This window comes from Zobellia galactanivorans, assembly GCF_000973105.1.
Taxonomy (GTDB): domain Bacteria; phylum Bacteroidota; class Bacteroidia; order Flavobacteriales; family Flavobacteriaceae; genus Zobellia; species Zobellia galactanivorans.
The window spans coordinates 3,245,607-3,302,419 of record NC_015844.1 but is presented as its reverse complement, the minus strand read 5'-3'; the positions used below and the strand labels follow the sequence as shown (position 1 = coordinate 3,302,419).

The following is a 56,813-nucleotide window of genomic DNA, read 5'->3' as shown; positions in this document are numbered from 1 at the left end:
CAACCATTTGCCATGGCGACAGGGCCACTTCTTTAAGAATATTTTGGGTAGGCCCATAGAGTCCGCCCCAAAATTGCAGGTTTAAAGGGGTCATTACCACGGCCAACAAGGTAGCAGCGGCCGTAAGACTAACCGAAAGAGCCGTATTACCGCCCGCTATATGTGATATAAAATTAGAAACATTACCCCCGGGACAGGCGGCGACCATAATCATACCCAAGGCTATACTTGCCACAGGTTCAATACATAGGATCAAAAGAAAAGTAACCAAGGGCAATAGCACAAATTGGCTAAGGAGGCCCGTAAAAATAGCTTTGGGAGTTTGAAAAAGCACCTTAAAATCTTGTACGGATATTTCTAGGGCAATGCCGAACATAACCAGGGAGAGCGAAACATTCAATACCCATTGTGCCTGGGCGTCAAAATTAAGCGATACGTTATCTAAAAGGGTTTCGGTCAATCAATTATGATATTTTGAGTCCGTTGGCTACAGTTGCTTCCGGCTGTAAGAGAACAACGTCTTTACCGTTGACGGCACCCAAGATAAGACATTCACTCATAAAATTGGCAATTTGTTTCTTCGGAAAGTTAACTACGGCAACCACTTGGGTACCCAAAAGCTTTTCTTTTGTATATAGGGTAGTAATCTGCGCCGAGGTTTTTTTAATACCTATTTCCTCACCAAAATCAATATGCACCTGATAGGCCGGATTACGCGCTTCAGGAAAATCATTAACTTCTACAATCGTTCCCACCCGCATATCTATCTTTGCAAAGTCTTGCCAGTTTATCGTTTCGGCCATTATTTCTATTTTTGTTCGTACCAATAAAAATATGAAGGTAAAAATAGATTGTGGTTTGGCAAAGGGACACAAAACACTTTTTACTAATTTAAATCAATAACAACAGAACACCATGGCAAGAACACCAAGCAATATGCTTCCGCTCGGCACGACAGCACCAGATTTCAAGCTTCAAAATACGATTACGGAAGAAATGTCGGCCCTAAATGACCTCAAAGGAAGAAGGGGAACGCTTATCGCCTTTATATGCAATCACTGTCCTTTTGTAAAACACATCAACCCCGAATTGGTCCGTCTCGCCAAGACTTACCAAGATAAGGGTATCGGCTTTATCGCCATCTCGAGCAATGATGTGGAGAACTACCCACAAGACGCCCCTCATCTTATGAAAGCGGTAGCCGAAGAAGAAGGTTACACCTTTCCCTACCTCTATGACGAAACCCAAAAAGTGGCCAAAGATTATGATGCCGCATGCACTCCCGATTTTTATTTGTTCGATGCCGACCTAAAATTGGTATATCGGGGGCAATTGGATGACTCAAGACCTGAAAATGGCATTCCCGTAACCGGAAAAGACCTTCGCAATGCCATAGATGCGCTATTAGGCAACCAAAAGATAAGCGAAGTACAGAAACCGAGTATCGGCTGTAATATTAAATGGAAAAAATAGCGCAGGTTCTTTAGCGGGTCCAGCCCTTTCTTTCCATTAAATTGTATATATGCGCGAAGTGATGCCGCCCGTGCCATGCATACTGACCGATATTCTCATCCAAAGCAATCGCTACACGGCTATCTGGATGAACAAACCTTCGTTTTAACTGTTCTTCGCCAAGGCCTTTTAACAAGTAGACCCATCTACCATGAACGGCACTCAAATGGTCTAATGCCAATTGTACGGGTGCGGTTTTACTGTCAAATAGTTTAGCCCAAGCCTTCTCGTCGTAGGCCTTAATTATGGGGGTGTCTTCCGTCAAGGCCCATTTAAAGCGTATATAACTGTTGTGATGGCTATCGGCTATATGATGTATGGTCTGTCTTACCGTCCACCCTCCCGGTCGATAAGGGGTTTCCAATTGTTCTTCGGTCAAGCCCTCGACCAATAGAGTTAATTCATTGGGCAATTTCTCAAGAACCTCAATCCATTCCTGGATCTGTTCGTGGTCAATTTCCTTCGGACGTTGAAATTTTCCTATCGGATATTGAAGGGCTTCTAGTTCATTATTTTCCATACTTCTAAAAATAGAAAACTTTAATAGATTTTTAACCATTAACCTAAGGTTCTGTTTTTATAATCTACTAAATTTATAGGATTCTATTTCAAACCTAAAAACATTTCAAATGGCAACAATACGATTGGGCGACAAAGCCCCAAATTTTACGGCCGATAGTTCATTAGGCCAAATAAACCTTTACGATTATTTAGGCGATAGTTGGGGTATTCTTTTTTCACACCCTGCTGATTTCACCCCGGTCTGCACCACCGAACTAGGTACTGCGGCCCAGTTTAAAGATGAGTTCGCGAAACGCAACGTTAAAATGTTGGCCTTGAGCGTAGATGGGGCCGCATCCCATGTTGAATGGATCAAAGACATCAACGAGGTTGAAAATACTACGGTAGATTTCCCTATTATAGCCGATGAAGATCGAAAGGTGTCAGATCTTTACGACATGATCCACCCAAATGCCGACAACACCCTAACCGTTCGTTCGGTTTTTATCATCGCTCCCGACAAAACGGTCAAGCTAATGATTACCTATCCGGCTTCAACAGGTAGAAACTTCCATGAGCTATTGCGTGTTATCGATTCATTACAACTTACCGCGAACCATAAGGTAGCTACCCCTGCCAACTGGAAGAACGGTGAAGACGTGGTTGTTAGCCCGGCCATTACTACCGAAGACGCAAAAACCATGTTCAGTAAAGGTGTAAAAGAAATTAAACCTTATTTGCGAATGACTCCGGATCCGACGGCATAAAAAAATCGAAATATTGACAAGAGCCATAGAATTTTAACATCTATGGCTTTTTTATGCTTTAATCCCAAATAGGACACCCAGGGCATTCGTTAAAATTTCCTACATTAAATTTGTAGGAAAATAAATTAAAACCCTATAAAACACAGGAGGTATCAAGAGGTTCAGCTCTTGTAAACCAAGGAATAAAACATTTTATTTTACCCCTTTTGGAAAGAAAAAAGATAGTAAAATTAGAACCAAAATTAGGTAACATTCTTACAACTAACCTTAGCATAAACCAAAGATAACTTGGTAAAAATCATTTAATTAAATTTATTAACCTTATCTTCGCGACATAATTTAATTTAATTTTTTTGTATTATGAGTAAAGGAACAGTAAAATTCTTCAATGATTCCAAAGGTTACGGATTTATCACTGAAGATGGTTCAAGCGAAGATCACTTTGTACACATTTCTGGTTTAATCGATGAAATTCGTGAAGGTGACGTTGTAGAATTTGAGCTACAACAAGGTAAAAAAGGACTGAACGCGGTAAATGTGAAAGTTGTAGACTAAGAAAGACGCATAAACTTTTTTTATACAGGCCCTGATACCAATGGTATCAGGGCTTTTTTTTGCCCTTTAGCCAACCTACAATAACTTCGTAATAATTTTCATACATTTGTTTAGGTTTTTTTGAAGCAACCCTTTTAGAATATATGCATCTTCATAAAAAACACTTATCCCCCAATAACCATAATAATTGAAGCGACTATGTTAACTTTTTTCGGTATACTCTTTATACTGTTGGTAGTAAATATCATTTTATTGTTCTTAAGTACCAATAGGGCGAAGAACTCACGATAAGTAGTATCCTACTACCATCATTTTTTTTTAAAGCTAACTTCATCTATATACCCTGCAAGACGCGAGCGGTATTATAGCTGATCAAAATACCCTTACAAAACTTTAGTAGACTTATTTCCTTTAGAATTTCCCCATTGGGTATGCTCTATGTAGCACAATAAAAAAGCCCCGACCGTAAGGTCAGGGCTTTCTTTTATAATATACTTGGGTCTTTTATTTGACCCCCATCAATTCAACATCGAACAATAGGGTTGCGTTCGGCGGAATTACCCCACCGGCGCCGGCACTACCGTACGCTAGATCCGATGGTATCACCAACCTTGCCTTATCACCTACTTTCAATAGCGCTATGCCTTCATCCCACCCGGGAATGACCTGGCCTACCCCCAACTGAAAATCGATGGGCTGATTGCGTTTGTAAGAAGAATCAAAAACTTGACCATTCAACAAAGATCCTTCGTAATGAACGGAAACCGTTTGTCCCTTTTGGGCTTGGGGCCCATCACCTTTTTGGATCAGTTTATATCGTAGTCCACTTTCGGTTTCATCGAATCCGGCGGCAACCTTGTCCAATTCCGCAGCTTGCTTAGCCTTTTCTTCGGCAAGACGCTGTTCTTTGGAAGTTTTAAAATTTTCGAATGCCGCAAGTGCATCCCATTTTTCGGCATCGTCACCTACGCGAACGATTTCAACACTATTTATCTTATCGCCTTGGGCAATGCTATCGACCACATCCTGACCGCTTTGAACGTGTCCGAAAACGGTATGCTTGTTATCCAACCATGGAGTAGGTACATGGGTAATAAAAAACTGGCTTCCATTAGTGCCAGGTCCTGCATTGGCCATAGAAAGGACACCGGGTTCCGAATGGTTTAGGTCGGGATGAAATTCATCGTCGAACTTATATCCTGCGTCACCTGTACCGGTTCCTTGTGGACATCCGCCCTGGATCATAAAATCAGGTATGACCCTGTGAAAGTTTAGCCCATCGTAATAAGGCTCCCCTTTGGCCTTGGCCGTATTTTCTTGCTTACCTTCTGCCAAGGCAACAAAATTACCGACCGTACCGGGCGTTTTATCATGGGTAAGTTTTACTAAAATCTCACCTTTGTCAGTATTGAATTTTGCGTAGATTCCGTCTTGCATTTCTCATTTTTTTAATGAGCGGCAAAGGTACATAATTTTGTCCGGAAATATCCGAACAAGTCCTTTATCCCCGCCTAGTCAAGATTATGGTGCAACTCCTCCCTTAAAGGATGTGGACTGCCCCTTCAGACGAACTATTTTCCCGTTATTTATTTGGGGGAAGTCACCACACCGTAGGTATCGAACAGATAGACCAAACTGGCCATAGATGCCGCGCCTAGCTCAAGCTCCCTTTTATTGACGTGTTCAAAGGTGTCATTTTCGGAATGATGGTGCTCAAAATACCTTTGGGAATCAGGTCTAAGCCCGGCCAATACGATTCCGTCATCTTTCAACGGGCGAATGTCGGCCCCGCTAAAGCCTTTTTCAAAAAGATGGATATAATACGGCTCAAAAAGGCTCTTCCAGCTATGAACCTGCTTCAGGTTTTCGTCGGAACAGTCAAAAGAGAATCCGCGAGGCGTAAACCCTCCTGCATCGCTTTCCAGGGCAAAAACATGTTTTTCATTTTTGCCTTTGGCGATTTCAGCATATTTATTACCTCCCCTTAATCCGTTCTCCTCGTTCATAAACAGAACGACGCGGATTGTTCTTTTAGGCTTGTAACCCGTTGTTTTTAACAAGCGAAGCACATCCATACTCTGCACGCAACCCGCACCATCATCGTGTGATCCATCCCCTAAGTCCCACGAATCGAGATGCCCCCCAATGACCATGATTTCATTAGGAAACTCGGACCCCCTGATCTCACCGATAACGTTAAAGGACTCTACGTCATTGAACTGCTTACAATTTTGCTTAAAATAAAACTTGGTCTCGGAATTCAGCTTTAAGGTAGTACTCAACAATTCCGCCCCTTTGGTACTTATTGCGGCGGCCGGTATGCGTTTTGAAACGGGGGTATCCCCATATCCCATTGAACCCGTATGTGGAAAATTATCTATCCTCAAGTTCATAGACCTTACGATTACCCCCACGGCACCGTATTTGGCTGCCTCTTCGGCCCCAGAATACCTTTGGTCAACGCAGCCTGAATAAGCGGCAAAGGTGCTGATCAAGGTCGGGTCCATGGGTCTATTAAAAAATACGATCTTGCCTTCTATTTTTTCCTTTCCTAGAGCCTCAAGCTCTTCAATACCCTGAACCTCTACCACTCCTGCCTTTAAACCTCCCAAGGGAGTTGCCACAGAGCCCCCTAAGGCACATATATTGACATTGGTAGAAAGTCCCGGACTCGTTTCAAAATAGGCGAATTCAGGCGTGCCCCTCACCCATTTGGGGACCTTTACCGGTTGGAGCCAAACCCGATCAAGCCCCAAAGAATCTAATTGCGACTTGGTATACTCGACCGCCTGCTGGGCCTGAACACTGCCCGACAGCCTGCCCCCTATCTGATTGGAAAGATAATTGAGCCAATCATAAGCTTTACCTTGGGTAAGGGCCTGATCATATATCTTTTTTATCTGCGCGGCATCTTTGTCTTGGGCTAGAACAGAATTTCCAAAAGTGATGTACAATAATAGAAGTAGACTTATTCGTTTCATTCCTTTTCGTTTTCCAATTCGTTTTTATAAAGGGCCAAGTTAGCCTTTATTTTATCGTCAAGGTCGGGTTCTTTAATGTCTTTATATTTCTTGAGCTCCTCTAAAAGCACGGAGGCTACGACCACCCGGGCAGCCTTTTTATTATCCGCAGGAACTATATACCATGGGGCATGGGGTTTCGAGGTCTCGTTAATGGCGTCTTCGTAACAATGTTGATATTTCTTCCAAAGCTTACGCTCCTCAAGATCGCTAGGCGAAAATTTCCAGTTCTTACGTTGCAGGGCCAATCTTCTTAAAAGCCTTAATCGCTGTTCCTCTTTCGACAGGTGAAGAAAGAACTTAAAGATGATGGTACCGTTTTCGGCAATATGGCGTTCAAAGTTATTGATCTGCTCGAAGCGTTTGTCCCAAAATTCTTGGTCAATATCAGCCACGGAATGAATACCGGGAATATGTTCACCTAAAATATACTCGGGATGCACCCTCGTTACCAAAACGTTTTCATAGTGGGTTCTATTGAACACCCCAAACTTGCCCTTGGCCGGCAATGCTATATAGTGGCGCCACAAATAATCATGCCCCCGTTCTAAGGCCGTAGGCACTTTAAAACTATGAACAACCACGCCCCGGGCATTGAAGTCTTTGAATACCTCACGAATAAGACTGTCCTTCCCTGCCGTATCCATACCCTGCAAACAGATCAAGACACTGTATTTTCCATGGGCGTAAAGGGTATCTTGAAACTCCCCAAGCTCAACCCGAATCTTTTTTAAGTCCTTTTTAAGCTCCTTTTCGCTCCTTCCAAAATCAACATGGGTGGGGCATTTTGAAAGCTCTATCTCTTTATCTACCCTAAACTGGGTCATTTTTGGTCCGTACATAGGTTGAATATAAATATATTTTGTCGTTGAACGGTAGTGAATTGTTAAAAAAAATGACCGTTCAACAAAAGAAGTGTCCGCTTTATCCAAAATATCCAAGGAGCCCTACCATGCATCGAAAAATTTCGTCTGTAAGCTACTGGCGGGCTTAACTTTACATTGTATTAACCCCAAATTTTTACAGCCGAAAATTCCTACTATATGAGGTTATTTTACCGAATACATTTTATCTTCACATTTTTGTTTTTCTCCTCGTTCGCAATGGGTCAAGCCTGCGAATACGCCAATTCAAATATCGGCTACGTCAAAAACCAGACGAACAAAGCACTTTCGATGCACGATTTGAAAATGACAAAGTTTTATACCTATAAAGCCTTGACCGCCCTTGAAAAATCAAAAAAACAAATTAAGGACTGTGGTTGCGAGTACGCTACCGACAGTATGATCGAAAATATAGAGTATTTGAAAAATGCGACCCGAGCAACATCGATCAACGGTGCGCGCATACTGCTCAATAAAGCCCTCGATTATACCCAAGAAAGCTTGGATGCCATTGCCAACCATGATGAGCACGGGAGTATTTACGGGTCGAACAGCCTTGCCATGAACGTCACCAAGACCACAAAGAAAACACCCTACAACGAAGGGGTCGTAGACCAGTCAGAAATACGGGCGAAAATCGACAAGGCCTTACTAAAGTACAAACACTCCTTAGAAAAGGTCATCAATACGGTAGATTGTGCCGAGGCCCGACTCTTTGCACAACGGATTTACGAAAATTGTGAACAAGAACTTTTAAAGCCCAAGCTGTCGGAAGGCAAAAAATACTACAATCTAAAAACCAAGGAGATTACGGCCAAGGCCTTACAAAGCCTTGGAGAGTGCAATCAGTTATCCAAGTAGCGAGGTCTATTACTTACTGGCAAAAAGTTTGACATCTTCTTCAGTAACCTCACTTCCGCCCAAGATTATCAATCGTTCCACAACGTTTCTGAGCTCCCTGATATTACCTGTCCAGTCATAACTCTTTAAAAGCTTGATCGCTTTTGCAGAAAAAGCCTTAGGGGCTATACCTTGTTCATTGACTATTTTTTTCGCGAAATGCTCTATAAGCAAGGGAATATCGTCTCGCCTATCGTTCAAGGAAGGAACCTTTATAAGAATAACGGCCAGTCGATGATAGAGGTCTTCACGAAAGTTCCCCTCTTCGATTTCCTTTTTTAGGTCTTTGTTGGTCGCCGCCAAGACACGTACATCGACCTTAATATCCTTATCGCTACCTACGCGAGATATTTTACTCTCCTGCAATGCCCTGAGGACCTTGGCTTGCGCCGACAGGCTCATATCGCCGATTTCATCTAGAAATATCGTTCCCTTGTTGGCCGCCTCAAATTTACCCGCACGATCTTTCACCGCCGAAGTAAATGCCCCCTTTACATGTCCGAAAAGTTCGCTCTCTATAAGCTCGGAAGGAATGGCCGCACAATTGACCTCTATAAACGGAGCAGCGCTACGTTGGCTCTTTTCATGGAGCCAATGGGCTACCAGTTCTTTTCCGGTACCGTTTGCCCCCGTTATAAGCACACGGGCATCGGTAGGTGCCACTTTTTCTATCATATCCTTAATGATGGTGATTTCTTCGCTCTCACCGATCATTTCATAATTCTTACTGACCTTCTTTTTCAAGATCTTATTCTCGACCACCAATTCCTTACGGTCCAGCGCATTGCGCACCGTGGTCAAAAGGCGATTTAAATCGGGTGGTTTTGAAATATAGTCAAAAGCCCCTATTCGCATCGTATTGACGGCCGTATCGAGGTCTCCATGCCCCGAAATCATGATAAAAGGGGTCTCCGGCTTAATTTTTCGGGCCGCTTCGAGTACCTCAACACCATCCATCTTGGGCATCTTAATATCACAGAGCACTAGGTCATAATCATTGTTCTTTACCGCTTCCAAACCTTTAAGGCCATCTTCGGCCTCTTCCAATTGATAGGTGTCGCTTTCTTCGGAAAGGATCTTTACCAACACCCGTCTGATCGCGGATTCATCTTCGATTACTAATATTCTAGGCATAATATCTTGAATTTAGAGTCCTATTCTAAACCCCGTTCTAAAGTATAGACTGGGATTATCGTTTAATGTAAATATATCATTTCTATCGGCATCTCTCAACACCCCGTCTTGAAACACCGTATGACCGGCATAGGCATAAATAAAGGTATTTGCGGCGAGCCTAAACTGATACCCCACGGTTACCAATGCGGCAGACGACGATACCGACGAGGCACTAACGGTATTCGGAAGCACTATATTATTCTGAAGATTTACATAGTATCCGTCAAAAATAAATTCGGTTTGAAACTGATGCCTTTCCTTGAGGTGGAATTTCATTCCGGTCTTAGGTATTCCTACTACAAAGCTCCAACTTTTGCTAAAGCGTCTTTCATAATAAAAAATAGGTAGGGGGATACGAAGGGCCACCGTAGAATTATAGGCCACGCCCAACACCAAAATCATAGGCTTGTCTATGTTTTTCTTTTCCTTAAAAAAGCCGACCGTGGCATTCACCGAAAAATCACCATTTTCCAAAGGATTGGTCAATGTGGATGCCAAACGTGGGGTAACCACACCGATAAAGCGCCAATTAGGATTGAATTTCCAAACGTACGCCATGTTAAAATCCAAGACATGGAACTGCTTCAACCCCGCACTACTGAAGGGAAGCTCCCTTTCCAAATTATAGGCCAAGCGGTTATATTCGGCCCCTAAAATCACGTTGTTCGAATCGCGCACCTTAATGGGAACGTTAACCAATAGCTTCATTCGCGACAACTCGGCATCGGAATCATTTCTTGGCATCAACATATATTCGGCCCTGATCACATCAGGTGTTTGTGCCAAGCCTACAAAAGACCACAAAAAGAAAAAAATGGTACGGGTAAGGTATCTAATACTTTCCTCCGGTTGAACTGATATCACTATTCTAAAACGGCTTTTGTTGGATTATATGTATATCTCTCTGTGGAAAAGGTATGGAAACAGCCTTCTTTCTAAACTCAGCGTCTATCTTGTACCGTATTTCACTTTTTATCCGAGGATCACTAAAACTATCGGTAATATAGAAGTTCAAAGAAAACATCAAGGCCGAATCGCCAAAATCCTCAAAAATAACGAAGGGTTTCGGACTGTTCAAAACCCCACTTTGATCTTCCGCTATATTTTTCAATATTTTTGTCACCAATTGTATATCACTTCCATAGGCCACCCCTATACGAACTTGTTCACGTGTCGTTTTGTGGTTCTGGGTATAATTGTAAATGATATCGCTTATAAACTTGTGATTGGGTATAATGATTACCTTATCATCTCGGGTTATGGCCCTTGTGGTACGTAGCTTTATCTCAAAAACCTTTCCCACCTTACCATCGACCTCAATAATATCGCCCACGTGCAACGACTTGTCGATAATGATAAAAATGCCCCCAATGATATCTTGAAAAAGTTCTTGAAGTGCCAGACCAAGTCCGACGAACAATGCAGCAGACGCCGTTAGCAAGAGGGTAATATCAATACCCGCAGAGCTCATTGTCAGCAGTATGACCACCAAGTAAACGACATACCTGATAAATTTGAAGACGCTAACGAACTTCAACTGATCTTCTTCCTCCATTCGCCTGGTTATAAGCTTACGCATCCATTTCAGGATATAACCTGTAGCAAAAAATGCAAGGGAGAGCAAAAGCAAAAGACCAATGGTAATATTGATGGTGTTTTCACCCTCGCCAAATCTAATACCCAGGTTGAGAAATTCTTTGATGGCCCCCCAGATATCTTCTTCTATAATCTCTTCTACCTTACTTTGTGTGTCTTGTATCATGTTCAATACCTTAACCACTTGAACAGTTCCTTATAGGTCGGTTTTTTACCGTACATAAGGATACCTACCCGATAAATTTTGGCCGCTAGCCAAACGATACCTATAAAAGTAGCAATTAATAGGATAATACTCGTCACCAGTTCCCAAATAGGAACCCCTCCTTCCCCTATTCCCCCAGGTAAGCGCATCAGCATAACTATAGGTGAGGTTAAGGGAAAAAGCGAAAACCCCACGGCGATGGGGCCATGTGGATTACTGAATACCGAAAAGAAACCTACGTAAATAGCCAACATCAGAGGCATGATTATTGGAAAGATAAATTGTTGGGTATCGGTCTCGTTGTCGACCGCCGCACCAATGGCGGCATAAATAGAACTGTAAATCAGATAGCCCAAAATAAAATAGATCAAAAAGAAGGTAATCAACATGACCCAAGGTATCTTAAAAAGTTCTTGGACATACAATTGCATGGTATGGTCTACCGATGGCATAGCCGGCCCCATATTGGGTGCTACCGACACCCCGGTATTCAAGGCCGACGGGTCAATATCGAATACGGCAAACGATATCAATAACAGTATTCCGGCAGAAACAATCCAAATAGCGAACTGTGTAATACCGGCCAAGGAGGTACCTATGATCTTGCCCAACATCAACTGAAACGGCTTCACCGAAGAAATGATCACTTCTATAATACGGCTCGTCTTCTCTTCTATGACGCTACGCATCACAAAGCCGCCGTATATAATAATGAACATCATGATCAGATAACCAAAGCCGCCTCCGATAAAGGCCTTGAGTTCGGTAATGCCCTTAAGATTGGTTTCTCCGCTGAACGTAGCCGTATTGAGGTCAAAGTTGGCATCCATGGCCGCATAATCTGCCGCTGTAATGCCCAACTCCTGCAAATACCCTTGGCGCAAGCGTTCTTGAAAGGTATTCTCCAAGCGCTGTACCACTTGGGTAGGCGGGGCATCGGGGGTGAAAAAAAACGCGCCCTCGGTCACCGCCTTTAAACTTGTATCCCTAGGAATGTATAACAACCCATCAAAACCGAGCCCCGCTACGGAGTCTTTTGCCGCCTCTAGGGAAATATCCCTAAAATCAACAAATGAAACGGTTTCCGATCCCACAAAATCGTTTGAAAAAAAATCGCTTTCGTTAAGGATGGCTATAATACGTGATTCGTTATCGTTCACTTTGGTCAAATACGCGATGAGAATCACCATGGCGACCATAAGTATCGGACTCAAAAATGTCATTATTACAAAGGACTTATTCCGCACCTTGGCCAAATATTCCCTTTTTATAATAAGCGATAGTTTATTCATGCTCCCCTCCCTTGCTTTGTACCGTTTGTATAAAAATTTCACTTGTAGACGGAATGGTCTCTACAAAATGGTTGATGTTGGCCTTGGTCGACAAATAGGTCAATAATTCACGTGAATCATTGGTCGGCAATTGAAGCGTGAGGTCCAATTGATTTTCCTCTAGGTCGATTTGCGATGCGTTGATGGTAAACTTGTCGCCCAGTTCTTGCAAAAGCACTTCGGCTTGCTCGGTTTGCAATCCTACCTTAAAGATATTGTTCTTATATGCCTTTTTTATATCGGACAACTTACCGTCCAGTATTTTTTCAGAGCGGTGAATCAGTGCAATGTACTCGCAAAGTTCCTCTACCGATTCCATCCTATGTGTAGAAAATATAATGGAGGTACCATTCTCTTTGAGCTTTAGTATTTCATCTTTGATAATATTGGCGTTGATGGGATCAAAACCGCTAAAGGGCTCATCAAAGATCAAGAGTTTCGGTTCGTGCAATACCGTAACGATAAACTGTATCTTTTGGGCCATGCCCTTAGAAAGCTCTTGAATTTTCTTGTTCCACCAATCCCCTATTTCCAAACGCTCGAACCAAAATTTCAACCGTTTTTTTGCTTCGGCCTTTGATAAACCTTTTAATTGTGCCAGATATAAGGCCTGTTCGCCCACCTTCATACTCTTATACAGTCCCCTTTCTTCCGGCAAATAGCCAATTTGGGCAATATGCTCCGCCTTCAAAGGTTGTCCGTCAAAGAAAACCTCGCCTTGATCAGGGTATGTAATTTGATTGATAATACGTATAAGGGTAGTCTTTCCAGCACCGTTAGGCCCTAAAAGTCCATAAATACTATTTTTAGGAATCTCTAGAGAAACTTTGTCTAGAGCCGTATGTTCCCCAAATTGTTTGGTGACCTCTTTAGTGACCAAAATATTGTTCATGCACGCAATTTTGTCAAAGATAGTTTTTTGTCTTTACACGACATTAGCATTGGTCTTAAAAACAAAACCCACCCTTATAGAAATAAGGATGGGAAAAAAATTGCTATGAAAAAGAAAATTAATATTGGTAATCCAATATTAAACCAAATATACGTTTTTTATTTAAAACTCAATAAAATTGAATTAAGAGAACATATCTTTTACTTTTTCAAAGAAAGACTTATCAGATTTCTCAGGTTTTGGCACAAAATTTTCATTGTTCTGCATTCGCTCGAAGAAGTCTCGCTGTTCTTTATTGAGTTCTTTTGGCGTCCAGACATTTACATGCACCAGTAGGTCACCGCTACCATAGCCGTTAATACTGGATATACCCTTACCCCTTAATCGTAATATTTTACCCGATTGGATCCCTGGTTCAAGTTTAATACGCACCTTGCCACCAACGGCATCAATTTCTTTTGATGTACCTAAAACAGCCTCGGAAAAACTGATGTACAGGTCATAATGCAAATTATCCCCTTCACGTTTTAGCGTAGCGTGATCAATGGTCTCTATGGCTACCAACAAATCACCGGGAATACCATTACCGGGAGCGTCATTACCCTTGCCCGGTACTTTTAACTGCATCCCCTCTTCTACCCCTGCAGGAATATTGATTGCTACGGTCTCTTCGGAAACTTTCAGGCCTTGAGCATCGGCGTCGCTCGGTTTTTTGTCCAATATCTGACCACTACCCCCACAAGTGCTACAGGTAGCTGCGGTCTGCATACGTCCTAAGATGGTATTGGTTATTTTGGTAACCTGCCCCCTACCGTTACACGTACCACATGTTTTATAGGTAACGCCACTGGCCTGAACTTTTCGTCTGACCTTTACTTTCTTTTCAACGCCATTGGCCACTTCATCAAGGGTCAGCTTAACACGAATGCGCAGATTGCTCCCCTTGACCCTGCGCTGGCCACCGCCTCCGCCGCCAAAGCCACCGAAACCACCTCCACCGAAAGCACTACCGAAAATATCGCCGAATTGGCTAAAGATATCATCCATGTTCATGCTTCCGCCACCGAAGCCTCCAGAACCATCAAAGGCCGCATGGCCAAACTGGTCGTAACGTGCTTTTTTGTCAGGATTGCTCAGCACCTCGTAGGCCTCCGCAGACTTCTTGAACATTTCCTCCGCCCTAGAATCACCTGGGTTTTTATCAGGGTGAAATTCCAAAGCCTTTTTTCTATATGCTTTTTTTATCTCCGCTGCACTGGCATTTTTACTGATGCCAAGTATTTCGTAATAATCTTCCTTCATCCTTTTCTTTTAGTTTCCGACCACCACTTTGGGGTGACGGATAATTCTATCGCCCAGCTTAAATCCTTTTTCGACTACATCAACAATCTTACCTTTGAGCTTTTTGTTCGGCGCGGGAATCTGTGTAATGGCCTCGTGTATTTCTGCATCAAACGCATCTCCCACCTCAGCATGAACTTCCTCTAAGCCCTTTGATTTTAGGGTTTCACGGAATTTCACCCGAATCAATTCCACTCCTTTGAACATTTCCTTGTCCTCAGATTTGGCCATCTCTTTCAAGGCACGCTCAAAATCGTCCAAGACCGGCAACAATGAAATAATAATTTCTTGCCCCGCTGTTTTGAACAGGTCCATTCTTTCTTTTGAAGTTCGTCTTTTGAAGTTTTCAAACTCCGCGAACAAACGCAAGAATTTGTCTTTCTCTTTTGCAAGATCTTCCCTTAACTGTTCTTCTACACTAAGCTCTTCTTGCATATCTTCTTCTTGTTCTATATCGTTCGCAGACTCTACTTCCGTTTGTTCCTCTTGATCAACAACTTCTTCAAAGTCTTCAGCTTTTTCTTTATCGCTCATTTCTACTTGAATTTGAATTCTCGTGTTTTGGTTGGCAAAAGTACTGCCATTTCTTTAAAAATGTCAAAATGTCACCAAAAAAAGACGGTCCTATGGCCTTCATGACCGACTAGCTTACTTACCACAAACCACACCCATACGCCCTAAAACAAAAAACACCTGCAAATTGCAGATGTTTTGAACGTTAGTATCTTAGAACCGTTTAGGAAACATATTCTTTATTAAAGGTTTGCATACCTGACGCATCGGCACATTCGGCACTTTTATAAATACCTTCAAGGGCAACGCACACGTTGGGATATTCAAAACTAAAACCTTCTTCTTCTATTTTTTTGCAACTGACCCGTTGACTCGCAAAGAGGATGTAGGACATTTTACCCAGCAACAATCGCATGACAAACTTTGGGATGTTGGGCAACCAAAGCGGCCTATCAAACACCTTGGCTATTTCTTTTACCAACTTGGCATTGGTAACGGGATTGGGACCCACCCCGTTATAAACTCCGCTCAGGCCATGCTCCAATACAAAAATGAAGATACGGGCCAAATCGGAAATATGGATCCATGACTGCCATTGCTCCCCACTGCCGAATGCCGCGCCCAAGTAAAGCTTGACCGGTTTGGCCATTTCGGGCAGAGCACCGCCCTTACATGACATGACCAAGCCTATCCTTACCTTGGCTACACTGAACGAAAAACTTTTGAATTTATCGATTTCCTCTTCCCAAACTTTTACAACCTCCCCCAAAAAACTATCATCTACCGCTTTTTCTTCTTCGGTATAGTATCGGCTTAAGGAATCTGGATAAACCCCGATAGCCGAAGCCGAAACAAAAGACAGAATATTTTGATGGTCTACTTTTTCGAGTGCAGAATGCAAGGTTCTCAAAGAATTGACCCTGCTCGAGATAATTTTTTTTCTATAGGCTAAAGTCCACCTCTTCGATATACTGGCGCCGGCCAAATTAATAATGGCCGTAACCCCCTCAAAGCACTCAAGGTCTATCTCGCCCTTGTTAGGGTTCCAATAAAAACCTTTATAATCTGGCTCAGAGGCAATTTTCTTCTTACTTGTCGTCAAATAATTTACGGCAATATCATTTTTATGACATTGCTCCACAATTGCACTGCCCACCAGACCTGTCGCTCCTGTAATCAGTATTCTCATAAGTCAAAGATATACGATCCCAGCACCACCTACACCCCATTTAATTCCGATTTAACACTAAACCACGCCTATATGTTAAGAAAATCCGATATAGCACATTTCCTTAACTTTTAATTAAGTTCCCTAGCTACTTTCGCGCCCTTAACATCTCCCTTTTTCCGGGTGGACCAGGTAGTCGTTCCACCTCAAAACCAACAGCTTGCATGGCTCGCCTTACACTGCCCTTGGCGGCATAGGTGACAAGCACCCCGTCTTTTCGCATGGCCCTGTACATAATGGCGAATATATCCTCCGTCCACAGTTCAGGTTGAACACGGGCCCCGAAGGCGTCAAAATAGACCAGATCAAATGCGTTTTCATCTGTGATATCTGCAAAAAACTTCTGCTCCTTCCGAAGCATGAAGTCATTAGAAATATGAATGTCGCATCCCCAATCCGAGTTATGCATCCGTTTGAAGTCATTTTCATAGGCCTCGGCATCGAGTTCCCCTATATAATTGAGTTGTGCCATTTCCACTTCGGAAACCGGATAGGCCTCTACCCCTGTATACCTTAGCCGACCACCGTTCTTTTCAGATTCGATATACGTTATTAGGGCGTTAAGTCCCGTACCAAAGCCAATTTCCAAAATGGAAATATCCTTTCCGGTAAAGAGGGCCAGTCCGTGTTTTATAAAAACGTGATAAGCTTCTTGTACAGCACCGTGCTTTGAGTGGTATTGCTCGTCCCAATCGGTAATCTGAATGGTTTTGGAGCCATCACCGGTAGTTATGATCTTTCTTTCCAAATCAGTGTTTTTCTATCAAGACCCCGTCCGCCTCAAAACTATAGATTTTCTTGGGCTCGGTAATCTTTTCTATTTCCTCCTTTGGCATACCGGCATCTTTGGCATAGTGTCTTTGGTCCTCTACGCTCATGGCCTCGACAAAAGCATAACCATTGACGGCTACTTCCTTTCCTTGAATATCCTTGGGCATAAAAAAAGCATAGTCCTTAAAACGTACCATGGTCTCTTTTCCATCTTCCAAGGCCAATTTCATCCAGCAGCCTTTCACCTTACAAACATCGGTAACCGTAGCCTTGAACTTTGTTCGCAGCGTATCGTTGACCTTCAATTCCTGAAATTTTTGCGCCATTTCATCGCTTGACAATAGGTCATTGGGTTCCAACCGCTTACCTATCACCTCATAGCCGCCATTCCCTGACACAGCCTTTTCATGTTCTTGGCCTTTGCAAGCAAAAACAAGCGCAAAAACCGCAAGTAAAATGTTAAATACACGCATTTCTGACAAAAATTAGATGAGTAGTGCAAAACTGGACATTTTTAAACGAAAAAAGAAGAACGAATACGGATAAATCGTTAATTTTAATCCTTTAATTCAAAAGTTATGAACTCGACCATGCAAAACATCAGCGTTGAAAAGGTAAAAAAATCAAAGATCGAAGAAGTAGATTTTAACAATCTTGCTTTTGGTAGCGTATTTACCGATCATATGCTGGTCTGCGATTATAAAGATGGCGCCTGGGAAACCCCTAAGGTAATCCCATATCAGCCCATCAGCCTTGACCCGTCGGCAAAGATATTTCATTACGGGCAGTCTATCTTTGAAGGCATGAAAGCCTACAAGGACGACAACAACAAAACATGGCTCTTTAGACCCTTGGAAAACTTTAAAAGATTGAACATCTCGGCAAAACGTATGGCCATACCCGAGTTGCCAGAAGAGTTTTTTATGGAAGGACTAAAGACTTTATTGGAAGTGGACAACCAATGGATTCCACAGACCGAAGGAAGTTCTATGTACATCAGACCTTTTATTTTCGCTTCGGGAAATGGCTTTCACGCCTCTCCTGCCGATGCCTATAAATTTATCATCTGCCTTGCGCCATCCGGTTCATATTTCTCAGGAAAGGTCAAGGTACTTATTGAGGAAAAGTACTCCCGTTCAGCCAATGGCGGAGTCGGTTATGCCAAGACTGGCGGCAACTATGCGGGTCAGTTCTATCCTACCCAATTGGCCGTAGCCAAAGGGTACAGTCAAGTTGTTTGGACAGACGACCACAACCACGAATACATTGAAGAAGCCGGTGCGATGAATATTTTTATCCGCATTGACGATACCCTAATCACCGGCCCTACCAGTGACCGTATATTAGATGGTATTACACGAAAAAGCATCCTTCAACTTGCCGAGAAGAAAGGCATAAAGACAGAAGTTCGGAAAATTACCGTTACCGAGGTTATCGAAGCCGCCAAAAACGGAAGACTCAAGGAAATGTTCGGTGCAGGTACCGCAGCGGTCGTTTCCCCAATTTCAGGATTCGGATACAAAGGAGTCGATTATGACTTGCCCGAGCTTGAATCAAGCTTCGCTTCGCAAATAAAGAAAGACATTACCGATATTCAGTATAACCGTGCCGAAGACCCCTTCGGATGGAGGGTAGGCCTGTAAAAAGCAGGACTTTTTTACGGACACCTATCACTATGAGGATACATAAAAAACGGTCGACCATAAAAATGGCGACCGTTTTTTTATACTTTAAAATCCTTTAAGTTTAGTTTTCAAGTATTTTGGAGATATTGGGCTTAAAATAGTTCGGCCCTTTGAGCACTTTACCATCTTCACGGTAAATAGGCTTTCCATCGGCCCCCAGCTTACTCATATTGCTGCGCTGTATTTCATTGAACACCTCTTCGATCTTATGCTGCATACCATGTTCTATAATGGTACCACAGAGGATGTAGAGCATATCGCCCAATGCATCGGCAACTTCTACCAGATCGTTATCATTGGCAGCCTCCAAATATTCTTTGTTCTCCTCGTCCATTAAATTGAACCTGAGCAGGTTTTTTTTCTCTCCCAAATCGGCCCGCATGGTTTTCGATACCCCCAGTCCGAAAGAAGTGTGAAAAAGTTCGACGGCACTTATTTTGTTTTTCATCTATAGTTGTGTTGATTTAAAAAATAGTTTCTGCCAATAATAGCGTAATTTTGCCCAAAAATAAAGAATATGTTCTCTACCGGACAAATCGTTTTTGCCGCGCTATTTGCGATTAGTTTTATCATAATCATCTTTTTAGCTTACAAAAAAGACAAAAAATTACACGCAAAGAACTACAAAGGCGTAATATGGGTAGGTGTTTTATTTATAACCTTCATAATTATCCTACTCTTTCTTAAGCATTTCCTTAAAAATTAAGACAAATACTACCACTCCGTTAAAAGTGCGATTTTTAACGACCAAAAACCGTTTGTTTGCGTATAATATAACAAATGGCGTAATTTTGCGTTATGTATTCAAAGGGGGTAAATTATGATGACTTTTTTTACAATACTTTTAATATTAGTAGGAGCTAACGCATTGTTTATGGTATTCAGTTTAAACAGCGTATCCAGCGGAGGTAAAAAAACTGAGGAAAACACATCAAAAGATGTGTCTTCTAAAGTATACCCTTTAAACAGTCTGTCTTCCAAATTCAAGAAAGCGGTTTAACCAATAACTCGAACGGGTACTGTTCATCTGATAAATTATTTACGTAATTTGCACCGATGAAACAATTGTTACTCGTATTCTTTGGTGGTGGCATAGGTAGCATACTTCGCTATCTAGTTTCCAAATCACTCAACAATTACTTTCAACATTTCTTTTTAGGTACTTTTTTGGTCAATGTTCTCGGCTGCCTATTGATCGGCTTCATTCTAGGACTCTCCCTTAAGACCAACTATTTGACCCCGAACCAAACCCTCTTATTCGCTACGGGTTTCTGCGGAGGCTTTACCACTTTTTCCACATTTGCATTTGAAAAACACTCGCTTTTAAACTCAGGCGAGCTGACCTTTTTCTTCATTTACCTGATTTCCAGCATAGTAATTGGAATTCTAGCGGTCGCACTCGGCCTTTGGTTATCAAAACTTATATAATTAAGGTTTTTTCAACCAAACACACCCCTCTTTACTAAAAACCTAAAGTTTTAAGCAAGCAAACTGTTATTATTAACCTATCTGGTAGATTTTATCGATTTTTCTAAATATTCCTTCAAAAAATCGTAAATCAGATGGCTAAATATGCATTTTTGATTGTTTTTAATTCAATACCCCCAAATTTTAAGGGGGTATAATTCCTATAAACATAAAAATTAATACATATACCCCCAAATTTTATGGGTGTTAATTCTTTTAACATACATTTGTTTCTCTAATTAATACAACTATTATGAAACAAATCGAGGCAATCATTAGAAAATCGAAGTTTGACGACGTCAAGAAGGCGTTGCATCAAATAGAGGTCAACTTCTTCAGTTACTGGGATGTAACCGGAGTCGGAAACGAAAAGCAAGGTCACGTGTATAGGGGAATCTCTTATAGCACGAGCGACATTCAACGAAGGTATCTTTCTATAGTAGTATCGGATGAGTTTGTGCAGCGTACTGTCGACACCATTCTTGAAGCAGCCTACACCGGCAATGTCGGTGATGGAAAAATCTTTGTTTCAGAAATCATTGATGCTTATAGAATAAGGACCAAAGAAAGCGGGCAAGCCGGAATCAACTAAAAACACCAATAACTAAACTTTAAAAAAATGGACGCAGGATTATTTACAGCAAATAACGTTTGGATGATGTTGGCTACCGCCTTGGTATTCTTCATGCACACCGGGTTTTCCTTTTTAGAAATCGGTCTTACCAGACAAAAAAATACAATAAACATATTATTTAAGAACATCTTTATTATTACAGGTGGACTTTTACTTTACTACGCATGGGGCTTTAATATGATGTACCCCGGTTTCGAAGAAGGATCCTCAGGTATATTCGGATTCGCCGGCTTCGGTATTGCCGCCCCAGAAAACGGAATGACCCCAGAATACGCCGATGGCGGTTACACTTGGTGGACAGACTTCTTATTTCAGGGTATGTTCGCAGCTACGGCAGCAACCATAGTATCCGGTGCCGTTGCGGAACGTATTAAAATCGGTGCCTTTATGATTTTTACCGTGATTTACGTAGGATTTGTATATCCTATAGTAGGCGCCTGGAAATGGGGCGGTGGTTTCTTGGATTCATGGGGTTTCTATGATTTCGCAGGTTCTACATTAGTTCACTCTGTAGGAGGCTGGGCCGCATTGGTCGCTATCTTCTTACTAGGATCACGTATCGGTAAATTCGATGAAAACGGTAAGCCCAAGGCCATACCGGGCCATAGCATACCTATGGCAACGGCAGGTGTACTTATCCTTTGGTTAGGATGGTTTGGTTTTAACGGTGGCTCTGTACTATCCGCCGACCCAGAATTGACTTCCTTAGTATTGGTTACCACAAGTTTAGCAGCAGCAGCAGGTGGCTTCGGAGCCATGATCTTATCTACCATATTATACAAGAACCTCGATTTGACCATGTTCCTTAATGGTATTCTTGGTGGTCTTGTAGGTATCACGGCAGGGGCCGACCTAATGTCCCCCAACGAAGCCGTAGCCATCGGGTTCTTAGCCGGCCTACTAATTGTTCTTGCCGTTTCCTTGGTTGACAAATTAAAACTAGACGACCCTGTAGGTGCCGTTGCCGTTCACTTGGTATGTGGTATCTGGGGAACATTGGCAGTAGGTATCTTCGGAGCCAAAGCCGGAGGCGAACAATTCATGACGCAGCTATATGGCGTGTTGATCATAGGTGTCTTCTGTGTCGTATGCACATTTATCATCTTAGGAGCCTTGAAGTCGATAATGGGACTGAGAGTGAGCAAGGAAGAAGAGATTGAAGGCCTTGACATTCACGAACATGGAATGGACGCCTACCCAGATTTCATAAACGAATAAGCATATTAATTAGAAACGGAGCGTTCTGCCAAACGCTCCGTTATATAACCCTTTCAAAATCTTTACAGATTCCAACTAATCATCCTACAACAGGGATAACTAAATTAAATTCAAATGAAAGCGATTACAAATACAAAATACGTAAAAAATCTATTTTTCCTAGCATTGATGCTTTTCTCTGCAACTGCTGTTGTTGCACAGGAGGAAGAAGAAGAATCAAAGCCAAAATTTTCTTTCAGTGGTTCTGTTGATGCCTATTATAGAGCAAATTTAAATGCACCTAACGGAGAAGATGCCCAAGCTCCAGGAAGCTCATTCGCTAACCTACCAGGATTTGCCTTAGGTATGGCCAATGTTATTGGTGCTTACGAAGGTGAAAAAGTAGGTTTTGTTGCCGATTTGGTTTTTGGCCCAAGAGGAACGGATGCCATTTTTGCTTCTCCAATGTATTCTTCTACCGGAAACATCGTTAACCAGTTGTATGCTTACTGGAACGTAAGTGATGCCGTAACATTAACCTTTGGTAACTTTAATACCTTCTTAGGTTACGAGGTTATCTCTCCGGTTGCCAACTTTAACTACAGCACATCTTACTTGTTCTCATACGGTCCGTTTTCACACACGGGACTAAAAGCTGATTTTGCTTTATCTGATGATTTCAGCTTAATGTTAGCGGTAATGAACCCAACTGACCTTACAGAGTTCAACCCAACAGGACAATATGCTTGGGGTGCTCAGTTAGGCTACAGTGGTCAATACTTGAACCTTCTTATTGATAACGGTTCTTACGAAGTAGATTTCACAGGTGGTTTTGACCTTTCCGATACTTTCTTCCTAGGACTGAACGCTGCTTATTTTGATGGTGACGAAGATGACGGTGTTGGTAGCTTTGCAGGTTTGGCTGTTTACCCACAGTTGGCCACTTCCGACACTTTCTCAATAGGTCTAAGAGGTGAGTATTTTGCTGAAACCGATTCCTTTGGAGCAGTTGGTGGATCAGATGCTGATGGTGACGCAAGTGTATTTGCTGTAACCCTTACCGGTAGCGCAACTATTGGTGACCTGATCATCAAGCCGGAATTAAGATTAGACAGTGCTTCAGAAGAAGTATTCATTGACAATGATGGAAACCCAATTGGAGGTCTTTCTTCTTTTGTGTTGGCTGCGGTCTACTCTTTCTAAAAAAGAATTATAATGGTTAAGTGTTTATAATTTAAAGCTAATTCAAGTAAAGGCCCCGACGTTTAACGTTGGGGTCTTTATTTTTTATGAGGTTCAAAAGCTTTTACCCCGGCACGAATCTCGGTATCCAAATTATTCACACTGGGTACAATAGGGCAAGAGAACTTTTTATTATAGGCACAATACGGATTATAGGCCTTATTGAAATCAATAACTATAGTATCACCATCAGGTATGGTCAAATCGATATACCGCCCGCCTGTATAAGTTTCCCTTCCATTGGTATTATCGGTAAACGGCAAAAACAAATAATCCCCATACTTCTCTTGCTGCATCAATTCCTTGTTTTGATACACCTCCAGCTGCCTGTTCTTTCCATTTAAGGTAAAATGGGCGATACCATAAACGGTCTCCTCCGAGGCATCACCTGTAGTACTGGGCATCATAAAGGGCAATGCTTCGGGAGTACGGACAAACTTGGCCGTTACAATATAATTGGTATCGGGAGCAAAGAAATCCAAAGCCTCAAAATCCTTTCGATAACGGTCGGGTAAGGGCGACGTTTCAGGGTTTTTAAATTCTTCGTTCATTTCTTTCTGATAATCCAAAATAGCCTGAAGCGCATCTACCTCTACCAATACTTCGCTTTCTTCCGATGTATCGTGATACTTTTTATCGGTCTTACACCCAAAAACCCCAAAGAGAAGAATCAAAACTAGAATTCGCATATAGTCAATTTTTGCAACAAAAATACAACAATAAGTGATTAACCTAATTGAACCGATTGTACATTGCAGCTTAAAAAAATTAAAATGAAGCCACTTTATCCTATCTTACTGGCACTAATCGTATTCTGTTCGTGCACCTCACCAAAAGAAAAAGCCGGACCAAAAGCAGATTCGAAAAGAATTTCACCCGAAATTTTACCCCATCGTTATAACGTAGCCTTCCTTATCATGGACGGCACCTTCAATACCGAACTAACAGCTCCCTTAGATATTTTTCAGCATACCAAATTCAGAAAAAACATCAAGGCCATGAATACCTTTACCATAGCCAACACCTTAAACCCCATTACCACTTTTGAAGGCATACGCCTATTACCCGATTTTGACTACACCAAAGACGAATTGCCCCCAATAGACATTCTAGTAATACCAAGCGCAGAACACCATTTGGATATGGACCTAAAAGATACCGTAATGCTCGATTTTGTGCAAAAAACAGATCGCTCGGCCCTATTTATGACCAGTCATTGCGATGGCGCTTTTGTTTTGGCCAAAGCTGGTGTGCTCAAAGGAAAAACCTCAACGACATTCCCCAGTGATATCAAAGCCTACAAAAAAATGTTTCCTGATTTAAAGGTCGCCGATAGCGTTCTCTTCGTTCACGATGGAAAATACATTACTTCTGCAGGAGGCGCCAAAAGTTTTGAAGCCGCTCTCTATTTGTGCCAGTACCTATACGGAAAAGAAGTTGCCGACGCCCTGGCAAAAGGTTTAGTAATAGATTGGAATCTTGAGAAAACCCCACACCTCATAATAGACTGACCCCTCTACTCTTCAATAATGTTATAGCGTGCGCTTTTAAGATATTTTTCCACCAGTTCATTAAACTCCGGTGTTATACGGAGTAAAGCCGTATTTTCAAGGGAATAGAGCTTGCTACGATCGGCATAACCTTTCTTCAACAACTCCTCCAGATAAAAGAGCGCCGTGCCATAGTCATCGGTTTTAGCCGCATAGGATATAACCTTGAGGTAGCTCTCATAATTTTCAGGCTCTACGATGGTCTTTAACATCCATAAAAAATTGAGAGCCTCGCCATCTACGGGATCTTCGACACTTACTACATCTATATTATCAGAAACCAAGGCTTTGACATAGCCCTCCAAACGTTTCCCCATTTTTTGCTGCAGCACCTCTGAACTTCCCTGAAACTTCTGCAATTCCTCCATTTGATACTTCCACCACCCCAAATTGTTATAATTATAGGTCAGAATATCTTCCTCCAAGTAATAATTATAATCTTCCTTTATCAAACCCTCTTTTAAAAGCAGTGCATTCTGGGTTCTATTTTGGTTCTTGAACAATCGACTTTTACGCAAAATTTTCCTACTTGCCTTTATAGAATCCAAAGCGAGGTAAGGCTGGTACAACTCGGTCATTTCCTCTAAAAGATTATCCGCCAACAAGGGCCTATTGGCCGTGTACAACCTATTGACCTTTACAAAATCAGAGACATAGTTTTCATCAATAAAGGCCTGATCTTTTTCCACATTGCCTTTTGCCATAGCCACTAGGGTCAACATTTTAAGGGCAGCGCTAAGCTCCTTACTGTCGGGCCACTCATGCCCCCCGTCAAAAACCAACAACTGATTGGGAAACTTCAACCGGTTCAAAATCTTTTCAACCTTCAACATTTGCGGGTACCTAAAATCCTCATCACCTACAATTCCAATAAAATGAAAGGGATTTCTACTCGTAAGCACCTCTACATTGGCGATTGAAGCCCCACAGGCAACGACCCCGTCTACCCCCTTGACAAAAGTGGGCACCAAGGTGGAAAAACGGCCTCCCACATCAAAACCGCCCGTATAGACACGATCTTTATGAATGGGCAACATAGCGTTCACCGTGCTGAACATTCTGCTCGCGGTCACTATATTTTTAGAAATGGACAAGGTATCGCTAATATTGTTGGAAGCAGCAAGAACGTAACCCTGTTCCTCGGCCGCCTCGCTGAACATTGCCAAGGCCTGTCTGCCCCTACCGTTCATATCGAAAACGAAGATCACCGGCCAAGGTTTCGAAAGTTCAAATGACTTGGGCAAATAGAGGGCAAAGGTTTCCGCTATCGTATCGTTGACCGCGATAGAATCAATTACCACCCCTTTTTTCAATTTGATATTCTGGCCCACACAGGTAAAAACGACCCCAAAAGCCAATAACAGTAGTATTCTCTTCATAAAAATAGAATCATCAAAAATCTAGCCAAAAAATAACGGCATTCATCCGATATGCCAAGCTCCATGCACCACAATACACCTACTCGCCTATCTTACCTATCTCCACTCCTTCGGAGTAAGCCACTTTAACACCATTGCTGCTAAAGGCCTTCTTGATAGCTTTATTGGCATTAAACGTTACCTCCCAAAAGTCATCGGGCAACACGTATGGCCTTACAATTAATCGCACGTTGTGCGAATCAAAATCTAAAATACCGATTTCAGGTTCGGGCTGGGGAAGAATTTTTGAAACTTCCTTTAGCGAGCTTGCCAACACCTCCCTTACCTTGGGAAAGCTTTCTTCATAAGGCATGGTAACCTCAAGTTCCAACCTGATCATACCCTTTTCCGAATAATTGGTCACCACCGATTCGGTAATCATTGAATTGGGAATGATCAATATTTTATTGCCCGGCGTCAGCACATCGGTACTAAAAATACCAATTTCCACTACCCTACCGAACTTATCCTCTACCTGGATCCAATCGTTTACCTTAAACGGCTTTAACGTCAAAATCAAGATGCCCGAGGCAAAATTTCCCAAGCTACCCTGTAAGGCCATACCCACGGCAAATGCTGCCGCGGCCAGTATCGCAAAAAGTCCCGTAAGGTCTGCACCGAGCACCGTCGCTATAACAAATAGAACCGTTCCCTTTAAAAGCACCCCCACTATCGATGACAAAAAGGGACGCAAGGTTTCCGAGAAACCCGTTCGTTCCAACGCTTTTCTTACGAGGTCGACCACTTTCGCGGCCACCTTAAAGCCGATCCATAAAATAATTCCGGCCAAGAAAATTCGAGGTATATAGAAAACCGCCTTATCTATTGCGATTTGAGCGTACTCATTAATTTTATCCAAATCCATAAATTAAAATTAATAATTAGCGAGCGTTCTCCTACAGAAAGTTTGTGTTTTTATTAAAAATCACAAAAAATTACAGGTATAACACGGACATATACAAGGCAGCGATTATCTTTTTAGGGAGAAATGGCTCTTAAACTCCTTTCGCTCCCCATCTTTGGTATATTCTATCCTGAACCAATAATCATTCGAAGGGGCAGCACCACCGTTGAACGTACCGTCCCATGCAAGATTCCCGCTCAATTGACGCATCAGCATACCGTATTGATTATAAATCGTCACCTCGGGGTTTTCCATTTGGGGAACATTTATAATAGACCATGTATCATTGACCCCATCACCATTGGGGCTAAAGAACCTCGGAAAATCAACGACCATAAACTTTTTTGAAAGCACGCTACACTTGTACGCATCGGTTATGTACGCCGTATGCTCCCCCGCCGACAAGCCCTCGAACCTATTAACGGAGGTAAAATCAAGGCCATCTACACTGTAGAGATAATTCCCATCTCCTTCAGCCACAATATCGATTGTGGTATTCTCGGCGAAGGGATCCGAAACAAAATCAATTTCAAACACTTTCGCACGAGGAGAAACAAACACCCGGGCAGCCAAAGAAAATTCACACCCCAACTCCATATTTTGAAGTTGCACAATATAAGTACCCGCTTCGCTTGCCGTAAAAGAAGCATCGCTAGCATCGGCAATCTTGTTTTCAGGGGACAACTCCCCTCTATACCAAGCAAAGCTGTATACCGATGTGGATAACCCCGTATCCAAAACCGGCAAGGGTTCAAGGGTTTCCCCGTCAGCCCCCAAACACAAGACATATTCCTCTTGAAGCTCAGACCGGAAATCAATTCCCAATAATTTCAATTCAAACGTTGCAATTTCGTAACAACTATTTCCTGACGATATTCGAACAAAGACCGTTTCGGAAGCATTGCTCAATTCATACGCGGTCGGATTCCCTATAGCATTTTTAAAAGCCCGTGCATCTTCTTCCGACAAGTAGTAGGTAACCTGATAAATTTTAGGGTCTTGCCCTCCCAATATGAGTTCAGAATTAACAGTAAGGTCAACGACCTGCTTACCCGTGGCATCGACATCACAAAAATTCAAAGAAACAGGGGGCGACATGATTTGAGGCGGTAGAATAAACTCAAGTGTCAAGCCTCCGTTGGCGACGCAAGATGTGGAAAACCCCACATCTACACTAAACTTCCCACTTTCGGCAACATCAACCTTGGACAACCCGGCCCATTCGACCCGCTCAACTTCATCTTTATACCACCTATAATCACTTACACCTTGAGCGGTCGCATCCAAAACTATCGTCTCTCCAATACACATTGGATTACCATCTTCCACCGTTCTATTTTCACCTAGATCAGCCCCTAAAGTAAAACTTCCCGCCTCCAGAAATACTGCCGAATCTACCTGCGAATCGCGGTTATCGGCAATCACCAGTTTTATATTATAAGCATCGCCGGGCACCACTTTTGATTCAGCCGTAAAGCTTTTGGTCTGCCCATGAAAAGATATAGCCGAATTTTCATCGTTTATCTTATCAAAGTATTCAAGATTACGCGGCAAGCATTCCTCATTTACCCCTGGTCTTATCGTGGTTACCCTAACGGGAAGTTCACTATTCGGAATAACCGCCAAATTTTTGGAGACCCCTTTTGAGTCGGTCAAGATAAAAGCGAAGACATCGCCAAAAACACATTGAAAGTTCTCTTGGTATTCTTCGGAAGCAAACAGGAAATTGAAAGTGATACGGTCCGCATACGGAACAAAATCAAATTGAATGTAAGAGGCGTTATAAAGTGCGTCAGAATTAGTAATGGCCCGTAAATCGTCGTCACCGGCCCACGTTTCGCTACCAGAATCATGGATATCGACATTTGGGCCTTCGGCCAATTTGGCACGCCCCGTACTAAGAACAATACCTTCCTCGTACGGAAAATCGGTGCCATTGGCCTGAAAATAGCCAATACCGTTCAAACCTTCCGCAGACCCGGTTTTTGAACTATAATTGGATGTTTCCGCACAATTACTATCCACCAAGATATCACGAACCAATTCTTCCACCGAATATGTGGTATCATCGACGCGTATTTGGGCCCATAGCCCAAAAGAAGACAGCAGCATTGCCAAGAATCCCAATTGTTTCATTTCGTACAGTGTGTCCTTCCGAAAAAACGGAAAGCTAAATATAAGGAACTCTTAAATAGCCCACACCACGAATTAAAGACCAATTGCCAAAAAATAGGTTACATTTTTAAAAAGTGTTCTTCCCGATAGGCGCACTTGACACCACATTGGAAAGGATAATATGGGTACGTGTTTCCCCATACTGAATCAGCTTATCGATAAAGCGTTCCAAATGAAACTGATCTTTCAGCACTACCTCCATTACAATGTTCTCGTTACCCGTAATCCTGTAGCAGTTCACCACCTCTTTATAGGTCTTCACCATCTCTAAAAAGGGTTTTAATTTCCCCATAAAGGCCCTAAGGGTAATAATGGCCTTTAAATGATGTCCCGTCTTTGCATGTGACACTTTAGTAATATATCCCTCTATAATTCCCAGGTCTTCCATCTTCTTGATTCGCTCCGCCACTGCCGGTGCCGTTAAGCCGACTTTCCTTCCGATATCGGCAAAGGTTTCACGCGCATTTGCCTGAAGACATTTGAGTATTTTCCAGTTTAAATCATCTATATTCATTTTCGTGTCTAAAAGTTATAAAAACCTTATAATCTAAAGCTAATATATGAAATCGCTTTCGATTCTAAAGATAAAAGTTCGAAACTGGCCGTAACTTTATGAAACAAAATTGCTAGTAAAAGAAAAATGTCTTACAAGAATCTTCGCGACATACCCGTCTATAAAAAAGCGCTAGAGCTCTGCCATATGAGTAGGGAAATTGCTTCGTATGTTTCTTTGAACAAAGACCTTCTAAAACTCTACCAATCTAATAGCCATAGGGATAGCATTGCCGATTCACTATTGACCGATGCCATTCTGATACCTAAGAAGATTGCCTTGGCCGAAATAAGCGGTTGCCATATCGAACGGATGAGGAGCGCCAGCTTTATCAATATCATGATACGAAACATTAATTCGTATTGTACCGGTCTTGAAAAAGATGGTGTAAAGGAAAAAGAATACCTTAATCTACTGCGAAAAGAAATCAAAAGCTTTAGACGTTCGTTTAAAAAGTGGCGAAGTTCATTTCCCGATGGAGGCTCCAATTACTGGAATTAAGTCCCTGTACCCCATTTTGTTTTAAAACCCGAATTATACTAAAATTGTTAGTTTAAAGTTCTAATTTTGAATTTTTAAACTATCGATTTTGAAAACGACCATTCTTATCCATTGTCCCGATCAAGCGGGAATCATAAGTGCTGTCACGAATTTCATACATCAGCACCATGGCAACATCATATATTTAGACCAACATGTCGACAAAGAAGCAAATGTTTTCTTTATGCGTCTAGACAGTGACTTTGACCTTTCGACGTTTTCCAAAGAAACGTTCAAGAAGGAATTCCAAAAAGAACTAGCCGACCGATACAACATGCAATGGAGCTTGCATGAAGCCGGCATAAAGCCCAAGATGGCCATTTTCGTATCAAAATACAATCACTGTTTATACGACCTTTTAAGCCGGTTCAACTCTAGTGAGCTCGAGGTGGAGATTCCTTTCATTATCAGCAACCACCCCGACCTTAAGCCTATTGCCGAACAATTTGACATTCCGTTCTACCACATACCCGTAACCAAGGACACCAAAGCCGAAGCGGAGACGAAACAATTGGAACTACTCAAGAAACACGGCGTAGACTTTATTGTTTTGGCGAGGTATATGCAAATTGTAAGTCCGAAAATCATTAGTAACTTCCCCAATCGTATTATCAATATCCACCACTCGTTTCTTCCGGCATTTGCGGGAGCCAAACCCTATCACGCAGCCTTTAAACGCGGTGTCAAGATCATTGGGGCCACCAGCCATTACGTTACCGAAGAACTCGATGCGGGCCCGATCATAGAACAAGACGTTACTACGGTAACCCACGCCCATAGCATCAAAGACTTTATCGCCAAGGGCCGTGATCTTGAAAAAATCGTGCTTTCAAGGGCCGTTAAACTACATATTCTAAGAAAGACCATGGTCTACAACAATAAGACCGTCATTTTTTCGTAATATAATTCGAACCATAAAAGAAAGTAAAGGCGTACCCATTTGGGTAGGCCACACTTTTATTTTCCTAATAGATAAAAAAGCAGCTATGAAAAAAATATTTCTCTTATTTCTCGCATTGAACCTAACGGCCTGTGGCGAGCTTCAACAAGTTATAGACCAATTGCCCCAAGGACAAACCGCCCTCGGCAATGACCAAATTGCCGCCGGCCTACGACAAGCCCTTGACAAAGGGATCAAAAGCCAAGTGAGCAAGCTCACACAAGAAGACGGCTTCCTAAAAAACGAAGCCGTAAAGATTCTTTTACCCGAGGAACTTCAAAAAGTAGATAAGACCCTTCGCGATATCGGACTTGGAAATTTGGCCGACGAAGGCTTAAAGGTAATCAATAGGGCCGCTGAAGATGCCGTAGGTGAAGCTACCCCTATTTTTGTCGATGCGGTAAAAGGTATCACCTTCAATGACGCCAAGAACATTTTATTAGGTAGTGACGATGCCGCCACCCAATACCTCACCTCGGCCACACAAACCCAACTCTACGCCAAATTCAACCCCGTCATCAAAAATTCTTTCGACAAAGTAGGTGCCGATAAGGTATGGAGCAACCTCATCTCAAAATACAATAGCATACCCCTTACAAAGAAGGTAAACCCTGATTTGACCGACTATGTTACCCAAGAAGCACTCAAGGGCGTTTACACCATGATCGCGGTCGAGGAAAAAGAAATAAGAAACAATGCCGCTTCGCGTACAACCGATCTTTTAAAGCGTGTTTTTAGCCTTCAGGATTAAAAAAAATATTTAGCACAAACCTTACAATAACTTGAAAATTAACCCGTTAAACTCATAAGAAGTCTTCAAAGACAACTTATCCGCGACCTTTGATCGAACACCATAGGTTTAAGATTAAAATATTGAATATTTTGAGTTAGTAATTTTTGAGTTAGTTAGTTTAAAACCGGTGGGAGCACCGGTTTTTTTGTGCCTTTTCCACAGAAAAGAACATCGCCCCCGATTTCAAAAAATAATGGATTTCTTGACAATTTAGAATCTAATACCCCCTATTGACATCGGAAACAAAGTCAATAACAAAGCGATTGAAGAGTTGCGGCTGTTCTACGTTCACTACGTGCCCGCAATGCTCAATGGTCAACAAGCTCGACTGAGATTGTTTTTGGACCATTTTCTTGACAGAAGGTAGAAAAAGATAATCTTCACCCCCCATCACATAAAGTGTAGGAATATCAACATCCCCTGCCCTGAAGAAACGCAAGAGCCTATTGATTTGCGAACCCATCTTGTACCATCTTACAAATTCCTTCTGATACATTCGCTTGGCCTCCCTCACAAAAAGTAAGCGCGACTCTTTATGGTTTCCATCCGGCATGATGGCAAACGTAAATAATTTATAGAGCCATATATAAGGTACCAAGGACTTAAAAAGCCCTCCAAAGCCCATTAAAATCCTAAATCGCATATCCAACCGGATAATAGCCCCACCCAAAACCATGCTTTCCACACGATCGGGATGTTTCTCGGCCAAATTTCTTATAAGCACCGTACCCAGGGAAATACCGATAAAATGTGATTTTTGAATTTTCAGATAGTCCAACACCTCTAAAATATCCTCTGTAATATAATCAAAGGTGTATTTATCGTCGAAGGCGTCCTTTAGACTCGGTTTTGAATCACCATGCCCCCTAAGGTCCAACAGTAAAATATTAAAGTGTTTCTTAAACTCCCTTAACTGTTTGTACCAAATGGAAGAGCTGCCTCCGGCACCATGTACGAAGGTCACCCAAGAATCAGACTCTTGATGCAGATATGTAACGTAATTTAACAAAGTGTTCTCTCGATTTTTCCAATTAGGAAACTTTGCAATGTATTAAATCTTTTGATCCAATATTAGGCACGGCCCGAAATATAATCCACACCGCCCTTAAAAAAACGAAAAACGCAACAAAAGGGAACAAAAAACAAGAATCTGATTATCAATGCGATACAAAACAATCAAAAGATCGGTAATACTACATCATTTTAACAAAAAACAATTTGTTAAAACCACAAGAAAATCAGAGTTATTAACAAGTACACCACAAGATTCTCAGCGAGCACATTGAGTAATTGTAAATAAATCATCAATTCATCTTAATTTTTGCTATATACAGCGATTATCGACATCCAAAGACGATTTCCGTCCGTATATTTGTTGTAAAGGATTATAAGATTATGGAAAATCAGTATTGCAAAGTAGGAACAGTTACCCCAATCACTTCAAATAGAAACGCGATTTCTCTTTTAGAGTACCAGTATCAAACTTTTTTGAGCAAGGCAAGCGACATGAAATATACCGATGCCAAATTGGTAGAATTTTTTGAGCAAAAAGCCCTTAAGATTCAAAAAGTTTTAGAGAATATGATCAAGTAGTTTCAACTGAAACTATAGCAGTTCGGCCATTTGACGTTGTAACTCTAAGGCTTTGTGCCTTGCCGCGTCAGCAAAATCCGATTCTGCCGAGGCGTATATGATACCTCGCGAAGAATTTATAAGAAGGCCTACCTTATCGTTCATTCCATTTTCACAGACATCCTTTAGACTACCCCCCTGTGCTCCCACTCCGGGAACCAGCAAAAAACTATCAGGTACGATTTGTCGTATCTCCTTCAGGTATTCCGCCTTGGTGGCACCGACCACATACATTAAGTTTTCGGAATTCTCATAGGACTTTGAGGTCTCAAGAACGGTCTTGTACAATTCCTTACCATCCACCAATTTAGTTTGAAAATCAAAGGCACCCACATTCGAAGTGAGGGCCAACAATATGGTATGCTTGTCCTTAAAGGCCAAAAACGGCTCTACAGAGTCTTTTCCCATATACGGGGCTATGGTCACCGAATCAAACTGTAAGTCCTCTAAAAAAGCCTTAGCGTAACGCGTAGAGGTGTTTCCTATATCCCCCCGTTTGGCATCGGCAATTGTAAATTGCTCGGGGAAATTTTCATTAAGGTAGCGGATAGTCTTCTCCAAGGCTTGCCAGCCCTTGATACCATAAGCCTCATAAAATGCAATGTTCGGCTTGTACGAGACACAAATATCGTGTGTCGCGTCAATTATCGCCTTATTAAAGGCGAATATAGGGTCTTCCTCTTCCAGCAGATGCGACGGCACCTTTTCCAAATCGGTATCTAGACCAATGCAGAGGAAGGATTTTTTCTTATAAATCTGGGCAACAAGTTGTTCTGTAGTCATAGTATCGCTACGGCTATAATTAAGATTCTTGAAAATTTAGGTCGGCTAGAAAATCTCGGAAGCTTCTTTTAGTTTTTCGGTATTTTCTACAAAACTCAACTCATCGATTATCTTTTGGATATCGCCATCAATAATGTTCTGTAAATCGTACAAGGTAAGCCCGATACGGTGATCGGTAACCCGTCCTTGTGGATAGTTATAGGTTCTAATCTTTGCCGAACGGTCACCACTACTTACCTGGGAATTTCGCTTTGCAGCATCTTCTTCCTGTTTTTTGGCAAGTTCCATATCGTACAAACGTGATCGCAACACCCTAAAGGCCTTGTCTTTGTTCTTGTGCTGTGATTTCTGGTCTTGACATTGCGCCACCAATCCGGTGGGAATATGCGTTAAACGCACCGCTGAATACGTAGTGTTTACAGACTGCCCACCAGGTCCTGAAGAACAGAAAAAATCTATTCGAACGTCTTTGGGGTCGATTTGCACATCAAAATCCTCGGCTTCCGGAAGCACCATAACGGTAGCCGCACTGGTATGCACCCTACCTTGGGTCTCGGTCTGCGGCACACGTTGCACTCGGTGTACCCCCGCCTCAAATTTTAAAGTTCCATAGACATCCTTGCCCGTTACTTCAAATTGGATTTCCTTATAGCCCCCACTGGTACCTTCGCTCAAATCGATAACATTGGTCTTCCAACCTTTGCTCTCACAATATTTGGTATACATGCGAAACAGGTCCCCTGCAAAAATACTGGCTTCATCACCACCTGTTCCGGCCCGAATCTCGACTACGACATCTTTGGCATCTTCCGGATCCTTGGGAATAAGCATCAACTTGATTTCCTCCTCCAATTGCGGAAGGGCTCCTTTAGCTTCCTCCAACTGCATTTTGGCCATTTCCACCATTTCGGCGTCACTGCCATCCGCTATAATTTCATCTGCCTCCTGAATATTATCCATAAGCTCAACGTACTGTTCACGTTTCGCCACAAGCTCTTTTAAATCGGAGTATTCTTTGGTCAATTCCACATAACGTTTCTGGTCCGAAATAATATCGGGCTGGATAATAAGGTCGGAAACCTCATCAAAACGCTGCTTAACTATATTGAGTTTATCTATCATTATCTTACATCACTTGTGCCGCGAATTTACGACAAATTTGCACATTTATTGATATCCCTAAGGTTTTCGGTAAAAAGAGGAATAAGCCCTTAGGCCTAGTTGTTCAACAATATACCGCTGCTTTTATGCACTTTATTGGCGTCGTCTACCAAAATAGCCTCGGTATCCCCCAATTGGTTGATAAGGGCAAGCCCCTCTTTTTTGCCCAGTATATAGACAGCGGTAGCCAAGGCATCACAAATTTCGGCGCTTTTGGCAAATATGGATACACTATTGATTCCCGTTGAAGGATATCCGGTTCTAGGATCGATGATATGCGAATACTTCACCCCGTTAAAAACAACATATTTTTCATAGTTCCCAGAAGTGGCCACAGACGACTCAACGATAGGCAACCAGGAGAAGATTTTCTCTTCGCTCAGCGGATTGGCTATACCAATAAGCCATTTTTCCCCCGTAGCCTTCGTTCCCCAAGTAGTAAGGTCGCCAGCCGCATTTATAATACCCCCTAACACCTGCTTTGAAACCAAAAGCTCTTTGGCCTTATCGGCCGCATAGCCTTTCCCTATGGCCCCAAAAGAAATTTTCATGCCTTTTTCGGCCAGAAAGACCGTTTTTTCGGCCGGATCTAGGATAATTTTTTCATAGCCGACTCTTTTTACCGAATTTTCAATTTCCTTCTTACTGGGCATTCGAACCATAGAGCCGTCAAAACTCCATATTTCATCCATAGAGGCAAAGGAAATATCGAAGGCCCCATCGGTAATTTCCGAAAGTTTCTTGGCCCGTTCTATCAGCATAAACATTTCGGCACTTACCTTGACCGGTTTAATTCCCGCATTGGCATTTATCAAAGAGGTTTCCGAATCAGGTTTCCAAGAAGAAATCATATTTTCAATACGCTGGATTTCGGCGGTAGCCTCGTCTATATTGATATACCCCAAGTCTTCGTTGGCGGATACCACCGTAATATCAAACCGAGAGCCCATAAGCTCCATCGCCCTGTGCACGGTTACCAATTTCTTATCTTGGGAAAAACCAATAGAGAAGAAAAAAAAAGAAAGTACATATAATACCGCCCTCACTTATAACATGGATTTTAAATGCGCAACATATTCTTTTGGAGAGAGTTTTAGATAGCCGGTCTGCCCTAAGACCTCTTCTTTTTCCGATAGAAGAACCACTAAGGGAAAGTGCCCCCGTGGATTGAACTTTTCGGCCAACTCTTTATTTTTCGCACTGAGTTCAGCGCTAAGTTGATTTGCTTTTTTCCTTGGAAAATCGGCCTTATAAAGTATCAGGTCGGTTTGGGCGAATTTTTTAAACTCGTCCGATTGCCAGATAGTCTTATCCAGTTTTATGCAAGGTGCACACCAATCGGAGCCCGCAAAAACCAATACCATTTTCTTGTTGTCCTCTTTTGACAAAGCCAAGGCCTGCGTATAATCTTCCTGCCAATCTTGGGCAGAAAGGGAACTAGCCAGAGCAACAAAAAACAAAACTATTATCTTTTTCATATTAGGTCTAAAACAAAATCAGTGCCACTTATTCAAATACGCGTAGCATATTATCGTTCAGCTCGGTCTTAAAAATTTTCAATGGCTTCGAGGTCACCCCTTCCACTTTTTCGTATATCGGTGTTCCGTCTTGTTCAAAACGCGACCCGTGTACGTCACAATAAAATATTCCTCCGTCTACATCGGCAAAAAGCACCTCCTCATAGCCTTGATGGCTACAAACCTGGCTCGCCGCCACATATTCACCTTCTAAATTCTGCACAACGACCACCAAATTTCTCAATACGAATCCGCCTTTTTCGGCAAGTTTCGCATTTTCCGGGGCACTTAAGTCAATGGTGAAATCTACTCCGGTAGGTACCGGGACATTACCGCCGTCTTCATCTTCGCTATCCGTAGAACAAGCATGAAGACATGGAAAAGCGATAGCAAAGGCCGCACTAGCCCCTAGACTTTTCAAAAACTGCTTTCTTTCCATAATACAATTGTTTACTATAGAAAACGGCAGATTGAAACGATTCGTATACCCTAATATACAAACTTGCCATAAGGACTCTCGATGGTCAGTTTTTTAGCGGAATGCGCCTCGACCCTTCCAACGATTTGTGCATCTACCCCAAAACCCTTGGAAATAGCGATAAGATCATCGGCCACCGATTCATCGGTATAGATTTCAAGACGATGTCCACAGTTGAAGACCTGATACATCTCTTTCCAGTCGGTACCGGATTGTTCTTGAATCAATTTAAACAGCGGTGGAACCGGAAAAAGATTATCTTTTATAACATGTAGTTCATCGATAAAATGTAAAATCTTGGTTTGCGCACCACCACTACAATGCACCATACCATGAATATCTTGGGAAGTGTATTTACTTAATATTTTCTTTACGATGGGCGCGTAGGTCCGGGTTGGCGATAACACCAGTTTACCCGCATCCAAGGGCACATTTTCATCTACCTTATCGGTTAACTTGACATTGCCGGAATATACCAAATCATCAGGTACGGAAGCGTCAAAACTCTCAGGATATTTCTCGGCGAGATATTTGGAAAAAACGTCGTGCCTAGCCGAAGTAAGGCCATTACTGCCCATACCGCCATTATATTCCTTCTCATAGGAAGCCTGGCCGAAAGAAGCCAAACCTACGATAACGTCACCGGCCTTTATATTGGCATTATCTATAACATCTTTCTTCTTTAAACGCGCAGTAACCGTTGAATCTACAATAATGGTACGCACCAAATCACCCACATCGGCAGTTTCACCTCCGGTAGACCGAATAGTAAGACCATGCTGGGCCAAATCGCCAATAAGCTCTTCGGTACCATTGATGATTTCCGATATTACTTCACCGGGAATCAAGTTTTTATTTCTCCCAATAGTGGAAGAAAGCATAATATTATCAGTAGCACCCACACAGATAAGATCATCTATGTTCATAATAAGTGCATCTTGGGCAATACCTTTCCAAACGGATAGATCTCCCGTTTCCTTCCAGTACATATAGGCCAACGAAGATTTTGTTCCGGCACCATCTGCATGCATTACCAAGCAATAATCCTCATCATTCGTTAAATAATCTGGCACAATCTTACAGAACGCTTTTGGAAAGAGTCCCTTATCAATATTCTTTATAGCATTGTGCACATCTTCTTTTGAGGCAGAAACACCTCTTTGACTGTATCTTTCACTGGTAGATGAACTCATTATTACGGCTTTTTGGCAAAAATAAGGTATTCACCGAATAATCATCGCTTGACAAAAAAAACTTTCTAAAAGTTCTCAAGTAGATTAAAATTTGTGATAAATCCCTCCGCCCAAAACCGCTCTTTTAGGCACATTAGTTCCTGAAATTGCCGAAGTGTAGTTAGCTAGCACTCCAAACTTTTCGGTAATTTCAACTATACCCTTTATGCCATAAGCAACATATGCTTGATCATTAAGATACAACCCTGTGGCCAAATTAGCTGCCGGAAGTATAACCTCTCCGTTTTCAAAAGAAGTTGAAAAGTCAAGAAAACCAATGATCCAAAGTCGTTTTATGGGTTTTACACCAGCTTCAGCGCTAGCTCTAAAATTTGAACTATAGTCATTAAAACGAATATCAACACCTGTAGATGCCTGAACAAAGAAATTATCATAACCTCTACCAATATTCAGTTTTGGAGATAATGTAAATGTATCATAACCACTTCTAAGTCCGGATGCCTCAAAATAGCTTCCGGTATTGGCCTCAAAATTAAGCTGTCCGGAAATCACCCACTTCTTATTATAAAGTTGATGTTTTACACCAAGGACCAAATTACCCAAGGCCGTTTCAGAACCATCAGAAGTAATGGGCACACCAGCTGTAGATGACACCACATCGCCAGCTTTGATCATTTTAATCGGCAGACTCAAGAGCACCGTCGTCTTATCGGAAATACCGTATTCCCCAAAAAGTTGAAGGGTGTTATCGGTGATTTTTCGCTCGGTCCTATAATCGGGGTTTCCGTAAACACCCGAATAAGCAGCTATGTTATAATACGATAACTGAACGTAGGCTTTGTTTTTTGCCTTTGTCCACGCTCCTTGGGAGAAAAGAGAAACAGAAAACAAAAAAAGCAGGGTGAAAAGATATTTTTTTAAGGTACTATGCATCTATAGAATATTTTAGATATTCTTTACTTAGTATACCTTTTCACCACTGCCTTACATCACTTTGACCAGTAATAAGGTCTTTTACCTAATTTACGGGCAAGCCAACATACAAACCATCACTACTTGATAGACAACAACTCCCGATACTTGACCAAGGGCCAATAACGGTTATCCACAAGCATTTCCAGCTTATCACAATGCATTCTTATTTTTTCAAAATACGGCTTGACATCGTCACTGTACGCAAAGGCCTTTTTTTGGGTATCGGTCAATTTATTGGCTTTTCTACGGGCATCCGTCATCGCATCTACCTGTTTTTTAAGTTCGGTAATATGCTCGGCGATCTGCTCTATAATACCCGATTGACCATCGGTCAGTTTTCGATGGGCAGCCCCATAGATCTCCTTGAGCCCCAATACATTCTTGATCAAGATGTTCTGATATTCTATTACCGATGGGATAATATGGCTATAGACCAATTCGTTCAACACCCTACCCTCTATCTGTATATGCAAGATATAGGCTTCAAGCTCTACCTCTTGCCTTGCGGTGACCTCTTTTTCGCTCATCACCCCCATAGAGGCAAAGAGTTCCAAGCTTTGCTTTGAGGTCAGCACCTGAAGGGCGGCCGGAGTGGTTTTATTGTTGCTGAGTTTTCTGCGTTCCGCTTCTTTTTGCCAATCTTCGCTATAACCATCACCATCAAAACGAATACGTTTTGAAGTCTTGATATACTCCCGCAAAACATTGAATACGGCCTCATCCTTTTTAAGGCTCTTTTTATCGACAAGTGCATCTACCTCTTTTTTAAACTCCCGCAGCTGCTTGGCCACTATAGTGTTCAAAATGGTCATCGGTTTGGCACAGTTCGTTTTTGAACCTACGCCCCGCATTTCAAATTTGTTTCCGGTAAAGGCAAAGGGGGAAGTCCGGTTGCGATCCGTATTATCAAGTAGAATTTCGGGTATTTTACCCACTACGTTCAATTTGAGCTCAGTTTTTTCCTCAGGGGACAACTTTCCTTTGGAAACACCCTCCAATTCATCCAACACATTACCCAACTGCTTACCAACGAATATCGACAAGATTGCCGGAGGCGCTTCATTGGCGCCCAACCTATGGTCATTGCTGGCCGAAGCTATAGACGAACGCAACAGCTCCTCATAGGTATCTACCGCCTTAATGGTATTGATAAAGAAGGTCAAAAACTGAAGGTTCTTCATGGGCGTAGACCCCGGACTCAACAAATTCACGCCCGTATCGGTCGCCAACGACCAGTTATTATGCTTACCCGAACCATTGATGCCGGCAAAGGGTTTTTCATGAAAGAGCACTTTAAGGTTGTGCCTATCCGCAATGCGGTCCATGACATCCATCAAGAGCAAGTTATGATCTACCGCCAAATTAGCCTCTTCAAAAACAGGGGCCAATTCAAATTGGTTCGGCGCCACTTCGTTATGCCTTGTTTTAACAGGAATACCCAGGCGCATACATTCCAGCTCGAGTTCCTTCATAAAATTAATGGCCCTCAAGGGTATTACCCCAAAATAATGGTCATCAAGTTGTTGTCCCTTTGCGGCCGAATGCCCTACCAAGGTTCTCCCCGTCAGACTTATATCGCTACGTGAATGGGCCAATGCCTTATCGACCAAGAAATATTCTTGCTCCCAGCCCAAGGTAGCGTTTACCTTGACCACGGTTTTATCAAAATATTTTGCTACGGCAGTTGCCGCCTCATCTATGGCATTAAGGGCGCGCAAAAGTGGCGCCTTATTATCTAAGGCTTCACCGGTATACGAAACAAATATCGTGGGTATACAAAGTGTCGTATCGTAAACAAAAGCCGGACTGGTAGGGTCCCATGCGGTATAGCCACGAGCTTCAAAAGTGTTGCGAATTCCACCACTTGGAAAGCTTGAGGCATCAGGCTCCTGTTGCACCAATTGGCCACCCCCAAATTTCTCCAAGGCCCTTCCATCCGACATTAGATCAAAAAAGGCATCGTGCTTTTCGGCAGTCGCCCCCGTAAGCGGTTGAAACCAATGGGTATAATGCGTAGCCCCCATTTCTATAGCCCAGGTCTTCATGGCCTCGGCCACCTGGTCAGCTATCTTTCTATCTATTTTAGATCCCGAGAAAATTGCCCCCTGCACGCTTTCCAAAGCATCTTTGGTAAGGTACTGTAGCATGCGCTCCTTATTAAAAACATTGTTTCCAAAAAGCTCGGAACGTCGCCCTTTTTCTTCAACACCTACACGCTCTCTTTTCCGGCTTTCGGTCATTGCATCAAATCGCTGTCTCGACATAGTATATACTTAAAAATTTCGGCTAAAATAGCAATTAACGAATTAATAATAAAAAGATAAAATAATCAACTTACCACAAAATACCCCTCAAAAAATAGGGCTATCCTAAATTATACTCAATTTTTTGATATTTACCCCCCTAAAAATTAGTATAATTGAGTAAAAAACATATTTTTGTTCGTCTTTAAACGTAAAATTAACTACCGTAATTATGAGCAAAACTAAATTAGAATACATCTGGTTGGATGGATATTTCCCAACGCAAAACATGCGTAGCAAGACTAAGGTCGTAAACGACTTTAGTGGTAAATTGGAAGATTGCCCTATGTGGTCTTTTGACGGAAGTTCAACAAGACAGGCAGTCGGCGGCGATTCGGATTGTTTGTTAAAGCCTGTTGCCATCTTCCCTGACCCCGCAAGAAAAGATGGTTTTTTGGTAATGACCGAAGTACTTAATGCCGATGGAACACCTCATGAATCTAACGGAAGAGCTACTATCGATGACGATGATAATGATTTCTGGTTCGGTTTTGAGCAAGAATACTTTATAATGGACACCCATACCCAACTACCTTTAGGTTTCCCTGTTGGAGGCTACCCTGCCCCACAAGGCCTTTACTACTGTTCGGTTGGAGGTAAAAATACACATGGCCGTCTATTGGTCGAAGAGCACGCCGATTTATGTATCGCTGCCGGACTTAACTTTGAAGGAATCAACCAAGAGGTTGCCTGTGGCCAGTGGGAATTTCAATTGTTCGCCAAAGGAGCCAAATTGGCCGGTGACGAACTTTGGGTTGCCAGATACCTTTTAGATAGACTATCGGAACAATATGGTTACTATATCGAATACCACCCAAAACCATTAGGAAAAGACATGGACTGGAATGGTTCGGGTATGCACGCCAACTTCTCTAACACTACTTTAAGGACTGCAGGTTCAAAAGAGGTTTACGAAAAAATATGCGAGGCTTTCAGACCTGTAGTAAAAGAACACATTGCCGTTTACGGTGAGTTCAACGACCAACGTTTGACCGGTCTTCACGAAACCGCATCGATCCACGATTTCAGCTACGGAATTTCTGACCGTGGTGCTTCTATCCGTATTCCTATCGCTACTGTTGAGAGTGGATGGAAAGGATGGTTGGAAGACAGAAGACCAGCTTCTAACGGTGACCCATACAAAATCGCCGGAAGAATCGTTAAAACGGTTAAATCTGCCGATATTTAATTCGATCTGATTTTTTTGTTGTTAATATAATGTAAAACGCTCGAACCCATAGGTTCGAGCGTTTTTCTTTACATCTAGATTACGTTTTAGCTTCCTACCAAGGACACACTACACGAAAAACCCCTACAAGCCCAGCTAGTCATCCTTCTTCCTTTAACTTACACAGGATAACACCTTGCATCCATATTCGCGGACCAAAGCCATCAAATCGGCTTAAACAACACAGGAAGCACCAAAGCCCGTTTCCTTCCAAACCTAGAAAGTCGGCCCCGTCTAAATGAAGGAATAAAAAAATAGAAGACCATAAAAACTCCGTACCGATGCACCCTAGGCAACGGTCAGATACACAAAGACCACGTAACAGGTCAGAAGAATCAAGCCATCGCGCCAACCCAAGCGTAGCCCCTTAGGAAAGAATACCAAAGGAAGAATCAGAAAGGAAATGCCCAACATCCAAAAAATATCGTTGCTCAACAAACGCTCATCGACCACTTTAATCGGGGTTATTATAGAGGTAATCCCTAAAACCGCCAATAAGTTGAAAATATTCGACCCGATAAGATTCCCCAAGGAAATGGCTTTTTCCTTCTTAATTACCGCTATTACGGAAGCAGCCAATTCAGGAATACTGGTCCCTATAGAAACCACGGTAACGGCAATGATCCGCTCGCTTACACCAAATATCTTGGCCGTACCCACCGCACCGTTAATAAGGAGCTCAGAACCACCCCAGAGGGCCGTACCCCCTAGCCCCAAAAAGAGCACCAACTTATACAAAGGCAAAGGCAAATCATCTTCAGGGGCCTCATCTTCCACCGCCTGCTTTTGAAAACGGAGTAAATACACCAAAAACAGGAATAAGGCTACGACCATAATCCCCCCTTCATACTGTTGCAGTTCCCCGTCAAAGAAAATAAAAGCAAAGAAAAGCAATGAAGCGGCCATCATAACCGGCCAATCGGTAGTATAAAAGGTTCTTCGAACATCTATCGAGCCCATAAGAACGGTAACGGCCAGTACCAAGCCCAGGTTCGCTATATTGGATCCCACCACATTCCCCAAAGCCAAATCGGGAAACCCATCAAGAGCGGCCTTTACACTTACAATCAGTTCAGGCGCCGAGGTAGCAAAGGATACTACCGTCATACCGATAACAATTTTCGGAATACTCAATCTTAAGGAAAGGGCTACAGCCGATTTTAAAAGCCAGTTACCACCTGCTATCAAAAGTATCAGGCCAAGAACAATAAAAATAAAATTCTGCATGTATCGGTTTCAGGGAATTAAAGCAAAGATATGCCAAGATTTTAATTAAATGGTGTCTTTATAAGGCCTTAGCCACGAGAAAAAAGTACCCCTTGAAAATGAATTGCGCCAAAAAACATCATTTTCGCGCAAAATTATGCTTAAAAAAGAAAATCGTCTTGAAAAAGCCTCTTAAAATGTTACTTATTGATATAATATAAACCTTTTTTAACTTCAATAAATAACACAAATGAAGACAATATTTTTAAATTATAAACTTAATCCGTCTTTTCACTTATAAAATCGTATTTAAATTGAATAATTCTCATCATTTCGCTTGGAAACGAATATTTCTTTTAATTATCTTGATTGGATAATCGATTATTATCAACTATCTATTAACCTAAAACCCCCTAATTATGATTACACTTGCAAAACTTCTGTTATTACTCTTAGTATCGCTGATCACGATAGTATCGTAAGTTGAATCATATAGGCCTATACAACAAAAAAGACCGCTAAATAGCGGTCTTTTACTTTTAAATCAATAAGTTAGTATTTCCAAAGAACCCAACCATGAAACAATCGTTTTTCAAGTTACTTGCCCGAGTAAACCGATTACTTCTGCCTTCCTTTTCTAAAAAGCAACTTGACCTTTCAAAAGCTTCAAAATTTCAGATGGCTGTAATCGGGTGGCGTTATTTTGTGACCATCCGTGCCTTGGGTCAATAATTCAAAAGGGCTTTTACAGGGGTTTCCCCTAATTTATCCCTTCCCTTTAAAAAATCGAGTTCGATCAAAAAATTACATTGAACGATTTCACCTCCCAAACGTTCGACCAAGTTACAGGTAGCCTTTGCCGTACCGCCTGTAGCGAGAACATCGTCGTGCACCAAGACCTTTTCCCCCGCCAAGATCGCATCGCTGTGCATATCCAAGGTATCGGTACCATATTCCAAATCATAGGTTTGGCTAATTTTTTCCGATGGCAGTTTATTCGGTTTACGAACAGGAACAAAACCCGCGTTTAGTCGTTGGGCCAAAAGAGGTCCGAAGAAAAAGCCCCGGCTTTCCATACCTACCACCTTATCTACACCATGCACTCCCACCATTTCCACCAGACGATCAAGCGTATACCGTATGGCCTTGGCATTTGCCAACAGTGGTGTTATATCTTTAAAGACTACACCCTGCCGCGGAAAATCCTCAATATCCCTAATAAAGGTTTTTAAATCCATTTAATAAGTAACTTATATTTTGCCGTAAATGTAAAAAGAAATATATTTGCACCCCGTTAGGTAAAAAACTGGTTTAAACGAGTTTCTTTTTTGTTTCCGTTCGAAACATCCTAACAAAAGCACCTTAATTGGTCCTGTGGCGCAACTGGATAGCGCATCTGACTACGAATCAGAAGGTTACAAGTTCGAATCTTGTCAGGATCACATCAAAACCCCTTGAAATGGATGTTTCAAGGGGTTTTTTATTTCCGATTTCCTTTTTATCCTTTTCCTAAAAACAAAACGGATCATGACCAATTGTTGTGTTTATGCAAAAATTGTCGTCAATCTGTAAAGGAAGAATTCTACATTTTTCACCCCTCTGAACTGTGCCCTGAACGCTTTAATTTTTGCGTTGAAGGATTCCGCAGAAGCATTCGTACTTCTATTTATAAAATAGTTTAGGATCGACCTATAATTGAGTGATATCGTATTGGCAATGGTATTGAAGGCCCTAAAGCCTGTGTTCTGTACATCTTTGTACCAATGTGCCAGCTTTGTATATGCAGATTGTATAGAAGCTGCTGTATTGAATATGTTCCTGAGCCCCTGCACAAGATCGAAGGCGACCTTTATATCGGGATATTGGGCGAACAATATTTTACTTCTTTCGGCTTGGTTCTGCGTCCAATTGTTTGGTGATTTGTAAAGTAGGTACCTACTTCTGGCTAAGAGTTGTTTTCTGGTATCCCCATTGCTAAACTCTTTTGGGACGAATGTCCCGTTCTTTGCCCTGGCCTCTTTAATCTGTTGGTTCTCTTGGTCTATGGCCTCCCATCGGTGTTTGATTCGGATGTCCTGAAGGGCCTCCAGTGCCAGTTTTTGCACATGGAACCTGTCCGTTACCTGTATCGCCTTTGGGAAGCAGGTCTTGGCGATGGTCTTCATGGAGTTGGCCATATCCAGAGTGATTTCTTTGACCATGGCCCTTTTCTTGGCCGATATCTTTAACAGCTGCTCTATAATCGGCCCCACCTTGGTACCGGAGAATATGGCCACTATGGACCCTTTCTTGCCCTTGGCTTTTTTATTGGTGATTATGGTGTAGAGTTCTCCTTTGGAGAGTGCTGTTTCGTCAATGGACAGATTAGGCCCTATGTTTTCGGGGAATATAAGCCATTGCTTGGCATGGGATTTCTCCTTCCACTGCCTGAAATCGCTTAGATAATCCCTAAACTGTCGCTGTAGTTTTTTGCCGTTTACCCCATAGAATTGGCCGATGGTATGACAGTCATTTGCTTTAGTACTGACCAAGTACTTTTAAAAAAGCAGCGAACTCTACGGTCATACGAGTTCCCTGGGCCACCAACTCCCAATCTCTTTGCACGGCTTGCCCCGTGGCCTTGTCCAGCCAACGGCGGCGCTTAATGTGGAGAAAGACCGACTTTCCCCGCAATGGAAAGTCCTGGACGACGATCTCCTTATGAAATCCATGGCCTATTAAAATGCGGTGTTTTTCCTCTTTAGGGGTATCCTCTTTTTCTTCAAAATATAAATGAAGCATACCATCTTCAGTTTCATGGGAAACTAGTTTAAAGTGGGTTAGTAAAAGTTCCGGCAGTATAAGCTTTAATAGGTCGATAGATAATTCCAATGCTGTTCGTTTTACTGCAAATATCGAACTCCTATTTCAATTCACACACAACTTTTGAGCTTGATCCAACAAAACGCCCTTCATTTTTATTTCCAACATGTTTTGTAACTCCGATTACATTTCCCTAATCTCTTTCGCCCTACCTTTGCATAAATTTTTTCTACATGGACAGCATACTTCAACCATGGCCTTGGTACGTTTCAGGGCCTTTGATTACTTTCGTAATGATCTTTCTGATTTATTTCGGGAAGACTTTTGGCATGTCATCAAATCTAAGGACCCTATGCAGCATAGGGGGTGCCGGAAAGTATTCGGACTTCTTTAGATTCGATTGGAAGGCCCAAAGATGGAACCTGACCGTTGTACTAGGTGCGATTATCGGGGGATTCATAGCCGTAAACTTCCTTTCCTTCGGCTCGGCCATCGACCTCAATCCGGAAACCATCAAAGACCTACAGAAATTGGGCTTTAACGATGCAGGAAGCACATTGCTGCCGGGAGAAATCTATGATTGGGACAATGCCCTATCGATCAAAGGCCTGGCCATATTGATCATTGCAGGTTTTCTAGTCGGTTTCGGCACACGCTATGCCGGTGGCTGTACTTCCGGCCACGCCATTACAGGCCTGAGCAACCTACAACTACCTTCATTGATAGCCGTTATCGGATTCTTTATAGGCGGACTTTTAATGACACACCTAATACTACCCTTAATCTTTGCATAATGAAATTTATAAAATTCTTATTCGTAGGCATATTCTTTGGTATCGTACTTGTCAAGTCCGAAGCCGTATCATGGTATCGCATATATGAAATGTTCAAATTTCAATCGTTTCACATGTACGGAATCATAGGGTCTGCCGTAGTACTGGGCATAATTTCCATTTGGGCCCTCAAAAAATTCAAGGTAAAAAGTATAGAGGGAAACGAAATAAAACTCATGCCCAAAGACAAGAGTTTTATCCGTTATATTTTGGGAGGTAGTATTTTTGGGTTAGGATGGGCGCTGGCAGGAGCTTGTCCCGGACCAATGTACATTCTTTTAGGAACCGGAGTCTACAGCATGCTTATAGTCATAGCAGCGGCCGTATTGGGCACTTTTGTGTATGGATTGCTCAAGAACAAGCTACCGCACTGACCCTTATACCTTTACTTTAACTATACGATTTCTGCACTAAGGCCCGCTTCCAACAATTTGCTGCAACGGGGCTCTAGGTCTTTATACTCGCCTGTTTTAACGGTACATTTGCCCTTGTAGTGTACGATAAGCGAGCATTGCTCTGCCTGAACGGGCGTATGATCGCATACATCTACCAAGGTCTCAATGACATGGTCAAAAGTATTGACCTCATCATTGAAAAGAACAATTTCGTTTTGTTTTACTACCTCTTCCTCTAGTAGTAGTTCTTCCGATACTTTTTCTTTGAAACTCATAGTGATCAATTTAAAATAGTATACCTCTTCTAAAATACATATTTTACGGCAACCCAATTATTTTTTTGCAGATTTTTTTCAAACTTTAACCCTGCTTTTAGACAGGTTTCCGAAATCAAGGGAATATCCTCTTCATAGAAACCACTTAAGAAAAGGGCTCCATTTTCCCTTAAGTTTTGTGCATACACCGGTATATCGGCCAGCAGTATATTTCTATTGATATTGGCCAAGATAACATTGTATTTCCGCTCTCCCAACAAGGACGAATCCCCTTCGAAAACCGAGATATGGCTACAGTTGTTCCGTTCCACATTTTCCTTGGCGTTCAAATAGCACCAATTATCGATATCGATAGCATCGATATGGGCCGCCTTTTTTAGAGCCGCCAAGATAGCCAATACGCCGGTTCCACTACCCATATCAAGAACGTCCTTACCCTCGAAATCATTTTCCAAGACAAATTGAAGCATCATATAAGTGGTCTCATGATGCCCTGTGCCAAAGCTCATTTTGGGCTCTATCACAATATCGAACGCTACATCGGGCTTCTCGTGAAAAGGCGCTCTCACCACACATTGGTCGGCCACTTGAATCGCTTCAAAATTCTTCTCCCAAGTCGCGTTCCAGTTCTCCTGTTCTATTTCCTTTATAGAAAAACCGACTTCAAAAATCGAATTGTCCAAGATTTCAACCGTTTCCAAAATATTCTCGTTCCAATCTTCCTTTTGGATATAGGCCAACACCCCTTCTTCGTTCTCAACAAAACTTTCAAAGCCTGCTTCGCCCAGTTCGGCAATCAAAATATCGGAGCCGGGCTGCAAAGGGCTTACCGAAAAATTATATTCAATATATATAGTGTTCGACATCTTGTTGTCTTTTTATTCGTTGTTGGTCGTATTTACTGGCGTTCATTTACAAAAAACCACCGTATACCCTCTTTTTACAAAGGATCAATATTCAGTATGAAATGAACAACCCTTTCCGTTTTTAGGGAAAGGGTTTATAAAATCATTGGTTTCTTAAAGACCTAAATAGCCTTGATTATAGCTACAAAATCATCAGCTACCAAAGAAGCGCCTCCGATAAGTCCACCATCAACATCCGGTTTTCCGAAAATCTCTACCGCATTGGCAGGTTTTACACTACCTCCGTATAAAATAGAAACATTGTTGGCAATTGAAGCATCATAGGCTTCGGTAATGGTCTTGCGAATAAAGGCATGCATTTCCTGCGCTTGTTCAGGAGAAGCGGTTTCTCCGGTACCGATGGCCCAAACCGGTTCGTAAGCCAATACAATTTTCCCCCAATCGGAAGCCTCCAAAGAGAAAAGTGCATTTTTCAATTGACTTTCGACCACCTTGAAGTGGTTATCGGACTTTCTATCATCAAGCTCTTCACCAAAACAAAACATCACTCGCATATTCTTTGCCAAAGCTGCCTTTACTTTTTTGGCCAATATTTCATCTGTTTCACCAAAATAGGCCCTTCTTTCAGAATGTCCTATAATAACGGTATCAATGCCGATATTCAACAACATGTCAGCAGAAATCTCTCCCGTATAGGCACCACTTTCGGCAAAATGCATATTCTGCGCGATCACCTCTATAACGGACGAATCTAAAGTACGTACGGCAGCTGCCAAGTTAACAAAGGTAGGGGCAACCATAACCTCGGCTTGCGTATCGGGCAATTTGGCGGCCAGTTCGGTCAACAACGCCTCTGTCTCTGCCAAGTTTTTATTCATTTTCCAGTTTCCTGCAACTATTTTGCTTCTCATTTCTATGTGTTTATGTTATATGCGTTCAATTTGAATTTATAGGCTTCGCAAATTATTCAAAAACCAGTTCATCCAAATCATTATAATGTACTTTTTGTTCAATGGTCCCCTTATTAACGACCAACACCGCCGGATTGGAGCGTACGATCGTCTTTAGGGCGGTCTCGTCGGTAAAATAAAATTCGAAATTCAACTTATGGTCTTTAATCAATTTACCCGTCTGCTGATCGTTAGAGGCCGACATACCAATAACGTGGTAGCCCTTCTTGATCGCCTTATCGGTCACTTTCTTTACTTCCGAATACATATCCTCATTGGTCTTTTTTAGATCGTAGGCTATAACCATGACCAATTTAGGTTCTTGCAATAAGGAATCGGCGTAATTAACGCCTGCTTGTTCTATGGTAAAATCGTGGATCGGCGGCTCGTAACCGGCCTGTACCTCTGTAGTCTCCACATCAACAAAATCACCATCGACCTGCGGATATTCGCCTTGCGTAACGATTACCTTGTCTTCGCCATTGACCTTAAAACGCCAGGCATAGTCATAAATAGCCTTTGGGGCATCTTCGGGCACCGTCATCCCCTCAACAATGTTGGCCCCGATCTTATAGGGCCTAAAATCAACGACAGGCAAGTGGTTGAGTACATAATTACAGTACAAGCCACAGATGACTACCGACGTCAAGGTAACCACGCGCAAGGTATTGGCGCCAAAAATCGGTTTTATATATTTTCTACCTACAAAAAGAACCACGATAAGCACCAAAAGAACAATATCTTTGGAAAACGACTCCCATGGTGTCAGTTTAATGGCGTCGCCGAAACAACCGCAATCGGTAACCTTGTTGAAATAAGCCGAATAAAAGGTAAGAAAGGTAAAGCCGATAATCATAAGCAGTAAACTCCACACCGTAAATTTTACCCTAAAGCCGACCAAGAGCATAACCCCCAACAGTACTTCAAAGATTACTACAAAAATAGAAATGGCCAAAGCATGCGGCTCAAAGAACGGAAGATCCAAAACCCCCTGACTAAAGTATTCCTCTAGCTTAAAAGAGAAACCTACGGGATCGTTCAACTTGATAAAACCACTGATGATAAATAAGACACCAACAAGTATTCGGCTAAGGCCCACTATATATTTCATACTATCCTTTTGTATTTTCGTCGAGATGAATCATGGCAAAAACAGCATAATTGACCATATCTTGGTAATTGGCATCAATGCCTTCGCTCACCAAGGTTTCCCCCTTATTGTCCTCTATCTGCTTTACGCGCAATAATTTTTGTAAAATAAGATCGGTCAATGAACTCACCCTCATATCACGCCAAGCCTCTCCATAATCGTGGTTTTTGTTTTCCATCAAGGTCTTGGTGACACTGGCATGCTTATCAAAAAGGGCCACCGCCTCTTCGGTAGTGAGATCGGGCTGGTCTACCACTCCCTTTTCCAATTGAATCAGGGCCATAATCGAATAGTTGATAATACCGATGAACTCTGAGCGTTCGCCTTCATCAACTTTGCGCACTTCATTTTCTTGAAGGCTTCGGATGCGCTGTGCCTTAATAAAAATCTGGTCGGTCAAGGAAGGTAATCTTAAGATACGCCAAGCACTACCGTAATCTTTCATTTTCTTTTCAAAGAGGTCTCTACAGATTTGAATTACCCCGTCATATTGTTCGGAAGTCTTTTGCATGGCTATCCTTTCTAATTTGCGTAAATTTCACTCAAAATTTTGAATTGTTCAAAGTTCGTGTTTTAAACTTGGTTAATCAAGGGATACCGCTTCAACTTTATCATATATGACCCTAAATTGCAAAGGCCGCTTAATCGACCTCTCTACCCCAAAAGTAATGGGCATTCTAAACCATACGCCCGATTCATTTTATGACGGCGGAAAATATCGCGATAAGAACGCCATTCTAAAGCAGACCGAAAAGATGCTGAACGATGGCGCCACCTTCATCGATGTCGGCGGTTACAGTTCGCGCCCCGGGGCAGATTACGTAACCGAAGAGGAGGAACTCAAACGCATGCTTCCGCTGACCCGACTCTTGCTAGACCACTTTCCTGATATTATCTTGTCGATAGACACGTTCAGGAGCAAGGTGGCATCAGCATGTCTCAATGCCGGTGCGGCCATCATAAACGACATTTCGGCAGGCAAGCTCGACCCCAATATGCTACAAACGGTAGCGGAGTACCACGCCCCCTACATCATGATGCACATGAGGGGCAATCCGCAGACCATGCAACAACAAACGGCATACGACAATCTTTTGGTCGATATCATTGCCTATTTTTCGGAACGAATTGCCGCCGCAAAGGCCTTGGGCATGATCGACCTTATTATCGATCCCGGTTTCGGTTTTGCCAAAACCCTATCACAGAATTACGAAATACTTCAAAAGCTTGATCTTTTCCAGACTCTAGAACACCCATTATTAATAGGGATCAGCAGAAAGTCGATGATTTATAAAGTACTTGAAACCGACGCAAAAAACGCACTCAATGGTACAACCGCCCTTCATATGGCCTCATTAATGGGCGGAGCCAATATTTTAAGGGTTCATGACGTTAAAGAAGCCTATGAATGTGTTAAACTTGCAGAACGATTAAAACCTGAATAAAAATTTAAGGGATTTTGCTAATTTTACAAAAACACCTCCGATATTGGATTTTCTAGATTTTTTAGAATTTAAGGTTACCGACGTTCTCGATATTTTTCTGGTAGCGGTACTGTTGTACTACATCTACAAGTTGGTACGGGGCTCCGTAGCCATCAATATTTTTATTGGCATCGTTATCGTTTGGGGTTTTTGGAAACTCACCGAACTTCTCGGCATGGAAATGATCAGCAGCATGGTCGGTGCCTTCATGCAAGTAGGATTGATCGCCTTGATCATCGTGTTCCAGCAAGAGATACGGAAATTTCTTTTGATGATCGGTTCGACCAATTTTGCCAACAAGCGAAACTTCATCAAACATTTTAAATTTTTACGCCAAGACGGTGCCAGCGTTAGCGTAGATGTCGATGCCATTCTTTCCGCATGTAAAAAAATGAGCTCAACGAAAACAGGGGCCTTGATCATTATAGAACGGAACAACTCCCTCGATTTTGTACGATCGTCAGGAGACAAAATGTACATAGAAGTGAACAAGCCCATTCTAGAGAGCATCTTTTACAAGAACAGTCCGCTCCACGATGGTGCCGCGGTCATTGAGAACAACTATATCGTAGCCACCCGCGTTATCCTTCCGGTCTCGAACGAAAGAAACATTCCGCTTCGTTTCGGTCTTCGCCATAGGGCCGCTGTCGGGATTACCGAAAAAACCGATGCCTTGGCCCTGGTCGTAAGTGAAGAGACCGGGAACATATCTTATATAAAGAATGGGAAATTCACCGATTACGGCAGTATAGACGAACTTATCGGAATCATTAAAGACGACCTGATAGAATAACTAGGCCACTTCTTCGGCAAGAAACTGGGCTTCGTAAAGGTTTTTATAGTATCCGCCCTTCTTCAGCAATTGTTTGTGCGTGCCCGTTTCTACAATCCTCCCCTCATCCATCACAATTATCTTATCGGCCTTTTTGATTGTGGCCAAACGGTGTGCAATAATGATCGAAGTCCTTCCCTCGGTTATTTTTTCCGTAGCCCTTTGTATCAATTGCTCTGAATAGGTGTCTACCGAAGAAGTGGCTTCGTCCAAAACCAAAATACTAGGATTGCTTACATAGGCACGCAAAAAGGCTATCAATTGGCGTTGCCCGCTCGATAACATGGTACCCCTTTCCTTTACGTTATAGTTATAACCGCCCGGAAGACTGCTTATAAATTCGTCTACCCCGATTTGTTTGGCCGCCGCTACTATACGGTCAAGGCCGATCGATTCGTTCTTAAGCGATATATTGTTTTCTATTGTATCCGCAAACAGGAACACATCTTGAAGCACGACCGCAATTTTCCCTCTCAAGGAAGCAAGACTAAAGTCCTTTATATCGATTCCGTCTATCCGGATCGTTCCGGAGTTGATTTCATAAAAGCGATTCAACAGGTTGATGATTGTAGATTTTCCGGCCCCAGTGGCCCCCACAATGGCCACTGTTTCCCCTACTTCGACCTCAAAGGAAATACCGTGTAAAACCTCCTCATCCTCCAAATATCCGAAATGGACATTTTCAAACTTAATATTGCCACGTACATCGTCTTTTACAATGGTACCGACATCTTGAATATTGCTTTGGGTATCCAATATCTTGAACACCCTATTGGCCGCCACCATACCCATTTGTAAGGTATTGAACTTATCGGCGATTTGCCGCAACGGACGGAAAAGCATATCGATCAGCAGAATAAAGGCGAACAAAGTACCGAGTTCTTCCTTGGAAAGGTTAGATACATTTTGAAGCCCCCCGTACCAAACAATGAGTCCCACTGCTATAGACGAAACGATTTCCGCAATCGGGAAAAAGATAGAGTTGTACCAAACGGTCTTCAACCACGCATTTTTATGTTTTTCATTGATAATCCTAAATTTCTCGCTTTCGATTTTTTCACGGGTAAAGAGCTGAACGATTTTCATACCCGTAATCCGCTCCTGCACAAAAGAATTGAGGTTGGAAACCTGTAATCTTACTTCGGCGAACGCCACCTTCATGGCCTTCTGAAACAGACGTGTCGCATAAAGGATCAAGGGCAAGATGGCAAAAACTATGAGGGCCAGCCTCCAGTTCATTATCAGCATTACCACCGCGGCCACCAACATTTTCAACAAATCGGCAACGATCACAAAAAATCCTTGGCTAAAAATCTCCCCGATCCGCTGCATATCGGCAACGGCACGGGTAACCAAGACCCCTAGGGAAGAGCTATCGAAATACTTCATCCGAAACCCCAACATATGTTTGAAAAGGTTGATCCGAATATCTTTGATGACCGATTCGCCCAGCCAGTTGGCATAATAGTTAAAGGCAAGTTGGCAGCTTACCTGGCCGAGCAAGACAACGCCCATAGCGATGGTCAGCCACAGTAATTTTTCTTGATCGCCCACCTTAATGGCATCATCGACAATCTTTTGCACGATGATCGGTGTCATTACCGCAAATGCAGAAAGCAAAATAGCCGCAAGGGCCACCCCGTAAAAGGTCAACCGATAAGGTCGGGTATGCGCCAATAAGCGTCTGAACAATCGAATATCAAATGCTTTTCCCGAATTTTTATCCATGCTTTTTCGTAATCTTTTTGGGGTATAAAACAGAGGTCAAATATAGCCCTTTTGCCGGTACCGATGGGCCGGCATTACTTCTGTTCTTGCTATTTATGATTGATTTAACATCGCTTGGGCCTATTTTCTCCATCCCTACTTCCAGGAGCGTCCCCACGACCGCGCGCACCATATTTCTCAAAAAACGGTCGGCGGTTATGGTAAAGACGAGCCGGTCATCCTTCATTTCCCAGACCGCTTTTTTAACATCGCACAAATAGGTTTTTACATCGGTATTCGATTTTGAAAAGCATTCAAAATCTTCAAACTGCAAGAGAAGTTCGGCCGCTCGGTTCATACGATCTATATCCAACCGATGTTTTACGTAGTGTGCAAAGTCGGTATAAAAGGGGTTCTTCTCCTGCACCACCCAATACTCATAGCTTCGTTCCTCGGCATCAAAACGGGCGTGTGAATTGGCGGGCACCTCAAAAACATCGTGTACGGCAATAGCTTCGGGAAGAAAAGCGTTCAACCGATACACCAGGCGTTGCAGGTCTTCAATCCCCTCAACATCAAAATGGGCGTACATTTGCTTGGCGTGCACCCCTGCATCGGTCCGTCCGGCACCGACCAAGGCCACAGGCTCTCGCAACAGGGTAGAAAATGCTTTTTCAAGAACCTCTTGCACCGTTATGGCATTCGGCTGGTTCTGCCAACCGTGATAGTCCCTGCCCAAGTATGAAAATTCAA

At 42.4% G+C, this 56,813-nt stretch carries 60 protein-coding genes and 1 tRNA gene (2 of these 61 cut by a window edge); 19 read left to right on the top strand and 42 right to left on the bottom strand.

The window, feature by feature from the left end; genetic code table 11:
* Together ZOBGAL_RS13455 and ZOBGAL_RS13450 are read right to left on the bottom strand one after the other, a co-directional pair.
* On the bottom strand, nt 1-460 hold the 5' portion of the coding sequence (locus ZOBGAL_RS13455; RefSeq protein WP_013994181.1) for a bile acid:sodium symporter family protein. 461 nt of this gene lie to the left of the window's left edge; 460 of the gene's 921 nt are visible here — the first part of the coding sequence; it begins with the start codon at nt 458-460; its stop codon lies beyond the left edge, outside the window.
* 4 nt (nt 461-464) lie between these two features.
* A complete protein-coding gene (locus ZOBGAL_RS13450; protein WP_013994180.1) occupies nt 465-803 on the bottom strand; it encodes a tRNA-binding protein in 339 nt (112 codons plus the stop codon).
* Nucleotides 804-915: 112 nt separating this feature from the next.
* Here ZOBGAL_RS13450 and ZOBGAL_RS13445 point away from each other — a divergent pair, with 112 nt between their 5' ends.
* Nucleotides 916-1,473, top strand: a complete 558-nt coding sequence (locus tag ZOBGAL_RS13445; RefSeq protein WP_013994179.1) for a thioredoxin family protein — start codon at nt 916-918, stop codon at nt 1,471-1,473.
* 10 nt (nt 1,474-1,483) lie between these two features.
* On the opposite strand, the gene ZOBGAL_RS13440 is transcribed toward ZOBGAL_RS13445, so the two are convergent.
* Entirely contained in the window at nt 1,484-2,032 is a 549-nt protein-coding gene (locus tag ZOBGAL_RS13440; protein ID WP_046287493.1) for a YfiT family bacillithiol transferase, read from the bottom strand.
* Nucleotides 2,033-2,141: 109 nt separating this feature from the next.
* Between ZOBGAL_RS13440 and ZOBGAL_RS13435 the strand changes: the two genes are divergently transcribed.
* Nucleotides 2,142-2,780: a peroxiredoxin gene (locus ZOBGAL_RS13435; protein ID WP_013994177.1), complete on the top strand. Its 639-nt coding sequence runs from the start codon at nt 2,142-2,144 to the stop codon at nt 2,778-2,780.
* 360 nt (nt 2,781-3,140) lie between these two features.
* Nucleotides 3,141-3,335 (top strand): cold-shock protein, encoded by a 195-nt coding sequence (locus tag ZOBGAL_RS13430; protein WP_013994176.1) that lies wholly within the window; start codon nt 3,141-3,143, stop codon nt 3,333-3,335.
* Nucleotides 3,336-3,839: 504 nt separating this feature from the next.
* Here ZOBGAL_RS13430 and ZOBGAL_RS13425 read toward each other — a convergent pair.
* From ZOBGAL_RS13425 to ZOBGAL_RS13415, 3 genes are all read right to left on the bottom strand, one after another.
* Complete coding sequence (locus tag ZOBGAL_RS13425; protein WP_013994175.1) at nt 3,840-4,772, bottom strand: peptidylprolyl isomerase; 933 nt, start codon at nt 4,770-4,772, stop codon at nt 3,840-3,842.
* Nucleotides 4,773-4,921: 149 nt separating this feature from the next.
* A complete protein-coding gene (locus ZOBGAL_RS13420; RefSeq protein WP_013994174.1) occupies nt 4,922-6,316 on the bottom strand; it encodes a M20/M25/M40 family metallo-hydrolase in 1,395 nt (464 codons plus the stop codon).
* Nucleotides 6,313-7,197: a PPK2 family polyphosphate kinase gene (locus tag ZOBGAL_RS13415; RefSeq protein WP_013994173.1), complete on the bottom strand. Its 885-nt coding sequence runs from the start codon at nt 7,195-7,197 to the stop codon at nt 6,313-6,315. The genes ZOBGAL_RS13420 and ZOBGAL_RS13415 overlap by 4 nt, the downstream gene beginning before the upstream one ends.
* A 261-nt stretch (nt 7,198-7,458) precedes the next feature.
* Between ZOBGAL_RS13415 and ZOBGAL_RS13410 the strand changes: the two genes are divergently transcribed.
* Entirely contained in the window at nt 7,459-8,100 is a 642-nt protein-coding gene (locus tag ZOBGAL_RS13410) for a hypothetical protein (protein ID WP_231854761.1), read from the top strand.
* 9 nt (nt 8,101-8,109) lie between these two features.
* On the opposite strand, the gene ZOBGAL_RS13405 is transcribed toward ZOBGAL_RS13410, so the two are convergent.
* The 10 genes from ZOBGAL_RS13405 to ZOBGAL_RS13360 form a co-directional block, all read right to left on the bottom strand.
* Nucleotides 8,110-9,273, bottom strand: a complete 1,164-nt coding sequence (locus ZOBGAL_RS13405; protein ID WP_013994171.1) for a sigma-54-dependent transcriptional regulator — start codon at nt 9,271-9,273, stop codon at nt 8,110-8,112.
* A 12-nt stretch (nt 9,274-9,285) separates the two neighbouring features.
* Nucleotides 9,286-10,179 (bottom strand): DUF6268 family outer membrane beta-barrel protein, encoded by an 894-nt coding sequence (locus tag ZOBGAL_RS13400; protein WP_052725554.1) that lies wholly within the window; start codon nt 10,177-10,179, stop codon nt 9,286-9,288.
* Between the two features lie 4 nt (nt 10,180-10,183).
* Entirely contained in the window at nt 10,184-11,077 is an 894-nt protein-coding gene (locus ZOBGAL_RS13395) for a mechanosensitive ion channel family protein (protein WP_046287492.1), read from the bottom strand.
* A 2-nt stretch (nt 11,078-11,079) separates the two neighbouring features.
* Complete coding sequence (locus ZOBGAL_RS13390) at nt 11,080-12,408, bottom strand: ABC transporter permease (RefSeq protein ID WP_013994168.1); 1,329 nt, start codon at nt 12,406-12,408, stop codon at nt 11,080-11,082.
* Nucleotides 12,401-13,339: an ABC transporter ATP-binding protein gene (locus tag ZOBGAL_RS13385; RefSeq protein WP_013994167.1), complete on the bottom strand. Its 939-nt coding sequence runs from the start codon at nt 13,337-13,339 to the stop codon at nt 12,401-12,403. Before ZOBGAL_RS13385 ends, ZOBGAL_RS13390 begins: the two co-directional genes overlap by 8 nt.
* Nucleotides 13,340-13,522: 183 nt before the next feature.
* Nucleotides 13,523-14,641, bottom strand: coding sequence for a molecular chaperone DnaJ (gene dnaJ / locus ZOBGAL_RS13380; protein ID WP_013994166.1), 1,119 nt, complete (start codon nt 14,639-14,641; stop codon nt 13,523-13,525).
* 9 nt (nt 14,642-14,650) lie between these two features.
* Nucleotides 14,651-15,214, bottom strand: coding sequence for a nucleotide exchange factor GrpE (locus tag ZOBGAL_RS13375; RefSeq protein ID WP_013994165.1), 564 nt, complete (start codon nt 15,212-15,214; stop codon nt 14,651-14,653).
* A gap of 202 nt (nt 15,215-15,416) precedes the next feature.
* Nucleotides 15,417-16,382, bottom strand: coding sequence for a TIGR01777 family oxidoreductase (locus tag ZOBGAL_RS13370; protein ID WP_013994164.1), 966 nt, complete (start codon nt 16,380-16,382; stop codon nt 15,417-15,419).
* A gap of 127 nt (nt 16,383-16,509) precedes the next feature.
* Nucleotides 16,510-17,169, bottom strand: a complete 660-nt coding sequence (mnmD, locus tag ZOBGAL_RS13365) for a tRNA (5-methylaminomethyl-2-thiouridine)(34)-methyltransferase MnmD (protein WP_013994163.1) — start codon at nt 17,167-17,169, stop codon at nt 16,510-16,512.
* A gap of 1 nt (nt 17,170) precedes the next feature.
* Entirely contained in the window at nt 17,171-17,665 is a 495-nt protein-coding gene (locus ZOBGAL_RS13360; protein WP_013994162.1) for a DUF4920 domain-containing protein, read from the bottom strand.
* Nucleotides 17,666-17,770: 105 nt separating this feature from the next.
* Between ZOBGAL_RS13360 and ZOBGAL_RS13355 the strand changes: the two genes are divergently transcribed.
* Nucleotides 17,771-18,835, top strand: a complete 1,065-nt coding sequence (locus ZOBGAL_RS13355) for a branched-chain amino acid aminotransferase (protein ID WP_013994161.1) — start codon at nt 17,771-17,773, stop codon at nt 18,833-18,835.
* A 103-nt stretch (nt 18,836-18,938) separates the two neighbouring features.
* On the opposite strand, the gene ZOBGAL_RS13350 is transcribed toward ZOBGAL_RS13355, so the two are convergent.
* Nucleotides 18,939-19,325 carry a pyrophosphohydrolase domain-containing protein gene (locus ZOBGAL_RS13350; protein ID WP_013994160.1) on the bottom strand — a complete coding sequence of 129 codons (387 nt, stop codon included), beginning with the start codon at nt 19,323-19,325 and terminating at the stop codon, nt 18,939-18,941.
* Nucleotides 19,326-19,933: 608 nt separating this feature from the next.
* On the opposite strand from ZOBGAL_RS13350, the gene crcB reads away from it, so the two are divergent.
* The 4 genes from crcB (at nt 19,934) to ZOBGAL_RS13325 (ending at nt 23,378) form a co-directional block, all read left to right on the top strand.
* On the top strand, nt 19,934-20,305 hold the full coding sequence (gene crcB, locus ZOBGAL_RS13340; RefSeq protein WP_013994158.1) for a fluoride efflux transporter CrcB: 372 nt from the start codon (nt 19,934-19,936) through the stop codon (nt 20,303-20,305).
* Between the two features lie 292 nt (nt 20,306-20,597).
* Nucleotides 20,598-20,936, top strand: a complete 339-nt coding sequence (locus tag ZOBGAL_RS13335; RefSeq protein WP_013994156.1) for a P-II family nitrogen regulator — start codon at nt 20,598-20,600, stop codon at nt 20,934-20,936.
* A 27-nt stretch (nt 20,937-20,963) separates the two neighbouring features.
* A complete protein-coding gene (locus ZOBGAL_RS13330; protein ID WP_013994155.1) occupies nt 20,964-22,196 on the top strand; it encodes an ammonium transporter in 1,233 nt (410 codons plus the stop codon).
* 114 nt (nt 22,197-22,310) lie between these two features.
* Entirely contained in the window at nt 22,311-23,378 is a 1,068-nt protein-coding gene (locus ZOBGAL_RS13325) for a porin (RefSeq protein ID WP_013994154.1), read from the top strand.
* 77 nt (nt 23,379-23,455) lie between these two features.
* Here ZOBGAL_RS13325 and ZOBGAL_RS13320 read toward each other — a convergent pair whose 3' ends face one another.
* A complete protein-coding gene (locus tag ZOBGAL_RS13320) occupies nt 23,456-24,106 on the bottom strand; it encodes a DUF1684 domain-containing protein (protein ID WP_013994153.1) in 651 nt (216 codons plus the stop codon).
* Between the two features lie 84 nt (nt 24,107-24,190).
* On the opposite strand from ZOBGAL_RS13320, the gene ZOBGAL_RS13315 reads away from it, so the two are divergent.
* Entirely contained in the window at nt 24,191-24,928 is a 738-nt protein-coding gene (locus ZOBGAL_RS13315) for a DJ-1/PfpI family protein (RefSeq protein WP_013994152.1), read from the top strand.
* A gap of 5 nt (nt 24,929-24,933) precedes the next feature.
* Here ZOBGAL_RS13315 and ZOBGAL_RS13310 read toward each other — a convergent pair whose 3' ends face one another.
* From ZOBGAL_RS13310 to ZOBGAL_RS13295, 4 genes are all read right to left on the bottom strand, one after another.
* Nucleotides 24,934-26,346, bottom strand: a complete 1,413-nt coding sequence (locus ZOBGAL_RS13310) for an alpha/beta hydrolase (RefSeq protein WP_013994151.1) — start codon at nt 26,344-26,346, stop codon at nt 24,934-24,936.
* A 79-nt stretch (nt 26,347-26,425) separates the two neighbouring features.
* The gene (locus ZOBGAL_RS13305; RefSeq protein WP_013994150.1) at nt 26,426-27,250 is read right to left on the bottom strand and encodes a mechanosensitive ion channel family protein; all 825 of its coding nucleotides are present in this window, start codon (nt 27,248-27,250) and stop codon (nt 26,426-26,428) included.
* A gap of 105 nt (nt 27,251-27,355) precedes the next feature.
* Entirely contained in the window at nt 27,356-29,425 is a 2,070-nt protein-coding gene (locus ZOBGAL_RS13300) for a T9SS type B sorting domain-containing protein (RefSeq protein WP_013994149.1), read from the bottom strand.
* 106 nt (nt 29,426-29,531) lie between these two features.
* Complete coding sequence (locus tag ZOBGAL_RS13295; protein WP_013994148.1) at nt 29,532-29,978, bottom strand: Lrp/AsnC family transcriptional regulator; 447 nt, start codon at nt 29,976-29,978, stop codon at nt 29,532-29,534.
* Between the two features lie 126 nt (nt 29,979-30,104).
* Here ZOBGAL_RS13295 and ZOBGAL_RS13290 point away from each other — a divergent pair, with 126 nt between their 5' ends.
* The 3 genes from ZOBGAL_RS13290 to ZOBGAL_RS13280 all read left to right on the top strand — a co-directional run bounded on the left by ZOBGAL_RS13290 (nt 30,105) and on the right by ZOBGAL_RS13280 (nt 32,248).
* Entirely contained in the window at nt 30,105-30,518 is a 414-nt protein-coding gene (locus ZOBGAL_RS13290) for a hypothetical protein (RefSeq protein ID WP_013994147.1), read from the top strand.
* Between the two features lie 88 nt (nt 30,519-30,606).
* Nucleotides 30,607-31,458 (top strand): formyltetrahydrofolate deformylase, encoded by an 852-nt coding sequence (purU, locus tag ZOBGAL_RS13285; RefSeq protein ID WP_013994146.1) that lies wholly within the window; start codon nt 30,607-30,609, stop codon nt 31,456-31,458.
* A gap of 85 nt (nt 31,459-31,543) precedes the next feature.
* Complete coding sequence (locus tag ZOBGAL_RS13280; protein ID WP_013994145.1) at nt 31,544-32,248, top strand: DUF4197 domain-containing protein; 705 nt, start codon at nt 31,544-31,546, stop codon at nt 32,246-32,248.
* Nucleotides 32,249-32,507: 259 nt separating this feature from the next.
* Here the strand turns inward: ZOBGAL_RS13280 and ZOBGAL_RS13275 are convergent, their stop codons facing one another.
* The 9 genes from ZOBGAL_RS13275 to ZOBGAL_RS13230 form a co-directional block, all read right to left on the bottom strand.
* On the bottom strand, nt 32,508-33,299 hold the full coding sequence (locus ZOBGAL_RS13275) for an alpha/beta fold hydrolase (protein ID WP_013994143.1): 792 nt from the start codon (nt 33,297-33,299) through the stop codon (nt 32,508-32,510).
* Between the two features lie 596 nt (nt 33,300-33,895).
* The gene (gene pyrF / locus ZOBGAL_RS13265; RefSeq protein WP_013994141.1) at nt 33,896-34,705 is read right to left on the bottom strand and encodes an orotidine-5'-phosphate decarboxylase; all 810 of its coding nucleotides are present in this window, start codon (nt 34,703-34,705) and stop codon (nt 33,896-33,898) included.
* A gap of 45 nt (nt 34,706-34,750) precedes the next feature.
* Nucleotides 34,751-35,827 (bottom strand): peptide chain release factor 1, encoded by a 1,077-nt coding sequence (gene prfA / locus ZOBGAL_RS13260; RefSeq protein ID WP_013994140.1) that lies wholly within the window; start codon nt 35,825-35,827, stop codon nt 34,751-34,753.
* 95 nt (nt 35,828-35,922) lie between these two features.
* On the bottom strand, nt 35,923-36,912 hold the full coding sequence (locus ZOBGAL_RS13255; protein ID WP_013994139.1) for an FAD:protein FMN transferase: 990 nt from the start codon (nt 36,910-36,912) through the stop codon (nt 35,923-35,925).
* The gene (locus ZOBGAL_RS13250) at nt 36,913-37,344 is read right to left on the bottom strand and encodes a thioredoxin family protein (RefSeq protein WP_013994138.1); all 432 of its coding nucleotides are present in this window, start codon (nt 37,342-37,344) and stop codon (nt 36,913-36,915) included. It abuts the gene before it with no gap.
* Between the two features lie 28 nt (nt 37,345-37,372).
* The gene (locus ZOBGAL_RS13245; RefSeq protein WP_013994137.1) at nt 37,373-37,822 is read right to left on the bottom strand and encodes a QcrA and Rieske domain-containing protein; all 450 of its coding nucleotides are present in this window, start codon (nt 37,820-37,822) and stop codon (nt 37,373-37,375) included.
* Between the two features lie 50 nt (nt 37,823-37,872).
* Nucleotides 37,873-39,054 (bottom strand): AIR synthase related protein, encoded by a 1,182-nt coding sequence (locus ZOBGAL_RS13240; RefSeq protein ID WP_013994136.1) that lies wholly within the window; start codon nt 39,052-39,054, stop codon nt 37,873-37,875.
* Nucleotides 39,055-39,138: 84 nt separating this feature from the next.
* Nucleotides 39,139-39,987 (bottom strand): hypothetical protein, encoded by an 849-nt coding sequence (locus tag ZOBGAL_RS13235; protein ID WP_013994135.1) that lies wholly within the window; start codon nt 39,985-39,987, stop codon nt 39,139-39,141.
* A 119-nt stretch (nt 39,988-40,106) separates the two neighbouring features.
* Nucleotides 40,107-42,293: a glutamine synthetase III family protein gene (locus ZOBGAL_RS13230; RefSeq protein ID WP_013994134.1), complete on the bottom strand. Its 2,187-nt coding sequence runs from the start codon at nt 42,291-42,293 to the stop codon at nt 40,107-40,109.
* Between the two features lie 211 nt (nt 42,294-42,504).
* Between ZOBGAL_RS13230 and ZOBGAL_RS13225 the strand changes: the two genes are divergently transcribed.
* The gene (locus ZOBGAL_RS13225) at nt 42,505-43,521 is read left to right on the top strand and encodes a glutamine synthetase beta-grasp domain-containing protein (RefSeq protein WP_013994133.1); all 1,017 of its coding nucleotides are present in this window, start codon (nt 42,505-42,507) and stop codon (nt 43,519-43,521) included.
* 327 nt (nt 43,522-43,848) lie between these two features.
* Here the strand turns inward: ZOBGAL_RS13225 and ZOBGAL_RS13220 are convergent, their stop codons facing one another.
* Both ZOBGAL_RS13220 and ZOBGAL_RS13210 read right to left on the bottom strand, forming a co-directional pair.
* Nucleotides 43,849-44,787, bottom strand: coding sequence for a calcium/sodium antiporter (locus ZOBGAL_RS13220; RefSeq protein ID WP_013994132.1), 939 nt, complete (start codon nt 44,785-44,787; stop codon nt 43,849-43,851).
* 704 nt (nt 44,788-45,491) lie between these two features.
* Nucleotides 45,492-46,004, bottom strand: coding sequence for an adenine phosphoribosyltransferase (locus tag ZOBGAL_RS13210; RefSeq protein WP_013994131.1), 513 nt, complete (start codon nt 46,002-46,004; stop codon nt 45,492-45,494).
* A gap of 130 nt (nt 46,005-46,134) precedes the next feature.
* Here ZOBGAL_RS13210 and ZOBGAL_RS13205 point away from each other — a divergent pair.
* A tRNA-Arg gene (locus ZOBGAL_RS13205) sits at nt 46,135-46,208 on the top strand.
* Nucleotides 46,209-46,310: 102 nt separating this feature from the next.
* Here ZOBGAL_RS13205 and ZOBGAL_RS13200 read toward each other — a convergent pair.
* Together ZOBGAL_RS13200 and ZOBGAL_RS13195 are read right to left on the bottom strand one after the other, a co-directional pair.
* Complete coding sequence (locus ZOBGAL_RS13200; RefSeq protein WP_013994129.1) at nt 46,311-47,297, bottom strand: ISAon1 family transposase; 987 nt, start codon at nt 47,295-47,297, stop codon at nt 46,311-46,313.
* A complete protein-coding gene (locus ZOBGAL_RS13195; protein WP_013992360.1) occupies nt 47,284-47,637 on the bottom strand; it encodes an ISAon1 family transposase N-terminal region protein in 354 nt (117 codons plus the stop codon). Before ZOBGAL_RS13195 ends, ZOBGAL_RS13200 begins: the two co-directional genes overlap by 14 nt.
* Nucleotides 47,638-47,801: 164 nt before the next feature.
* On the opposite strand from ZOBGAL_RS13195, the gene ZOBGAL_RS13190 reads away from it, so the two are divergent.
* Nucleotides 47,802-48,362 (top strand): YeeE/YedE family protein, encoded by a 561-nt coding sequence (locus ZOBGAL_RS13190; RefSeq protein ID WP_013994128.1) that lies wholly within the window; start codon nt 47,802-47,804, stop codon nt 48,360-48,362.
* Entirely contained in the window at nt 48,362-48,775 is a 414-nt protein-coding gene (locus ZOBGAL_RS13185) for a DUF6691 family protein (protein ID WP_013994127.1), read from the top strand. Before ZOBGAL_RS13190 ends, ZOBGAL_RS13185 begins: the two co-directional genes overlap by 1 nt.
* 20 nt (nt 48,776-48,795) lie before the next feature.
* On the opposite strand, the gene ZOBGAL_RS13180 is transcribed toward ZOBGAL_RS13185, so the two are convergent.
* The 5 genes from ZOBGAL_RS13180 to ZOBGAL_RS13160 all read right to left on the bottom strand — a co-directional run bounded on the left by ZOBGAL_RS13180 (nt 48,796) and on the right by ZOBGAL_RS13160 (nt 52,548).
* Complete coding sequence (locus ZOBGAL_RS13180; RefSeq protein WP_013994126.1) at nt 48,796-49,071, bottom strand: ATP-dependent Clp protease adaptor ClpS; 276 nt, start codon at nt 49,069-49,071, stop codon at nt 48,796-48,798.
* Nucleotides 49,072-49,100: 29 nt separating this feature from the next.
* Nucleotides 49,101-49,937 (bottom strand): 50S ribosomal protein L11 methyltransferase, encoded by an 837-nt coding sequence (gene prmA / locus ZOBGAL_RS13175; RefSeq protein WP_013994125.1) that lies wholly within the window; start codon nt 49,935-49,937, stop codon nt 49,101-49,103.
* 161 nt (nt 49,938-50,098) lie between these two features.
* Nucleotides 50,099-50,848 (bottom strand): triose-phosphate isomerase, encoded by a 750-nt coding sequence (gene tpiA / locus ZOBGAL_RS13170; protein WP_013994124.1) that lies wholly within the window; start codon nt 50,846-50,848, stop codon nt 50,099-50,101.
* A 52-nt stretch (nt 50,849-50,900) separates the two neighbouring features.
* Complete coding sequence (locus ZOBGAL_RS13165) at nt 50,901-51,998, bottom strand: BT_3928 family protein (RefSeq protein WP_013994123.1); 1,098 nt, start codon at nt 51,996-51,998, stop codon at nt 50,901-50,903.
* A gap of 1 nt (nt 51,999) precedes the next feature.
* The gene (locus ZOBGAL_RS13160; protein WP_013994122.1) at nt 52,000-52,548 is read right to left on the bottom strand and encodes a DUF1599 domain-containing protein; all 549 of its coding nucleotides are present in this window, start codon (nt 52,546-52,548) and stop codon (nt 52,000-52,002) included.
* Between the two features lie 106 nt (nt 52,549-52,654).
* Between ZOBGAL_RS13160 and folP the strand changes: the two genes are divergently transcribed.
* A complete protein-coding gene (gene folP / locus ZOBGAL_RS13155; protein WP_013994121.1) occupies nt 52,655-53,482 on the top strand; it encodes a dihydropteroate synthase in 828 nt (275 codons plus the stop codon).
* A gap of 43 nt (nt 53,483-53,525) precedes the next feature.
* Nucleotides 53,526-54,314, top strand: a complete 789-nt coding sequence (gene cdaA, locus ZOBGAL_RS13150) for a diadenylate cyclase CdaA (protein WP_013994120.1) — start codon at nt 53,526-53,528, stop codon at nt 54,312-54,314.
* On the opposite strand, the gene ZOBGAL_RS13145 is transcribed toward cdaA, so the two are convergent.
* Nucleotides 54,315-56,081: an ABC transporter ATP-binding protein gene (locus tag ZOBGAL_RS13145; protein ID WP_013994119.1), complete on the bottom strand. Its 1,767-nt coding sequence runs from the start codon at nt 56,079-56,081 to the stop codon at nt 54,315-54,317.
* On the bottom strand, nt 56,074-56,813 hold the 3' portion of the coding sequence (truA, locus tag ZOBGAL_RS13140; protein WP_013994118.1) for a tRNA pseudouridine(38-40) synthase TruA. Its footprint extends 13 nt past the window's final position; the window shows 740 of its 753 coding nt (coding positions 14-753); its start codon lies beyond the right edge, outside the window; the stop codon is at nt 56,074-56,076. The genes ZOBGAL_RS13145 and truA overlap by 8 nt, the downstream gene beginning before the upstream one ends.

Excerpts from the sequence above, each read along its gene's own strand:
- ZOBGAL_RS13290 (WP_013994147.1), top strand. The coding sequence starts at position 30,105 with ATGTCTTACAAGAATCTTCGCGACATACCCGTCTATAAAAAAGCGCTA.
- ZOBGAL_RS13225 (WP_013994133.1), top strand. The coding sequence starts at position 42,505 with ATGAGCAAAACTAAATTAGAATACATCTGGTTGGATGGATATTTCCCA.
- ZOBGAL_RS13185 (WP_013994127.1), top strand. The coding sequence starts at position 48,362 with ATGAAATTTATAAAATTCTTATTCGTAGGCATATTCTTTGGTATCGTA.
- ZOBGAL_RS13325 (WP_013994154.1), top strand. The coding sequence starts at position 22,311 with ATGAAAGCGATTACAAATACAAAATACGTAAAAAATCTATTTTTCCTA.
- folP (WP_013994121.1), top strand. The coding sequence starts at position 52,655 with ATGACCCTAAATTGCAAAGGCCGCTTAATCGACCTCTCTACCCCAAAA.
- ZOBGAL_RS13305 (WP_013994150.1), bottom strand. The coding sequence starts at position 27,250 with ATGGATTTGGATAAAATTAATGAGTACGCTCAAATCGCAATAGATAAG.
- ZOBGAL_RS13420 (WP_013994174.1), bottom strand. The coding sequence starts at position 6,316 with ATGAAACGAATAAGTCTACTTCTATTATTGTACATCACTTTTGGAAAT.
- ZOBGAL_RS13230 (WP_013994134.1), bottom strand. The coding sequence starts at position 42,293 with ATGTCGAGACAGCGATTTGATGCAATGACCGAAAGCCGGAAAAGAGAG.
- prfA (WP_013994140.1), bottom strand. The coding sequence starts at position 35,827 with ATGATAGATAAACTCAATATAGTTAAGCAGCGTTTTGATGAGGTTTCC.
- ZOBGAL_RS13220 (WP_013994132.1), bottom strand. The coding sequence starts at position 44,787 with ATGCAGAATTTTATTTTTATTGTTCTTGGCCTGATACTTTTGATAGCA.
- ZOBGAL_RS13375 (WP_013994165.1), bottom strand. The coding sequence starts at position 15,214 with ATGAGCGATAAAGAAAAAGCTGAAGACTTTGAAGAAGTTGTTGATCAA.
- ZOBGAL_RS13405 (WP_013994171.1), bottom strand. The coding sequence starts at position 9,273 with ATGCCTAGAATATTAGTAATCGAAGATGAATCCGCGATCAGACGGGTG.
- ZOBGAL_RS13435 (WP_013994177.1), top strand. The coding sequence starts at position 2,142 with ATGGCAACAATACGATTGGGCGACAAAGCCCCAAATTTTACGGCCGAT.
- ZOBGAL_RS13415 (WP_013994173.1), bottom strand. The coding sequence starts at position 7,197 with ATGTACGGACCAAAAATGACCCAGTTTAGGGTAGATAAAGAGATAGAG.
- ZOBGAL_RS13210 (WP_013994131.1), bottom strand. The coding sequence starts at position 46,004 with ATGGATTTAAAAACCTTTATTAGGGATATTGAGGATTTTCCGCGGCAG.
- dnaJ (WP_013994166.1), bottom strand. The coding sequence starts at position 14,641 with ATGAAGGAAGATTATTACGAAATACTTGGCATCAGTAAAAATGCCAGT.
- tpiA (WP_013994124.1), bottom strand. The coding sequence starts at position 50,848 with ATGAGAAGCAAAATAGTTGCAGGAAACTGGAAAATGAATAAAAACTTG.
- crcB (WP_013994158.1), top strand. The coding sequence starts at position 19,934 with ATGAAACAATTGTTACTCGTATTCTTTGGTGGTGGCATAGGTAGCATA.
- ZOBGAL_RS13320 (WP_013994153.1), bottom strand. The coding sequence starts at position 24,106 with ATGCGAATTCTAGTTTTGATTCTTCTCTTTGGGGTTTTTGGGTGTAAG.
- ZOBGAL_RS13145 (WP_013994119.1), bottom strand. The coding sequence starts at position 56,081 with ATGGATAAAAATTCGGGAAAAGCATTTGATATTCGATTGTTCAGACGC.
- ZOBGAL_RS13330 (WP_013994155.1), top strand. The coding sequence starts at position 20,964 with ATGGACGCAGGATTATTTACAGCAAATAACGTTTGGATGATGTTGGCT.
- ZOBGAL_RS13445 (WP_013994179.1), top strand. The coding sequence starts at position 916 with ATGGCAAGAACACCAAGCAATATGCTTCCGCTCGGCACGACAGCACCA.
- ZOBGAL_RS13385 (WP_013994167.1), bottom strand. The coding sequence starts at position 13,339 with ATGAACAATATTTTGGTCACTAAAGAGGTCACCAAACAATTTGGGGAA.
- ZOBGAL_RS13450 (WP_013994180.1), bottom strand. The coding sequence starts at position 803 with ATGGCCGAAACGATAAACTGGCAAGACTTTGCAAAGATAGATATGCGG.
- ZOBGAL_RS13180 (WP_013994126.1), bottom strand. The coding sequence starts at position 49,071 with ATGAGTTTCAAAGAAAAAGTATCGGAAGAACTACTACTAGAGGAAGAG.
- ZOBGAL_RS13370 (WP_013994164.1), bottom strand. The coding sequence starts at position 16,382 with ATGAGAATACTGATTACAGGAGCGACAGGTCTGGTGGGCAGTGCAATT.
- ZOBGAL_RS13295 (WP_013994148.1), bottom strand. The coding sequence starts at position 29,978 with ATGAATATAGATGATTTAAACTGGAAAATACTCAAATGTCTTCAGGCA.
- ZOBGAL_RS13240 (WP_013994136.1), bottom strand. The coding sequence starts at position 39,054 with ATGAGTTCATCTACCAGTGAAAGATACAGTCAAAGAGGTGTTTCTGCC.
- ZOBGAL_RS13355 (WP_013994161.1), top strand. The coding sequence starts at position 17,771 with ATGAACTCGACCATGCAAAACATCAGCGTTGAAAAGGTAAAAAAATCA.
- ZOBGAL_RS13245 (WP_013994137.1), bottom strand. The coding sequence starts at position 37,822 with ATGGAAAGAAAGCAGTTTTTGAAAAGTCTAGGGGCTAGTGCGGCCTTT.
- ZOBGAL_RS13280 (WP_013994145.1), top strand. The coding sequence starts at position 31,544 with ATGAAAAAAATATTTCTCTTATTTCTCGCATTGAACCTAACGGCCTGT.
- ZOBGAL_RS13360 (WP_013994162.1), bottom strand. The coding sequence starts at position 17,665 with ATGCGTGTATTTAACATTTTACTTGCGGTTTTTGCGCTTGTTTTTGCT.
- ZOBGAL_RS13235 (WP_013994135.1), bottom strand. The coding sequence starts at position 39,987 with ATGCATAGTACCTTAAAAAAATATCTTTTCACCCTGCTTTTTTTGTTT.
- ZOBGAL_RS13315 (WP_013994152.1), top strand. The coding sequence starts at position 24,191 with ATGAAGCCACTTTATCCTATCTTACTGGCACTAATCGTATTCTGTTCG.
- ZOBGAL_RS13390 (WP_013994168.1), bottom strand. The coding sequence starts at position 12,408 with ATGAATAAACTATCGCTTATTATAAAAAGGGAATATTTGGCCAAGGTG.
- ZOBGAL_RS13310 (WP_013994151.1), bottom strand. The coding sequence starts at position 26,346 with ATGAAGAGAATACTACTGTTATTGGCTTTTGGGGTCGTTTTTACCTGT.
- ZOBGAL_RS13410 (WP_231854761.1), top strand. The coding sequence starts at position 7,459 with ATGGGTCAAGCCTGCGAATACGCCAATTCAAATATCGGCTACGTCAAA.
- ZOBGAL_RS13430 (WP_013994176.1), top strand. The coding sequence starts at position 3,141 with ATGAGTAAAGGAACAGTAAAATTCTTCAATGATTCCAAAGGTTACGGA.
- ZOBGAL_RS13250 (WP_013994138.1), bottom strand. The coding sequence starts at position 37,344 with ATGAAAAAGATAATAGTTTTGTTTTTTGTTGCTCTGGCTAGTTCCCTT.
- ZOBGAL_RS13160 (WP_013994122.1), bottom strand. The coding sequence starts at position 52,548 with ATGCAAAAGACTTCCGAACAATATGACGGGGTAATTCAAATCTGTAGA.
- ZOBGAL_RS13165 (WP_013994123.1), bottom strand. The coding sequence starts at position 51,998 with ATGAAATATATAGTGGGCCTTAGCCGAATACTTGTTGGTGTCTTATTT.
- ZOBGAL_RS13300 (WP_013994149.1), bottom strand. The coding sequence starts at position 29,425 with ATGAAACAATTGGGATTCTTGGCAATGCTGCTGTCTTCTTTTGGGCTA.
- pyrF (WP_013994141.1), bottom strand. The coding sequence starts at position 34,705 with ATGACTACAGAACAACTTGTTGCCCAGATTTATAAGAAAAAATCCTTC.
- ZOBGAL_RS13190 (WP_013994128.1), top strand. The coding sequence starts at position 47,802 with ATGGACAGCATACTTCAACCATGGCCTTGGTACGTTTCAGGGCCTTTG.
- ZOBGAL_RS13350 (WP_013994160.1), bottom strand. The coding sequence starts at position 19,325 with ATGAAAAACAAAATAAGTGCCGTCGAACTTTTTCACACTTCTTTCGGA.
- ZOBGAL_RS13335 (WP_013994156.1), top strand. The coding sequence starts at position 20,598 with ATGAAACAAATCGAGGCAATCATTAGAAAATCGAAGTTTGACGACGTC.
- ZOBGAL_RS13440 (WP_046287493.1), bottom strand. The coding sequence starts at position 2,032 with ATGGAAAATAATGAACTAGAAGCCCTTCAATATCCGATAGGAAAATTT.
- ZOBGAL_RS13425 (WP_013994175.1), bottom strand. The coding sequence starts at position 4,772 with ATGCAAGACGGAATCTACGCAAAATTCAATACTGACAAAGGTGAGATT.
- prmA (WP_013994125.1), bottom strand. The coding sequence starts at position 49,937 with ATGTCGAACACTATATATATTGAATATAATTTTTCGGTAAGCCCTTTG.
- ZOBGAL_RS13395 (WP_046287492.1), bottom strand. The coding sequence starts at position 11,077 with ATGATACAAGACACACAAAGTAAGGTAGAAGAGATTATAGAAGAAGAT.